The following is a 56330-nucleotide window of genomic DNA, read 5'->3' as shown; positions in this document are numbered from 1 at the left end:
CTTCGAAAAATGCCCGGAAGGTATTAATCGAAGCGCCATCCTGACGAAACTTGGCCGCCAGCGTCTGGAAGACGTTGTTTAGGTTCTTTGTCGTCAGGCCGCACAGCGCTCGGCGCACCAGATACGAGTAAAGCAGCCGCGTCACTGCCTTGCGCGAAAACTGAGACACATCGTCCGCCCCCAGTTGCATGGCAACCGGGTAGACCGTAGTTGTTTGCCATGTCGCCATCTTGCGACCGAACCATGCAAGGTCCGGATCGGCATCCTTCCGGCCTTCCAAAGTTTCATAGAGCGGCGAATAGTGTTCTAGCAGCTTGAGTTCGTCCTCTACTTTCTCGAATCGAGGCTTGCCGTTGGGCACCGCAAACATCCGGTATTCCGCATAGAGCTCCCTCATGGAGATTTTCGCACCGGTCTCGGCGGCCAGCGTATGCGCCAGGAAGTGATCAATCCGGGGGCGCGTTGGACGCGCGTTGGGCGCTGCCTCGCGCCACCATGTATCGTCGAGCGGATCCCACAATTTTCGATAAAGCTCCTCCACCTGGGCCCCCTGCTTCTCAGCCCGATGAAAGATGTTGTTCCGCACAAGATCCATTGCGAGTAGCGGCTCGCCCTTCGAGTTTAGCGTCTCGAAGATTACCTGAGCATCGTCGTTCTCACCGAGAGTTATAACGACCAGCTTGAGTCGCTCGAGGACGGCATTCAATAGCGCTTCAAGACGCTCCGCAGCCAGTTCGGCATCCTCGCTCTTTCCATCGCCGGCCACCTGGTCATCACTATCGTCCTCCGGCGGTGCATCGTCGCTCGGTCCGTTGACTAGGAATTCCTCGATCCACTTATTGAAGAGGAAATAAGCCCGAAATGCCGGAAACTGGGTGTTCTTTGGCACGCTTGCTCCCCAGAACAGGGAGCGATATTTCGCGACGACAGCACTAAACTCCATTTCCATCAGATCGTGGAAGAGCTCTCGATCAGACGGAGTGGGCGTAAGCTTGAATCTCGTGAGCGGATCGATGTCCTTGCTTTTCTTATTGTTGAACAGGTACCCGTTCACGTGCGCGATCAAATCAATTAGTTCGTGCCGCCTCGCAACCTCTCTCAGTGCCACAAGAAAGAGCTGAAAGGTTGTCAGGCGCTGTTGCCCGTCCACGACCTGCACGACTGGTGTCTTGCTGATCTGTGAGCCAATATCGACTGGAGCGATAATCAGTGCTCCCATGTAATGCGCGAACCTGCTTTCTCCGGATAGCACCTCTGCCGCTTTGGCCTGGACATCCTCCCAGAACGGCAGAAGCCGATGTTCGGCCCACTGATATTTTCTCTGATATAGAGGAACGATGAAACGACGGTCCTCCTTAAGCACCGCTTCAACCTTGTAATCGTCAGCGTCCATCACAGTTCCCCCCTTGTTCAAGCTAAGCCAACACTAAGCATATTCCATTGCTGTCAAAAACCCTTGGTTTTCCTTAACGTGCGAAATGCAACTGCGGAGATTTGGACTGTCCAAGAAGAATTGTTACTAAGCTGGTTGGGCCGCTACTCAACGACGCATTTCGAGCTGCTGAGTTGTCAGAGCCATATTCATCCATCATGGACACGGTTGCCCGTCGGAAAACATGAAGCACAAATCAGTCTCATCCTAAAAAAGTAAGGTGGGCTCTGAGACACCTAGGCAAGCTGGTTGGAAATTGTGCGGTTACTGCGCGGTCACCGTTATGTCATTTCGCGGAATTCTGAGACCGTTCATTGCTTGTTTTGGCCGTTCAAGCCAGTCCAATAGGGGAACGCCGCGCAAACGCGCACTCTGGTGTATTCGATGAAAAAAGGTGTACGTGTTCGCATTGCGCGAACAAGACAATTAAATGCTTGCCAAGGTTGGGGTCGGGCGTTCGAATCGCCTCACCCGCTCCAATTCTTCTTCTCCTAGAATTACGAAGAAATGCCGGGCAAACGCGCCATCGGCAGCGTGCCGCGTGGTGCGGATTTTTGGCCCGAGCGGCTATCCCCTTTCGAATTTCGTCCTATAGTTCCACCCGGCATTCAGGCGGGGGGACAGGACATGGCCGGCAGGCTCGAAGGAAAGATCGCAATCATCTCCGGCGGCGCAACCGGCATGGGCGGGGCTGCCTCGCGGCTCTTTGCCGCCGAGGGCGCCAAGGTCGCGGTCATCGACCGCAACGGCGAGGAGGCGGCAAGGACCGTCACGGCCATCCGCGATGCGGGCGGGGTGGCCGAAAGCTTCGTCGCCGACGTTTCCGACGAGGGGGCGGTCAACGCGGCGGTCAAGGCGGTCGAGGAGACGTACGGCCCCGTCACCGTGCTCTTCAACCATGCCGGCACGATCGTCATCAAGCCGTTCCTGGAAACCACGCTCGAGGAGTGGGACTGGCTGCATGCCGTCAACGTGCGGTCGATGTTCCTGATGACCAGGGCGGTGCTGCCCGGGATGATCGGCGCCGGCGGTGGCTCGATCGTCTGCACCTCGTCGATTTCGGCGGTGGCGGCGACGCCGATGGAAGTGCTCTACGACACGACCAAGGGTGCCGTGCACATGTTCTCCCGCGCCATCGCCGTCGAGTTCCGCGACCGCAACATCCGCTGCAATGCGGTCTGCCCCGGCTTCATCCGCACGCCACACGGCCTGCGCGAAGTGGCGGAGCTCACCGCCCATGGCATCGACGTCTCGGAGGCGGCGATCGCCGCCCAGCAGGGGCGGATCGGTGAGCCGGAGGACGTGGCGCGCGCCGCGCTCTACCTCGCCAGCGACGAGTCCGCCTTCGTCAACGGCGTGCATCTCTTCGTCGACAACGGCTTTACCGCGATCTGACGCGGGGTCTTTCTCAGCTTTTCGAAAACACGTAGTCGGTTTCCTGGCGCAGCACTTCGCCGGGGCGCAGCACGGCCTTGGGGAAATCGGCGTGGTTGATCGCGTCCGGCCAGATCTGGGTTTCCAGGCAGAAGCCGGCGAAGGGGCCGTAGGCACGGCCTTCGAGGCCGGGGACGGGCACGTCGAGATAGACGCCGGCATAGAACTGCACGCCGGGTTCGGTGGTGCGCACTTCCATCGTCACGCCGGAATTGATGCTGCGGGCTAGCGCCACCGAATGCTTGGGTCCACGGACGCGCGTCAGACAGAAATTGTGGTCGTAGGGGACTTGGCTGCCCTCGATCTGGCGTGCGATCGGGGTCATCTCGCGAAAATCGAAGGGCGTCGCCGCAACGGGGCGCAATTCGCCGGTCGGGATCAGGTCGCGATCGACCGGCAGATAGCGGTCGGCGGCGATCATCAGGTCGTGACCGAGGACGTCATCGCGGCCGTCGAGGTTGAAATAGGCGTGCTGGCAGACATTGACGGGGGTCGCACGGTCGGTGCGGCTTTCGTAGATCACCGACAGCACGCCCTCGTCCTTCAGCGTATAGATCGCGCGGATGGTGCAGTTGCCCGGATAGCCGGCACGGCCGTCGGGATCGACGACTTCCATCGTCACGTGGTCGTGGCCGAGATCGACGATCGTCCAGTTCATCCGCCCGGTGCCGGTCGAGCCGCCATGCAGGTGGGTAACGCCGCGCTCGTTCAGCTCCAGCTGGCAGTCCTTGCCGTCGATCGCAAAGCGGCCACGGGCGATGCGGTTGGCGCAGCGGCCGGGCGAGGCGCCGAAATAGGGGGAGTGCTGCTCGTAGTCCTCGAAGCGCTCGAAGCCGAGCACCAGCGGGGCGTCGTGGCCGGCAAGGCGCAGGTCCTGGATCGCTGCGCCGAAGGTGATGATGCGTGCCGTCAGCCCGCCGCCGGTCAGCGTCACCCGCTCGACCGTCTCGCCTGCCAAGGTCGTGCCGAAGATTTCCCTGCCCGTCATGCCTTGCCCCCGTTTGCGGTCTTTCGCCGTCTATCTCGCCAGTTCGCGCGCGGCGTCTTCCAGGCCGCCGAGCGTCAGCGGGTACATCCTGTTTCCCATCAGCTGGCGTATCATGCCGACCGACTGGGTGTAGCCCCAATAGTCTTGTCTCAGCGGGTTGATCCACAGGCTGCGGCGGAAGTGTGCCGTCAGCCGGTCGATCCACACCGCGCCGGGTTCCTTGTTCCAGTGTTCGACCGAACCACCCGGCTGGCTGATCTCATAGGGGCTCATCGACGCGTCGCCGACGAAGATCAGCCGGTAGTCCGGGCCGAAGGTGCGGATGATGTCGTCGGTGCCGATGACCTCGGCCATGCGGCGGCGATTGTCCTTCCACACCCGCTCATAGGGGCAGTTGTGGAAGTAGAAATAGTCCATGTGGCGGAATTCGGATCGGGCGGCGGAGAACAGTTCCTCGACGGTCCGCACATGATCGTCCATCGAACCGCCGATGTCGAAGAACATCAAGAGCTTGACGGCATTGCGCCGCTCCGGCTGCGTCTTCACGTCGAGATAGCCGTGTTCGGCGGTGGCGCGGATGGTGCCGGAGAGGTCGAATTCGTCCGCAGCACCCTCGCGGATGAAGCGACGCAGGCGGCGAAGCGCCACCTTGATGTTGCGGGTGCCGAGTTCAACCGTGTCGTCGAGATTGCGGAACTCGCGCTTGTCCCAGACCTTCACGGCGCGGCGGTGGCGGCTCTCGTGCTGGCCGATGCGCACGCCTTCCGGATTGTAGCCATAGGCGCCGAAGGGCGAGGTGCCGGCGGTGCCGATCCATTTCGAGCCGCCCTGGTGGCGCCCCTCCTGCTCGGCGAGACGCTGGCGCAGCGTCTCCATCAGCTTGTCGAAGCCGCCGAGCGCCTCGACCAGCTTCCTGTCGTCCTCGGACAGGTGCTTTTCCGCGAGCTTCTTCAGCCATTCCTCGGGGATCGGCACGGTTTCGACGCCCTCGCCGCCGGAGACGGCCTCCAGCCCGCCGAACATCTCGGCAAAGACCCGGTCGAAGCGGTCGATATGGCGCTCATCCTTGACCAGCGCCGTGCGGGCGAGGAAATAGAAGGCTTCGGTGTCGAAGTCGGCGAGCCCCTTTTCCATGCCTTCGAGAAGGGCGAGGAATTCCCTGAGCGTGACCGGGATCCGCGCTTCCTTGAGCTTGAGGAAAAAAGGGATGAACATCGGTGGTCAGAAATTCTGCTGGTAGACGATGAACGGCGTTTTCTCGGCGATGCGGTCGTAGAGGCGGCGGGCCGTCGCATTGAACTCCTGCGTCATCCAGTAGACCTCCCTGGCGCCTTCTGCTTTCGCCCGCTCGTCGACCGCCTCGATCAGGGCCCGGCCGATGCCGGTGCCGCGGATCTCGGGATCGGCATAGAGATCCTGAAGATAGCATATGTTGTCGATGTGCCAGCAGGAGCGATGGAAGAGATAGTGGGCAAGCCCGACCGGCCGGCTGTCGACCCATGCCAGCAGGCCCCGGAATTCGCCCGGCGCACCGCCGGTCAGCCGGACGAAGGTCAGGGCGTAGATCTCCTCCGGCAGCTCCGTCTCGTAGAAGGCGAGATAGGCCTTCCACAGGCGACGCCATTCGGTTTCGTCCTGCGTGCGCAAGGGGCGGATGTCCACGGTCGCGGCCATGTCAGCGCCCCGTGCCGATCTCTTGCAGGTCGTACGGCGTCGTCTGGTAGATCTCGTTGATCCAGTTGCCGAACAGGAGATGGGCGTGGCTGCGCCAGCGGTTGAGCGGCGTCAGCGTCGGATCGTTGTGCGGGAAATAGTCGTGCGGCATCTTGATCGGCACGCCGGAATTCACGTCGCGGAAATACTCCTCGCCGAGCGAGGTCGAATCATATTCGACATGGTTGAACATGTAGAGCCGGTTGCCGCGCTTCTCATGCACGAGGCAGACGCCCATCTCGTCGGATTCCATCAGGATCTCGAGGTCCGGGTGCTTCTCGATGTCATTACGGCGCACTTCCGTCCAGCGCGACACCGGCACCTGGAAATCGTCGGAAAAGCCGTTGAGATAGACGGAGGCCGGCGACAGGTTGCGGTGGCGATAGACGCCGAAGGCCTTCTGCTTCAGCGCGTGCTTCGGCACCTTGTGGAAGTGATAGATAGCGGCCATGGCGCCCCAGCAGACATTCATCGTCGAATGGACGTTGGTTTGCGTCCAGTCGAAGATCTGCTGCATCTCGTTCCAGTAGGTCACCTCTTCGTAAGCCAGGTTCTCGACCGGGGCGCCGGTGACGATGAAGCCGTCGAACTTGCGGTCCTTCACCTCTTCCCAGGTCTGGTAGAAGGACAGGAGATGTTCTTCCGAGGTGTTCTTGGCCTTGTGGCCGCCGACGCGCACGAGGGTGAGCTCGACCTGCAGCGGCGAGGCGCCGATCAGGCGGGCGAACTGGACCTCGGTCTTGATCTTGTTCGGCATGAGATTGAGCAGGCCGATCTGCAGCGGGCGGATGTCCTGGCGGACGGCCACCGTCTCGGTCATCACCCGCACGCCCTCGTTGACGAGGGTTTCAAAGGCGGGCAGCGTATCGGGTATCCTGATCGGCATCGTTTCTCATTCCCAGCATCGGCGGAAAAACCGCAAAATAAAACCGGCGGCGAGAAATCGCGACCGGTGCTCGGGAAAATAACGACTTTCCTCGGCCCCTTTAGCGATTTCTTTAACGTGGCTGCAAGCCGGCCGGCCAAATCACCACGGGACAGCCGGTTATTTACGCCTGTTGGAGCGGCGAATCAATGGGGGTCGGTCGGTTGCGTGTCATAGACAGGCTGGGCGAGGCGGATGCGACTTCTTTCGGCAGTGGGTGAGGGACCCCCCTCTGTCCTGCCGGACATCTCCCCCTCAAGGGGGGGAGATCGGCGTGGGGCGGGCGCTCGCCTGACCGCTACCCCCGAGCAAGTTGCAGGATCTTGTCATCTGATGGTGGCTTCGGCCGCATACCAGCGGCAACTGTTGTCGGGATCTGAGTCATGTTGTTGCGGCATCCGGGCGATATCCACATTCCGATCTCCCCCCTTGAGGGGGAGATGTCCGGCAGGACAGAGGGGGTAGCCCAGCAACAGACGATCACACGCGGGCGACCGGGACCTAGCGCTCGCGCCGCGCCATAAACGCCAGGCGTTCGAACAGGTGCACGTCCTGCTCGTTCTTCAAAAGGGCGCCATGCAGCTTGGGCAGGGCCTGTTTCGGGTCGGCGCGGAGATCGGCGGGGTCGACGTCTTCGGCGACCAGCAGGCGGATCCAGTCGAGGGCTTCGGACGTCGACGGCTTCTTGCGCAGGCCCGGCGTTTCGCGGATCTCGTAGAATTGGGTGAGTGCCGAGCGGATCAGCGTCTGCTTGATGCCGGGATAGTGGACCTCGACGATGCGGGTGAGCGTTTCGGCGTCGGGGAAGCGGATATAGTGGAAGAAGCAACGGCGCAGGAACGCGTCCGGCAGTTCCTTCTCGTTGTTCGAGGTGATGATGACGATCGGGCGAACGGCGGCCTTCACGGTCTCGCCGGTCTCGTAGACATGGAACTCCATGCGGTCGAGTTCCTGCAGCAGGTCGTTGGGGAACTCGATGTCGGCCTTGTCGATCTCGTCGATCAGGAGCACGGTCTTGCGGCCGGCGGCAAAGGCCTGCCAGAGCTTGCCCTGGCGGATGTAGTTGCGGACGTCGTTGACCCGCGCGTCGCCGAGCTGGCTGTCGCGCAGGCGCGAAACCGCGTCATATTCGTAGAGGCCCTGCTGCGCCTTGGTGGTCGACTTGATGCTCCATTCGATCATGTCGAGGCCGAGCGCCGCGGCCACCTGGCGGGCGAGCTCGGTCTTGCCGGTGCCGGGCTCGCCCTTGACGAGCAGCGGCCGCTCAAGCGCGATGGCCGCGTTGACGGCGACCATCAGGTCCTTGTCGGCGATATAGTCGGCGGTACCGGTGAACTGCATGCTCAAGTCTTCCTGGCTGATCTTTGGCGGTGAACCTAGTGGCGCAAGGGGTGCAGTGCAAGATGGCGGGGCGGCCGGGAGCCGTGGCGGCGCGGCAGATAAAGCTTGTAAAAATGCAGGAATCTGACAGGCTGAACGAAGCGACACATGCTGCCCGTTGGTGTTCCGACCCTTGTCTCCGCGGGCAAGAAAGTCACATTCGGGACCGCGGCGGGCGCATTCCCGGCAGGTCCTGCCAAGCTCTCGGCATCCCCCGCCGCATTCGCTTCGAAGACGAAGTTTCTACCGCCAGCCGACCGAAGATCACCTGTTCCCGATCGAGCGCCGCCATCAAGGGCGGCCCGCGATCCTTCACCGAAGGAAGACACCCATGGCCAAAGGTCAGGTACGTTCGAACCGCGAAGCCCGAAAACCCAAGAAGGACAAGACCAAGGCCGATGCGCCGAAGGCGACCGGCTTCGCCAGCCAGCTGAAGAATGCCGAAACCTCCAAGGACGGCACCGCCAAGCGCTAAAGCGCCATCGGGCTCAGCGATACCACGACACAGCGTCGTGCCCGGCCTGATCGGCGCCCCGGCGCACGGTCAGGCGGCGAGGGGCCCAAGCAATCGGCCTTTCCCTTCCCGGCCCATATGCGCTATGGGCACATCCATGACGGACACGACCTTCACCATCCTGCTCGGCGGGGCGCTCATCCCGACCGAACGGCTGAAAGCCGCGGTCGCGGGAAGCCGCGCCATTGCGGCCGACGGCGGCATGCGCCATGCGGCAGCACTCGGCCTTTCGCCGGAATTGTGGGTCGGCGACTTCGACAGTTCCGCCGATCTGCCGGTCGAGGATTTCCCCGGCGTGCCGCGCCTGCCCTATCCGGCGCAGAAGGCGGCGACCGACGGCGAGATCGCCGTCGAGGAGGCGCTGTCGCGCGGGGCAAGGCGCCTGGTGCTGGCCGGCGCGCTCGGCGGCGAGCGCTCGGACCATGCGCTGATGCATCTGCTGTCGGGCGTGGCGCTGGCCAAGGGCGGCATCCAGGTGATGATGACCTCCGGCAGCGAAGAGGCATTTCCGCTGCTTCGCGACGATTTTACCCTCGACCTGCCGAAGGGCTCGCTGTTTTCGGTTCTCGGCCTGTCGCCGCTTGCCGGGCTGATGATCGGCAATGCCCGCTATCCGCTCAATGATTTTGCGCTGCCCTTCGGGTCGTCGCGCACCATTTCCAACGTCGCGGAAGGTCCCGTGCGGTTCTCGCTGAAAAGCGGCGATGCCGTCGTCCTTGCCCGCCCTTACGATTTTACCGGAGCTTGACCTTGGCACCACCCATTCTCAAACTCGACGACATCGTGCTCTCCTTCGGCGGCGCACCGCTTCTCAACGGCGCCGGCCTGCAGGTGGAGCCCGGCGACCGCATCTGCCTGGTCGGCCGCAATGGCTCGGGCAAGTCGACACTGATGAAGATTGCCGCCGGCATGGTCGAGCCGCAGTCGGGCGAGGTGTTCCGCCATCCGGCAGCCACCATCCGCTATCTGGAACAGGCGCCCGATTTCGGCGCGCACAAGACGGTGCAGGCCTATGCCGAGGCGGGGCTCGGGCCGGGCGACGATCCGTATCGCGTCACCTATCTTCTGGAGCATCTGGGGCTTTCCGGCCAGGAAGACCCGGCAAGCCTTTCGGGCGGCGAGGCCAGGCGCGCGGCGCTGGCCCGCGTCATGGCGCCGGAACCCGATATCCTGATGCTCGACGAGCCGACCAACCATCTCGACCTGCCGACCATCGAATGGCTGGAAGGCGAGCTGGCCAAGAGCCGCAGCGCGCTGGTGGTGATTTCGCATGACCGCCGCTTTCTGGAAAAGGTTTCGACCGCCACCGTCTGGCTCGACCGCGGCCTGTCGCGCCGGCTCAATCGCGGCTTCGGTCATTTCGAGGAATGGCGCGACAAGGTGCTGGAAGAGGAAGAGATCGAGCAGCACAAGCTCGGCAAGGAGATCCAGCGCGAGGAGCACTGGCTGCGCTACGGCGTGACCGCAAGGCGCAAGCGCAACATGCGCCGCCTCGGCAACCTGCAGAGCCTGCGGGCCGAATATCGCGGCCACAAGGGACCGCAGGGCACGATCCAGGCGAGCGCCACGGAAGGCCGCGAGTCCGGCAAGCTGGTCATCGAGGCAGAGAAGATCACCAAGGCCTATGGCGATCGCACCATCGTAGCGCCCTTCTCGATCCGGGTTCATCGCGGCGACTGCATCGGCCTGATCGGCCCGAACGGGGCCGGCAAGACGACGCTGCTCAAGATGCTGACCGGCCAGCTGCAACCCGACAGCGGCACGGTCAAGCTCGGCACCAATCTCGAGATCGCCGTGCTCGACCAGAAGCGCGAGGACCTCAACCTTGAGGACACGCTGTCGCACTACCTCACCGACGGGCGCGGCGAGAACCTTCTGGTCAACGGCGAGCAGAAGCATGTGACCGGCTACATGAAGGAATTCCTGTTCCAGCCGGAGCAGGCGCGCACCCCGATCAAGAACCTGTCCGGCGGCGAACGCGCCCGGCTGATGCTGGCGCGGATGATGGCCAAGCCGTCGAACCTTTTGATCCTCGACGAACCGACCAACGACCTCGACATCGAGACGCTCGACCTGTTGCAGGAAATCGTCGCCGGCTATACCGGCACGGTCATCCTGGTCAGCCATGACCGCGACTTCCTCGACCGCACCGTGACCTCGACGATCGCGCCGGCCGATCCGGAACACCCGGACGGTCGCTGGATCGAATATGCCGGCGGCTATTCCGACATGCTGGCGCAGAAGAAGGGCGCCGAGGACGAGCGCAAGAAGGCTGAAAAGGCCGAGAAGGCGAAGACCTCCGAGGCGAAGTCCGGGGACACGGGCGGCAAGGCCCGCGGCAAGCTCTCCTACAAGCAGAAGTTCGCGCTGGAGAACCTGCCGAAGGAGATGGAGAAGACGCAGAAGGACATCGCCGCCCGCGAGGCGAAGATGGCCGATCCGAACCTCTTCGCCAAGGACCAGGCGACCTTCAACAAGCTCGCCGCCGAGACGGAAAAGCTGCGCGCCGACCTCATCCGCATGGAAGAGGAATGGCTGGAGCTGGAAATGCTGCGCGAGGAGCTGGAGGGGTAGGCGCTGCGAAACGGCGCGATCGTTTCGGCGCGATGGGCGTCAGCGAACAAAGAGTGTCAAAACCGCGCAAACAATAAGGAAGACGAGCAGGAAGTAGCCCAGCTTGTTTTCCTCGGTGGAAACTCTCCATCTGTGGGTCTTGGTGTCCCTGAGATCGTATTTGATGACCACGATCATCCCGAGAAGCATGATCGCGGAAAAGGCATAGGACCTCACGGTGGCTGTGAGCCACTCCCCTCCGTCGCTCATGACTGCGGTGCCGGCGGCTCCCTGTCGCAGCTGATTCGCTCCAGATGCAGCAGGTTCGGCGACAGCGTGTCGTAGAAGGCGCCGGAGCGGCCGATATAGATCAGGGTCGAGCCGGAGAGTTCGGCCAGCACGCCGGAAAGCGTGGTCACGGTATCCGGCTCGAGTCCTTCGAGAACGTCGTTCAGTACGATCCAGCGCGGCTTGCGCAGAATGAGGCCGGCGAAGGCGAGCGCCATCTGCTCGTCCTTGTCGAGCAGCCGGTCCCAGCGGGCGCGCTCGTCGAGCTTGCCGGCGATGCGGGAGAGGCCGACGCGCCTGAGCGCCGCGACCATCGCCTCGTCGGTGAAGCCGGCCGAGGCGAGCGGATAGGCAAGAACGCTCCGGAGCTTGCCCTCGGGCAGGTATTCGAGCTGGGGCACGAACAGGATGTCGTCTTCCTGCGGCAGCAGGATGCGGCCATCACCATAGGGCCAGAGGCCGGCAATGGCGCTGAACAGCAGCTTGCGGTTGACGCCCTGGTCGCCGTTGATCATCACCCGCTCGCCGACGGCGATGGTCGGGTTCGTTTCCTTGATGCGGAAGCCGTCGAGCGTGCAATCGCCGTCGACATGCGCGGCGATCGCCACCGATTCGAACGTCAGCCGTCCCGGCTCGCCCTTGACGACGACGATCCGGCCTTCGGCGGGGCCGTCGTCCATGTCGATCAACGCGGCGCGCAACGTAGACACACGCAGCAAGGCGGCCTTCCAGTCGGCGATGGCGCCGAAATTGTCGACATACCAGCGCAGCGCCGAATGGACCTGGTTGAAGGCCGCCGCCGCCATCATCAGGCCGCCGAAGGTCATTGTGCCGGCAAAATAGGCCGGTGCGGCAATCAGGATCGGCACCAGGATGGCGAGCCAGCCGAAACCGGCGGTGACCCAGGTGAGATTGGTCAGCGCCTTCGCCAGATGGCGGATGGAGCGCAGCACCGCGTCGAGCTTTTCGTGGATGTGGCGGCGCTCGGTTTCCTCGCCGCCGGCGAGCGCGATCGCCTCGAGGTTTTCGTTGGCGCGCATCAGCGAGAAGCGCAGCTCGGCCTCGTTCGCATAGCGGGTGGCGTTGAGGCGGGTCAGCTTCCAGCCGACGACCTGGCTGAACAGCGAGGCGATGCCGGCATAGGCGACGGCACCCCAGACCATGTAGCCGGGGATCGAGAAGCTGTAGTCCCGGAAGTGGAAGACGAAGCCGCTCGACAGTTGCCAGAGCACGCCGATGAAGCTGACCAGAAGGATGGTGGCCTGGACCAGGCCGATCGACAGCGACGTGGTCATCTCGGCCAGCTTGCGGGCGTCCTCGTGCAGGCGCTGGTCCGGATTGACGCCGAGCGGGCTCGTCATCATCAGGCGATAGGCACGGCGGTCGGCCAGCCATTCGTCGACGACGTTGCGGGCCAGGCCCTCGCGCATGTAGAGCGCCGTCATCTGGTTGAGCCAGGTCTGGGTAACGTTCAGCAGCAGCAGGACGCCGGCGATCTTGCCGAAATTGCCGAGTTCGACGATGAAGGCGTCGAGGTCGCGGCGCTCCAGCGAGTTGTAGAAGGGTGCGTTCCAGCGGTTGAGCAGGATCTGTCCATAGGCGGTGACCAGGATGATCGCCAGCAGGGCTGCGGCGAGCAGGAGGATACGGTTGCGCACCGGCGAGGACCAGAAGGATGCGCCGGCGATGGCGAGTTGCCGCCGGAAGCTGAGTTCGACCGTGGGAGCGTCCTCAGGTGCGGGGGTCGGGGTATCTGATGCCGTATTGAACATGCAGTCTCTGTCTCGCCGTATCGGCCGTACCAGATATCATGCCTGCCGCGCTTGTCCATGCGAGGCGGTTGAAATCCAGCGGTCCGGGCCATCAGTTTAGCGTGAATGTATTGGCAAAGGGTTTGCGCATGATGACAGGCCGACCGCCCTCTCCGGCTTGCCCTTGATGTCTGCCGCTTGCCAGCCGCGCGCCTCCACGCTATGTGTCTTCCTGCTCTAACGGGGTGCCTTTAGTCCGGAAACGGATCGATGGCTGAGAGGCTTTCAAGCCAACCCGCGGAACCTGATCCGGTTAACACCGGCGGAGGGATTAGACGCGTGTCATCAGAAGACGCCCTATCCCGAATTTTCAACATGCAAAGGAGGGGCACTTCATGCCGACCCATAGACATATCCATCTTCGCCGCGGCCTTGCCGCGCTCGCCATGCTGGCGTTCACCGCTTCGGTGGCCTCTGCCGCCGACAAGACGCTGACCGTCTATACCTATGAGAGCTTCATCTCCGAATGGGGTCCGGGACCGAAGGTCAAGGAAGCCTTCGAGAAGACCTGCGACTGCACCGTCGACTTCGTCGGCGTCGCCGACGGCGTGGCGCTGCTCACCCGGCTGAAGCTGGAGGGCACGGGCACCAAGGCGGATCTGGTGCTGGGCCTCGACACCAATCTGGTGGCGGAAGCCAAGCAGACCGGGCTGTTCGAACCGCACGGCATCGACGTCTCGGCGGTCAAGGTGCCCGGCGGTTTTTCCGACGATGTCTTCGTGCCCTATGACTACGGCCATTTCGCCGTGATCTACGACACCGAGACGATGAAGACGCCGCCGCAGAGCCTGAAGGACCTGGTCGAGGGCGATGCCAAGGACAAGATCGTCATCGAAGACCCTCGGACCTCGACGCCGGGGCTCGGCCTGCTGCTCTGGGTCAAGTCGGTCTATGGCGACGAGGCGGACGAGGCCTGGGCCAAGCTCAAGGGCCGCGTGCTGACCGTCACCCCCGGCTGGTCGGAGGCCTATGGTCTGTTCACCAAGGGCGAGGCGCCGATGGTGCTGTCCTACACCACCTCGCCGGCCTATCACATGGTGGCGGAAAACACCGAGCGCTACCAGGCGGCCGCGTTCTCCGAGGGTCACTATATCCAGATCGAGGTGGCGGGCCTCGTCAAGGGCGCGCCGCAGAAGGAGCTGGCGCGGCAGTTCCTGTCCTTCATGGTCACGCCCGGCTTCCAGGACACCATTCCCACCAACAACTGGATGATGCCGGCGGCAGCGACCTCCGAGCCGCTGCCGGAAGCCTTCGGCAAGCTGGTCTCGCCGGAAAAGACCTTTCTGATGACGCCGGAAGAGGTGGCGACGCATCGCAAGGCCTGGATCGACGAGTGGCTCGCCGCCATGACGCTCAACTGAGCATGGCGGTTCTGCGGAGATCACGAATGGACGAGAGGCTGCCGGCGATCGCCGGCGGCCTTTTCGTGCTGGCGCTGATCGCCGGTTTCGTCGCAACGGCAGTCGCCGCGCTGCTTTCGGTCGGCGGCGAGACGTCGGCGACAACGATCATCAGTGATCCGGTCGTGCGCCGGGTGTTGTGGTTCACGCTCCTGCAGGCGGTGCTTTCGACGCTGATCTCGGTTGCCGCCGCGATCCCGGTGGCGCGTGCGCTCGCCCGCCAGCCGCGGTTTTTCGGCCGCCAGTGGCTGATCCGGCTGATGGCCGTGCCGATGGGCCTGCCGGTGCTGATCGGCGCGCTCGGCATCGTCGGCATCTGGGGGCGACAGGGCGTCGTCAACGACATGCTGGCGGCGCTGGGTTCGAGCGAACGCTTCAGCATATACGGGCTTTCCGGCATCCTGATCGCCCATGTGTTCTTCAACCTGCCGCTCGCCGCCCGGCTGATGCTGGCGAGCCTCGAGCGCATTCCCGCCGAATACTGGCGCTCCGGCGCCAGCCTCGGCATGGGCGGGCTGTCTGTCTTCCGCTTCATCGAATGGCCGGTGCTCCGACGCGTCATACCCGGCATTGCCGGGCTGATCTTCATGCTGTGCGCCACCAGCTTCACCCTCGTCCTGGTGCTCGGCGGCGGGCCGGCGGCAACCACCATCGAGGTGGCCATCTACCAGGCACTGCGGCTGGATTTCGATCCGGCCGGGGCCGTGGCGCTGGCCTTCCTGCAGATCGTCGTGACGGCGGTCATTCTCGGGGTCATGGCGCTCTTCCCCGCCCCTGCCGATCCCGGCTCGACGCTCGGTGCGGCGGCGCAGCGCTTCGACGGGCGTACGGCGCTCGCCCGCTTCAATGACGGCGTGGTGATCCTCGCCTCGGCGCTTTTCGTCGGCCTGCCGCTCGGGCAGGTCCTGCTCGCCGGTCTCCGGTCTGATCTCGGCAGGCTTCTCACGGACAAGGCGGTGCTCGACGCGGCCGCGACCAGCCTGACTATCGGATTTTCGGCGGCGCTGGTTTCGGTTCTGGTCGGCGTGGCCGTCATCCGCGCCCGCGCGGCCCTTGCCGAGGGCAAGCGGCGACCACCGCTGGCGACCGTCGTCTCGGGCGCGCTTGCCGCGGTCTCGTCGCTGGTTCTGCTCGTGCCGACGGCCGTGCTCGCCACCGGCTGGTTCCTGGTGCTTCGAGCCCAGGGCGACGTGGCGCGCTATGCGGCGGGCGTGGTGGTCGGCATCAATGCGCTGATGGCGCTGCCCTTTGCCATGCGGGTGCTTTCGCCGGCCTTCGAGGCGCATCGGCTGCGGAGCGCCCGGCTTGCCGACAGCCTCGGGATCCGGCGGATGGCCCGGTTCCGCTTCATCGACTGGCCGGTGCTGCGCCGGCCGATTTTTACGGCCTTGTCCTTTGCCATGGCGCTGTCGCTCGGCGATCTCGGCGCGGTCGCCTTGTTCGGTTCGGAAAACATCACCACTCTGCCGTGGCTGATCTATAGCCGGATGGGCGCTTATCGCAACCAGGATGCGGACGGGCTGGCGCTTCTGCTCGGCCTCGTCTGCCTGCTGCTGGCGCTGGCGGGAACGCCGGAACCTCGGCGAAAGGAAACAAGCCATGCCGGGTAAGAATGCCAGCGCCGTCGTGCTCGAGGATGTCCGGCTGAGACTCGGATCGGCCGAATTCCATTTCGACTGCCGCATTGCCAGGGGCTTCATCACCGCAGTCGCCGGGCCGTCCGGCTCGGGCAAGTCGACGCTGCTCAACCTGATCGCCGGCTTCGAGCAGCCGGATGCCGGTCGCGTGCTGATCGGGGAGGAGGACGTGAGCGGGCTTTCGCCGGCCGATCGTCCCGTGTCGCTGGTGTTCCAGGACAATAATCTCTTTGCCCATCTCGATCTCTTCACCAATGTCGGGCTGGGCATCGACCCGGCGATGCGGCTGAAGCCGGGCGACCGGCTGGCGGTGAGCGAGGCGCTGGCACGCGTCGGGCTCGGCGGCTGCGAGAAACGCCTGCCGGCGACGCTGTCGGGCGGCGAGCGGCAGCGGGCGGCCTTTGCCCGGGCGCTGGTGCGCAGGAAGCCGGTCATGCTGCTCGACGAGCCGTTTGCGGCGCTCGATCCGGGGCTGAGGGCGGCGATGGCCGACCTGCTGCTCGACCTGCATCGCGAGACGGGCCACACGATCGTCATCGTCACCCATGATCCGCAGGAGGTGGCACGGCTCGCCGCCGACGTGCTGTTCCTCGAAGCCGGCCGGATCGCGCTTGGGGCGGCGCGGGAGACGTTTCTCACCCGAACCGATATCGCGGCCGTTGCCGATTTTCTCGGTAAGGCCGACGGCGGCTGAGGCGGCGGTAAAAAGCCTTCGCCTTATTTTGGACGTTCGCCGATGCCATTCGCTGAAGAGGAACTCAGGGTCCATGTTTCTGCCTTTTCGTTCCTACTTATCCAGCGTCGCCTCTTTTTCCTCATGCAATTTTATCCATATCTAACGAATGATGTTAAAAGAGCCACACCGAAGCGAGGTCTCGTTTTCCGGATCGATTTCCGGTTGCGTCGATGCTTCGAGCGATTCAAAAGGAGGTTCGAGGGCGCGTTGTTGTTGGGGCAGGATGAACGTTATGGGCGGTAAAGGCGTATCGCTTGTCGATCGCGTGCGGCGACACCGTCAGGCCGGTGTTGCACGAGGCGCCGTCGCGCTTCTCTGCGCCTCGCTGGCGCTCAGCTCCTGCCAGACCCTGTTCGAGCAGGCCTATGTGCCGACCGTCGGCCCTTCCGACAATCCGCAGATCGTCGACCAGGTGCAGAAGGACGATCCGCGGGCCCAGATGGGTGCGCGCGAGCATCCGCGCATCGTTGCGAGCTATGGCGGCGAATATCACGACGAGAAGACGGAAAAGCTGGTCGCCCGGATCACCGGCGCGCTGACCGCGGTCTCGGAGAACCCGAACCAGTCCTATCGCATCACCATTCTGAACTCCCCGGCGATCAACGCCTTCGCGCTGCCCGGCGGCTATCTCTACGTGACGCGCGGCCTGCTGGCGCTGGCCAACGACGCCTCCGAAGTGGCGGCCGTGCTCTCCCACGAGATGGCCCATGTGACGGCGAACCACGGCATCGAGCGGCAGCGCCGCGAAGAGGCGGAAGTGATCGCCAGCCGGGTCGTCGCCGAAGTGCTGTCGAGCGATCTCGCCGGCAAGCAGGCGCTGGCGCGCGGCAAGCTCCGGCTCGCCGCCTTCTCCCGCCAGCAGGAACTGCAGGCCGACGTGATCGGCGTGCGCACGCTCGGCGAAGCCGGCTATGATCCTTATGCGGCCGCCCGTTTCCTCGATTCGATGGCGAGCTACAGCCATTTCACCTCGGTCGATCCCGATGCCGACCAGAGCCTCGACTTCCTGTCGAGCCATCCGAACGCGCCGCAGCGCGTCGAGTTGGCCAGACGCCATGCGCGCGCCTTCGGGCCGGAGGGCACGCACGGCGAATCGGGCCGCGACTATTATCTCAAGGGCATTGACGGCCTGCTGTACGGCGACAGCCCGCAGGAGGGCTATGTCCGCGGCCAGACCTTCCTGCATGGCAGCCTCGGCATCCGCTTCGAGGTTCCCGACGGTTTCCAGATCGACAACAAGGTCGAGGCGGTGCTGGCGACCGGCCCCGGCGACGTGGCGATCCGTTTCGACGGCGTGGCCGATGCCGAGCGCCGCAGCCTGTCCAATTACATTTCCAGCGGCTGGGTGACGGGTCTCCTGCCGGAGACGATCCGCGAGATCACCGTCAACGGGCTGGAGGCAGCGACCGCGCGCGCCTCGGCCGAACGCTGGGATTTCGATATCACCGTCATCCGCATCGGCCCGCAGATCTTCCGCTTCCTGACGGCCGTTCCGAAGGGCAGCGCCGTGCTCACGCCGACCGCGGATAAGCTGAGGGCGAGCTTCCGGCGCATCACCCCGCAGGAAGCGGCGACGCTGAAGCCCCTGCGCGTGCGCGTGGTCACCGTCGGCCCGGGCGATACGATCGGCACGCTTTCGGCACGCATGATGGGCACGGATCGCAAGCTGGAACTCTTCCGGCTGATCAATGCGCTGGGACCGACGTCCACGGTTCAGGCCGGCAACAAGGTCAAGATCATCTCGGAATGAAAGAAGGGCCGGGATGGACCGGCCCGTTGGCAGTGCTCCGCGGAGATCAGAACGCCATTTCGCGCATCTGGCCCGTCTTCGGACCATAGTGGGTCAGCGCGGCTTTCAGCTTTTCCAGCGCCCGCGTCTCGATCTGGCGGACACGTTCCTTGGAAATGCCGAGTTCGGCTCCCAGTTCCTCGAGCGTCGCGCCGTCCTCGGTCAGGCGGCGTGCCTTGATGATGCGGTTTTCCCGCTCGTTGAGTTCGGTCAGTGCGTTGTTCAGCCAGCCGCGCCAGCGTTCGCCGTCGATAATGCCGCTCACCTGTTCGTCCGGCGGCAGCTCGCCGCTTTCCAGCATTTCCATCTGTTCGCTGCCTTCGCCGCCGTCGCGGCCCTTCATCGGCGCCTGCAGCGACGCGTCGTTGCCGGAGAGGCGGGCGTCCATGGACTGAACGTCGGCGAGGCTGACGCCGAGGGCCGAGGCGATTTCCTCATGGATGGCCTGGTCGCTGAGGCGGTTGTCGCCCTGGGCGAGCTTGGCGCGCAGGCGGCGCAGGTTGAAGAACAGCGCCTTCTGCGAGGAGCTGGTACCGCCGCGCACGATCGACCAGTTGCGCAGGATGTAATCCTGCATCGAGGCGCGGATCCACCAGCCGGCATAGGTCGAGAAGCGGACTTCGCGGGCGGGCTCAAAGCGGGCCGCGGCTTCCAGGAGGCCGATATACCCCTCCTGGATCAGGTCGTTGAGCGGCAGGCCGAAGCCGCGAAACTTGGAGGCCATGGCGATGACCAGGCGCATATGGGCATGGGCAATGCGGTTGCGGGCTTCCTGATCGTTATTGTCTCTCCAGCGGATCGCCAGGTTCAGCTCTTCCTCGCGTTCGAGATAGGGCTGGGCCATTGCAAATCGGATGATGTGTCTGTCGGCGGACATGGCTTTCATCGGTTTCTCCATGGGCGGTACGATCAGGACGGGGTCGTCGAATGCCGGCACTCATGCATGAACGGGCCAAGGCCACACGGGTTCCATCGCGCGTAGGTCGATTCTTGCCAAAGGCAAGCATCCCCGGCCGCAGACCGTTCGAAAACTATTACGCAGAACATGGGAATTCGGTTTGAACGCTGCGCGTCAAAGGGCCGAATGGTTCGGCTTTTCACGGAGTTGTGATGATTTGGCCGGGATCAGGCGGGACGATGGCCGGTGATGAGCGCCAGACGCGGCACCGGCCAGCCCTTGGCGTCGGGCATGAAGACCAGGCGGTAGCGGGCAAAGACATTGGCCAGCAGCAGCGTGAACCAGGCGCCGAAGGACAGGCCGGCGATCACGTCGCTCGGATAGTGCGCGCCGACCATGACGCGGCTGAACGCCATCCACAGCGCCAGCAGCATGAAGGCAAGCCGGTAGCGCGGGAGAAGCAGGATCAGCACCATGAAGATGGCGCCGACCGTGGTGGCGTGGCCGGAGGGGAAGCTCTCGAACTTGGCGCCGCTGAAGGCGGAGAAGCCGAACGAGCCCCAGTCCTCGAACTGGCCGGGGCGGGCGCGGCCGATGACCCGCTTGACGAGATTGGCGAGAATGCCGGAGAGCGCCACGGCGAGGAAGGCATAGGCGCCGATCTGGCCGAGATAGAGCGCGCGGAAGCGCTGCCTTGCGCCGCGCGACAGACGCCAGGAGGCAAATCCCGTCAGCGCCAGCATGGCGGCAGCCGTCAGGATCCAGCCGGAGCTGCCGAATTCGGTGATCATCTTGCCGAGCGAACGGGTGAAGATATCCCGGTGCCTCGAGGCGCCGACCGGTTCGTCGAAGATGAGGAAGGAGAGGAGAACCAGATTGGCCGCGACGACGGCGAAGATCTGCCAGTAGTGCGGCGCGGGCGGGTGCCGATTGAGGTCACGGCGCTTGTTCAGCCAGGTCCTGATCTTGTCGATGCCGCTCACGTCCAGCCTTCCGCTACATTCCAGCCTGCCGGGCGAAGGAGAAGGCCTGGAACGGCGTCCACGAACGGCATGCAGCCGCGGCAAGATGGTTGCCGCGGCTTTCAAATGCAAGAGCCTGTCAGGCCGACAGCGCCTTGAACTCGGCGAGGATGGCGTCGCCCATCTCGGTGGTGCCGACCTTGGTTGCGCCTTCGCTCATGATGTCGCCGGTGCGGATGCCCTTGTCGAGCACGGCGGCGATCGCCTTTTCGAGGTTGTCGGCTTCCTTCACCATGTTGAAGGAGTAGCGCAGGCACATGGCGAACGAGGCGATCATGGCGATCGGGTTGGCGATGCCCTTGCCGGCAATGTCCGGGGCCGAGCCGTGGACTGGCTCGTAGAGCGCCTTGCGCTTGCCGGTCTTGGCATCCGGTGCGCCGAGCGAGGCGGACGGCAGCATGCCGAGCGAGCCGGTCAGCATGGCGGCGACGTCGGAGAGCATGTCGCCGAACAGGTTGTCGGTGACGATGACGTCGAACTGTTTTGGCGCACGAACGAGCTGCATGCCGCCGGCGTCGGCCAGCATGTGCTCGAGCTGGACGTCCGGGTACTTGGCCTTGTGGGTTTCGGTGACGACCTGGTTCCACAGGACGCCCGACTTCATGACGTTGCGCTTTTCCATCGAGCAGACGCGATTCTTGCGGGTGCGCGCCAGTTCGAAGGCGACCGAGGCGATGCGCTCGATCTCGTAGGTGTCGTAAACCTGGGTGTCGATCGCCCGCTTCTGGCCGTTGCCGAGGTCGGTGATGGTCTTCGGCTCGCCGAAATAGACGCCGCCGGTCAGTTCGCGCACGATCAGGATGTCGAGACCCTCGACCAGTTCGGGCTTCAGCGACGAAGCATTGGCGAGCGCCGGGTAGCAGATCGCCGGGCGCAGGTTGGCGAAGAGTTCGAGGTCCTTGCGCAGGCGCAGCAGGCCGGCTTCGGGACGGACGTCATAGGGAACGTCGTCCCATTTCGGGCCGCCGACGGCGCCGAACAGCACGGCATCGGCATTCATCGCCTTGGCCATGTCGTCCTCGGAGATCGCCGCGCCGTGGGCGTCGTAGGCGCATCCGCCGACCAGACCTTCGTCGGTGGCGAAGCCTGAGCCCTGCTCGGCGTTCATGTAGGCGATGATCTTGCGGACCTCGCCCATGGCTTCGGGGCCGATGCCGTCGCCGGGCAGAAGGAAGAGATTGCGCTGTGTCATGGAAAGCCTCCCTGGCTTTGGAAAAGAGTTGCCGCCTTCTATCGGGCAAAAACCCGCATTTCAAGGACACTCAGCGGCAGAACGGTACGGTGGGAGGCAGCCGTAGCGGGTGATCGCGGCGCGAAGACGGGCAAGCCGTCGTCGCGCGCGGTCAAGCTTTGATCAAGCCCAGGGATGGGTCTGGGCGTTGGTCTTTTCGAAGGCGGCGATGCTTGCGGCCTTTTCCAGCGTCAGGCCGATGTCGTCGAGGCCGTTCAGCAGGCAATGGCGCTTGAAGGCGTCGATGTCGAACTTGATGCGGCCGCCGTCCGGACCGGTGATTTCCTGCGATTCAAGGTCGACCGACAGAACGGCATTGGAACCGCGGTTGGCGTCGTCCATCAGCTTGTCCAGGTCTTCCGGGCTGACGACGATCGGCAGAATGCCGTTCTTGAAGCAGTTGTTGTAGAAGATGTCGGCGAACGAGGTGGAGATCACGCAGCGGATGCCGAAGTCGAGAAGCGCCCAGGGCGCATGCTCGCGCGAGGAACCGCAGCCGAAATTGTCGCCGGCAACCAGGATCTGGGCATTGCGATAGGCCGGCTTGTTGAGGACGAAATCCGGGTTTTCCGAACCGTCTTCCTTGTAGCGCGCCTCGGCGAACAGACCCTGGCCGAGGCCGGTGCGCTTGATGGTCTTCAGATAGTCCTTCGGGATGATCATGTCGGTGTCGACATTGACGACCGGAAGCGGTGCTGCGACGCCGGTGAGCTTTACGAACTTTTCCATCAGACCCTGCCTTCGGAATGCAATTCAGGAATTCCGCTGGCCATAGAGGAAAATCGCGCGGATTTGAAGGCCTTTATTGGCCAAACGGGTACGCCCGGCCGCCGAAGCGTCAGTTTTCCGGGCGTGCCGGCCGATCCTGTCACAGATCGATGATGGTGCCGCGCCCGTCATTCCACACGCGCATCTCGCGACCTTCAGTCTTTGCCTTGGCATAGACCGGGGCCTTTTTCGGCCGCGCGGTCAGCATGCGGGCGACGAGGCTCAGCGTCAGCACGGCACCGGCGATCAGCGTCAGCGAGACGGTGAAGGCGGCGGCAATCGCCAGCACGACGATGCCGGCTGCGGCAATGGCGACGGAACGGAGATTCTGCATGGTGGAAATCCTTTCTGAAACTCCAAGGTGGTCCTTCTTCCCACGGAATGCAAGGGCTTTCCGCCAAATGTCGCCTTGCATGGCCGGGCAAAGCTTGGCAGAAGTTGGCGCATGAATTCGATCAATTCCCACCACCCGGCGCGCTTGCGCCGTTCCGTTCTCAGCGTGCCGGCGATCAATGTCCGGGCGCTGGAAAAGACGCACGGGCTGTCCTGCGACGCCGTCATCTTTGACCTCGAGGATTCGGTCGCACCGGAGAAGAAGGCCGAAGCGCGGGAGAATCTGCGCCGTTTCTTCGCCGAGACGCCGCTCCACGGCCGCGAGGCGATCATCCGGGTGAACGGCCTCGACACGGAATTCTTCCTCGACGACATGGCGGCGGTGATCGCCTGCCGACCCGATGCGGTGCTCTTGCCGAAGGTGGACGGGCCGGACGACGTGCAGCGCGTCGCCGACCTGCTGGCGGAATCGGATGCGACGGAAAGTCTCAGGATCTGGGCGATGATCGAGACGCCGCGCGGCGTGTTGAACTCCGCGGCGATCGCCGGTTCGGGCCGCACCGCCGGCGGCCTGCTCGACTGCTTCGTCGTCGGGCTAAACGACCTGCGCAAGGAAACCGGGGTGGCGCCGGAGCCGGGGCGGACCTATGTCGTGCCCTTCCTGATGCAGGTGATCCTTGCGGCGCGCGCCTATGGGCTCGACGCGATCGACAGCGTGTCGAACGAATTCAAGACGCTGGAGACCTATGAGGCGGAATGCGCGCAAGGCCGCGCCATGGGTTTTGACGGCAAGATGCTGATCCATCCGGCGCAGATCGACGGCGCCAACCGGCATTTCGGTTTTTCGCCGCAGGCGCTGGCCGAGGCGAAGACGATCGTCGCCGCCTTTGCCGATCCGGCGACGGCCGGCCTCAACGTCATCAACCTTAACGGCCGCATGGTCGAGCGGCTGCATCTGGAACAGGCCGAGCGGCTTCTCGCCAAGGCTCAGGCCATCGAAGCAAGAGAAGGCAGGACAGCATGAAAGTCTATCGTTTCCTCACCGGCCCGGACGACGCGGCCTTTTGTCATCGCGTTACCGATGCGCTCAACAAGGGCTGGGAACTGCACGGCGCGCCGAGCCTGTCCTTCAATGCCGCGACCAACCAGATGCATTGCGGGCAGGCCGTGGTGAAGACCGTGCACGGCAAGGACTATGATCCGAGCATGAAGCTCGGCGAACAATGACAGGCTCGGGGCACCCGCCATGTGCGGCGGGCGCCCCGATGCCTCGGATCATTTGACGGCGGAATTGCCGCCGTCGGCAAAGAGGGCGGAGCCGGCGACGAAACTGCCCATCGGGCCGGCCAGGAACAGGGCGGCCTGGGCGATTTCTTCCGGCCGGGCGATGCGCTTCAGGGCATGCAGGCCTGCCGCCCAGTCCTTCTGGGCCTGATCGCCGGCCATTCGCGTATCGGTGCCGCCAGGCAGCAGCGCATTGGCCCGGATGTTGCGGCTGCCGTAATCCGCGGTGATGCCCTTCACCAGTCCCATGAGGCCGGCCTTCGAGGCGGCATAGACGCCCATGCCTGGCAGGCCGACGCTCGTGCCGACGAAGGTGGAAACGAAGACCAGGGCGCCCGAGCCGCGCTCCAGCATGGCCGGGATCTGGAGCCGCGCGGCGAGGAAGGCCGAGGTGAGGTTGGCTGCCAGCGTGTCCTGCCATTCGGGCAGGGCGACGTCCGCCAGCGGCTTGATCGGGCCGACGGCCCCGGCATTGTTGATCGCGATGTCGAGGCCGCCGAAGCGGCTCACCGCCGCATTCACCAGCTTTTCATGGGTTTCGGCCAGGGCGACATCACCCGGCACGGCCTGGGCTTTGCCGCCGGCGTGGCGCACGCGGTCAACGATTTCGTCGAGGGCTTCACTGCCCCTGGCATTGAGCACCAGCGATGCGCCCTCTGCGGCAAACAGAAGGGCAGTGGCGCGGCCGATGCCGGACGATGCTCCGGTGATGATGGCGACCTTGTCGTTCAGGCTTGTCATGGAAACCTCCTTTGGTGTTGGAGGCAAAGGGATAGGGAGCGGGCGGGTCGGCGACCACCCGTTTCCGGACGTAGCACGGGGCGTGGGCGGCTGGCCTGTCGACCCCTGGATTTGCCGTCCCCGCACAGATGTTTTTCCGTCGGGCGACATTGTCCTTCAAGGGTGATTGCGGTCATGGTCGGGGCTTGGGGCGCCTGCCGAATGATGTGGTGGCGCCCGCCCCCCCCCACGCATTGCAGGAGAATGCCCGTGCTAACCATTCGACGTCTCGATATTTCCGATGCCCGCCTGCTGATCGCCGGCGCCAGCGACAAGGCCCGCGAGATCGGCGTGCCGATGTGCATCGCCATCACCGACGAGAGCGGCCAGCTCATCGCCTTCGAGCGCATGGACGGCGGCAAGGTGACCAGCACGACGATCGCCATCGACAAGGCGTTTACCGCCGCGGCGGCGAAGAAGGCGACCCATGAATATGGTGCGGCCAGCCAGCCGGGCAGCCCCGCCTTCGGTATTCATTCGGCGATCGGCGGGCGGCTGATGGTGGTCGGCGGCGGCCTGCCGGTGATCATCGACGGCGAAGTGGTCGGCGGGATCGGCATCAGTTCGGGAACGCCGGCGCAGGATCTCAGCTGCGCGGAAGCGGGCATTGCCCATTTCCTCGCGACGCGGGGTTAATCCTTCAACGAGTCGGACATGCCGTCGGATTCCGCGGCGGCATCTTCGGCGCTTTCCTCGATGCGCTCCATGTCGTCGTCGGACAGGCCGAAATGGTGGCCGATCTCATGGATCAGCACATGGGTGATGATGTCGCCCAGCGTTTCCTCGTTCTCGGCCCAGTAGTCGAGAATGGGACGGCGATAGAGCGTGATGCGGTTCGGCATCTCGCCGGTTTCCATGGTGAAACGCTCGGAAATGCCGCGCCCCTCGAACAGGCCGAGCAGATCGAAGGGCGTTTCCAGCGCCATGTCCTCGAAGACCTCGTCGGTGGGAAAATCGGCGATCTCGATGATCAGATTGCCCGTCAGCGCACGGAATTCCTCCGGCAAATGGCCATAGGCCTCGATCGCCAGCGATTCGAACGCGCTGATCGTCGGTGCATGGCGTTCGCGCCAATCTTCGGTCTGGTCAATACGTGCCATCGGTACTCCTTACTGGCTTTCCATATAGGACCTTTGCCCCCGCATTTCGAGTGGGAATCCTGTCAAGGAATAAATTCACAACGAATCCGGTTGACTCTTTTAGCAAGCTCTGGAATCCATAAGAACATATAGGGAACATTCCAGCAGGAGAGACGTCATGAGCGCGACCGCTCAGGCGCAGGAGAGGCTTTTTGCCTTGCGCGAAGCCATAGCGAAGATCGAAGGGCGCCCCCCTGCGGACGGGCTTGCGCCCGTGGCCGGCGGTGCCGGCGACGAAGCGGATCCGGGGTCCTGCGGCCCCGTCATTCACGAAGATCAAGGTCTCGAAAGCCTTCTGCCGGAAGGGTTTCCCACCGGCTCGATGATCGAGGCGCGCGGCCTGCAGCTCCGGGATGCTGGGGCGGTCAGCGGTTTCGGGCTGGGGCTTTGCCTGGTCGGCCGGTCGTCTCGTCCGGCAAAGCGCATCCTGTGGATCGGCGAGCGGCTGGTCGCGCGGGAGGCGGGCCTGCCCCATGCGGCGGGGCTTGCCGACTACGGATTTCAGCCGGGTGAACTCCTCTATGCCATGCCTAGGCGGCTGGAGGATGCGCTCTGGCTGGCCGATGCGGCGCTCACCTCGGGGGGCTTTTCGGCGGTGATGCTGGAGGTCAACGGCAATCCGCGCGGTTTCGGCCTGACCGAAAGCCGGCGTCTCAGCCTGAAGGCCAGAAGCACCGGCGGTTTTCTCCTTCTGGTGCGCCAGGGCGGGGAGGAAGAGGCGAGCAGCGCTTCCCTTCGTCTTCGCATCGAACCCGCGCCGGCGGCGGCGCGCTTCCTGCCCGACGGATCGATGCTTGGCGGCAGCATCGGCAATCCCGTCTTTCGCCTCGTTCCGGAAAAGATCCGGCTCGGGGGCCCTCGCGAACTGATCCTGGAGTGGAACAAAGATGACCGCCAATTTTACCCCGCAGCTCCCCTTCACGCCGGCACAAGCCCTGCACACCGACCGACGCATCCTGTCGCTCTGGTTCCCCCGCCTTTCGACCGATCGGCTGGCGCGCCGGCGCTGGGGACAGTCGTGGCGTTCGACCGGGCGTCCTGAGCATCCGCCGGTCGTCTGCGCCGGCCGGATCGCCAATGCCATGCGGCTGAGCGCGCTCGACGAGGTCGCCGAGGCGATCGGGCTGCGTGCCGGCCAGGCGCTCGCCGAGGCGCGCGCCATCTGTCCGGCGCTCGACGTCGCCGAAGACGACATGCCGGCGGACCGGCGCTTTCTCGAGGCGATCGCCGACTGGTGCGACCGCTATACGCCGTTGGTGGCGCTGGACGGCCTGGACGGGCTGATGCTCGACATCACGGGCTGCGCCCATCTGTTCGGCGGGGAGGCGCGCCTCGTCGCCGAACTGCTCGACCGGCTTTTCCAGCTGGGGCTCGATGCGCGCGGGGCGATTTCCGCGACGCCCGGCCTGTCCTGGGCGGCCGCGCGCTTTTCCCGCCATGCGGTGGTGGCCGACAGCGACATGGTGCGGGTTCTCTCGCCCCTTCCCATGGCGGCGCTCCGGATCGACGCGGGCATGGCGGCGGCGCTGGCGCGGGTCGGACTGAAGCAGGTGGGCGATCTCCTGACGGCGCCCCGCGGGCCGCTGACCCGGCGCTTCGGCCCCGGTCTGCTGCTGCGGCTCGACCAGGCGCTCGGGCGCGAGGGGGAATCGATCGTGCCCCGGCGGCCGGTCGCCCTGCTTTCGGTCGAACGGCGGCTGGCGGAACCGATCCGCGACGAGGAGGTGATCCTCGACCTGACCGGTCGGCTGGCGGCGGGCCTGAAATCGGGCCTCGACGCGCGCGGCGAAGGCGGCCGGCTGTTCGAACTCCTGTTGTTCCGGGTGGATGGCCGGGTGTTCCGGATCGAGATCGGCGCGGCCTCGCCGCTCAAGGACGCCGGGCGGATCCAGGCGCTGTTTTCCGAACGGCTTGGCGTGCTGCATGACGATCTCGATGCCGGCTTCGGTTTCGAGATCGTCCGGCTCAACGTCTTGCGTACCGAGGCCCTGGCCGAAACGCAGGGCAGTTTCGGGACCCGCCCGAAGGAGCAGGATGCGGCCCTCGACTTCATCGACCGGGTCACGGCCCGCTTCGGGGAGGGCTGCCTCACGCTCCCCGTCACCCATGCGAGCCATTGGCCGGAACGCGCCTCCGGCCTTTTGCCGCTCACCGAGGCGACGGTGCCGACCGCCGCGCGTCTGCCCGGCCCGCCGGTCCGCAGCGAAAGGCCGATCCGCCTCTTTTCCCATCCCGAACCGGTGGAGGTGACCGCCGAGGTGCCGGACGGTCCGCCCGCCAGTTTCCGCTGGCGCCGGGCCCAGCACCGGGTGGCGCGGGCCGAGGGGCCGGAACGGCTGGCGCCGGAATGGTGGATCGACGGCGAAGAAGCCTTGCCGCGCGACTATTTCCGCATCGAGGACAGCGCCGGCCACCGTTTCTGGCTCTTCCGCCAGGGTCTCTACGAGCGCGGATCGGCCCGGCCGAGCTGGTTCATGCAGGGCATATTCGCATGAGCGCCCCGGCCTTCTTCGAGATCGGCTGCCGCAGCAATTTCTCCTTCCTGGAGGGTGCCTCGCATCCGGAGGAGATGGTGGCGACCGCCGCCCGGATCGGCCTTTCCGGCATAGGACTTGCCGACCGCAACACGGTGGCGGGGGTGGTGCGCCTGCATGCCGCGGCGAAGATCAAGGGCTATGCCTTCCGGCCGGGCGCGCGGCTCGCCTTTGCCGACGGAACGCCGGAGCTTGTCGCCTATCCGATGAACCGGCGCGGCTGGGGCCATCTCTGCCGCCTGCTGAGCGCGGGAAACCTGCGTTCGTTAAAGGGCGTGTGCACGCTTTACGAAGACGATCTCGTCGAATGGGCGGAGGACCTGATGGTCGCGGCGATGGTGCCGAGCTTTGCGACGAACGCCGAGGCTAAGGATTACGGCGCCCGGCTGGCGCGACTGGCGGAGCCCTTCAAAGGCCGGCTCTATCTGGCGCTCGTGCCGCGTTATGACGGCCTCGATCGCCTTTCCTTCAGCCGCATCGAGCAGATGGGGCAGAGGCTTTCGCTGCCGCTGATCGCCAGCAATGATCCCTTCTATCACGCGCCCGAGCGCAAGCCGGTGGCCGATGTGGTGACCGCCATCCGCGAGCATGTGACGGTGGCCGATGCCGGTTTCCGGCTGCACGCCCATGCCGAGCGGCATCTGAAGGAGCCCGAGGAAATGGCCCGCCTTTTCCGGGCCTATCCGCAAGCGGTGGCGGCGACAGCCGAATTCTTCGGCCGGCTCGATTTCTCCCTCGACGAACTTAGCCATCAATATCCCGACGAGGCGATCGGCGGCGAGACGCCCGACCGGGCCTTGCGCCGGCTGACCTATGAGGGGGCGGCCGGGCGGTTCCCCGGCGGCATTCCGCAAAAGATCGCCGACCTCCTCGAATACGAGCTGAACCTGATCGGCGAGAAGCGCTACGAACCCTATTTCCTCACCGTCCACCGCATCATCGGTTATGCCCGCTCGCAAGGCATTCTTTGCCAGGGGCGCGGCTCGGCCGCCAATTCCGCCGTCTGCTACTGCCTCGGCATCACCGAGGTGAACCCGGAAAAGACGACCCTGCTGTTCGAGCGCTTCATCTCGACCGAACGCGACGAGCCGCCGGACATCGACGTCGATTTCGAGCACGAGAAGCGCGAGACGGTGATCCAGTTCATCTACCGAACCTATGGACGCGAGCATGCGGCGCTGACGGCGGCGGTCATCAATTACCGGGCGCGTTCGGCGGGGCGCGAGACGGCCAAGGTGTTCGGCCTGTCGGAGGATGTGCAGACGGCGCTTTCCGGATCGATCTGGGGCTGGTCGACGGCGGATCTGTCGGCGCGCGAGGCCAGGGCAGCCGGCCTCGATCTCAGCGATCCGACGACCCGGCGCGTGCTCGACTATGCCTCGACGCTGATGGGCTTTCCACGCCATCTTTCCCAGCATGTCGGCGGCTTCGTCATCACCCGCGATCGGCTCGACGAGGTCGTTCCTATCATGAACACGGCGGACGGGCGCTACATGGTCGAGTGGAACAAGGACGATCTCGATACGCTGAAGATCCTCAAGATCGATGTCCTGGCGCTCGGCATGCTCACCTGCCTTGCCAAGGCGATCAAGCTGCTTGAAAGCCATTACGACACGCCCATGACGCTTGCCGCCTTCTTCGAGGATCCGCGCGAAGAAGTCTATGACATGATCTGCCGGGCCGATACGCTCGGCGTCTTCCAGATCGAAAGCCGGGCGCAGATGAGCATGCTGCCGCGGCTGAAACCCCGGGTCTTCTACGACCTGGTGATCGAGGTGGCGATCGTCCGGCCCGGGCCGATCCAGGGCAATATGGTGCATCCCTACCTGAAGAACCGGAAGGACAGGGAGGCCGGCCGCGAGATCACCTATCCGAAGCCCGAGCTGGAAGCGGTGCTGAAACGCACGCTGGGGGTTCCGCTGTTCCAGGAACAGGCGATGCAGATCGCCATTACCGCCGCCGGCTTCAAGCCGGCCGAGGCCGATCAGCTGCGCCGGGCCATGGCGACCTTCCGCCGGACGGGGCAGGTGGCCAATTTCCGGCAACGCTTCATCGACGGCATGCTGCAGCGGGACTATACGCTGGAATTCGCCGAGCGTTGTTTCAGCCAGATCGAGGGGTTCGGCGAATACGGCTTTCCGGAAAGCCATGCCGCCTCCTTCGCCCTGCTGGTCTATGCCTCCGCCTGGGTGAAGACCTTCTATCCCGACGTCTTCTGCGCAGCCCTGCTCAATTCCCAGCCGATGGGGTTCTACGCGCCGGCGCAGCTGGTGCGCGACGCGCGCGAGCACGGGGTCGAGGTGAGGCCGGTCGACGTCAACGCCTCTTCATGGAACAGCATTCTGGAGGCGGGCGGCTTCGACGTCCGGCGGGTCGCGCCGCGGCATGCCTCGATGCGCCGCGTCATCCGCAGCACCGAGGCGGTGCGGCTCGGCTTCCGGCAGGTCAAGGGCCTGTCGGAGGCGGACATGGACCTGCTCGTGGCGCGCCGCGGCGGCGGCTATGCCTCGGTCCGCGACCTGTGGAAACGCACGGGCCTGCCGCGGGCGGCGATCGAACGGCTGGCGGATGCCGATGCCTTCGCCTCGCTGGGCCTCAGCCGCCGCGAGGCGCTCTGGGCCGCCCAGGCGCTCGATCAGCAGGCGGCCGTCGAGCACCTGCCGCTCTTTTCCGGGGCTGCGGATGTCGAGCTGCAGGTCGAGGCGGAGGTTTCGCTGCCGCTGATGCCGGCGGGCGAGCAGGTCATCCATGATTACCGCGTGCTTTCGCTGTCGCTGAAGGCCCATCCGCTCTCCTTCCTGCGCGAGGAGCTTGCCCGGAGCGGCGTGCTCGTTTCCTCGGCGCTCGAGCAGACGGCCAACGGACGGCACGTCGAGGTGGCGGGCCTCGTCTTGGTGCGCCAGCGGCCGGGCTCGGCCAAGGGGGTGATCTTCATGACGATCGAGGACGAGACCGGGGTCGCCAATATCATCGTCTGGCCGAAGACCTTCGAGCAGTACCGGACCATCGTCATGGGCGCCCGGCTGGTGAAGGTGCGTGGACGGCTGCAGAGGGCTGAGGGCGTGATCCATGTGGTCGCCGAGCACCTGGTCGATGCGACGGAGAAGCTCGGCCTGCTTCGGGAGGAACTCAAGGATTTCGGCGGGCTTGCCCATGCCGACGAGATACGCCGCCCGGTCAACGAGCACCGGTATGACGGCAAGTCGACCGGGTCGCTGGCGCGGCTGATCCGTGACGTGCCGGACCTCGTCGGCGATGTCCGTCAGGCCATGCCGAAGGGGCGGAATTTTCACTGAAACGGGCAGCGGTTCCGCCCCGGTGGCGGGTCCGCGCATCAATGGTCGGCCTGCGTCGGAAATTTTCTTGACAAAGGCCATCCTGTTTAGCAGAAAGGAGGGGCTGAAAGTCATGTTTGGAAGAGCGTAGAGGCCATGCTGGTCTGCAGCTGCAATTACATCACCGACAAGGACATCAAGGACGTCATCAACGACCTCCTTGACGAGGACTGTTGGCAGTTGATCGTCCCGGCCAAGGTCTACCATGCCATGGGCAAGCGTGGCCGTTGCTGCGGCTGCTTTCCCAATGTCGTCGAGATCATCATCCGCACCACCGAGGAATACCACGCTGCCCGCCAGACCGACGGTGCCGACGTCGTCGACTTCATGGAACGCCTGAAGCGTTTCCACGAGGAGCAGAAGACGGCCAGCCTCGAGCGTCGCCAGCGTGCCGCCCAGGTGGCCTGAGCGCATCGGCGCGTCGGCCGCGGTTCCTGCCTTCAAAAAAGGGATGGTCGAGAGGCGTGGTGCGCATGGCGCCTTCGGGCATGCATCCCTTGCCTCGCGATCCGCAGGCGTGGTGCCATTGCCAGCCGATCAGCGGCAGTTTTCGCGGAAAGGCATGGTCGCGGGCGCGTGGTCTCGTCGCTTGCGACGACAAAAGGTCCGTGCGGCCGCCGTTCGACGTCATTCCTGCTGTCCGGGGAACCTGCCAGCCGAAGGAGCGCCGGCACGACCTCTCCCCAGCAAATCTTCGTACCCTGTTGCGGACTGCTTCAAGCGATGCCTTCAGGAGACCACGGCGGCATTCGGACCGTGACGCGGTCAAGGCCGGTTTCCTTCGATGGGAGAGTGCACTAGATTGAGATGAAAGCAGAATTTCCGCGGCGCGTTCGCGTCTGTCTCTACGACAGGAGCGAACGGACTTAGTTCTTACCGACAAAACCACAGAAGAAGGGACCCGTCATGAAGGGTGATCAAAAAGTAATCGAACGGCTGAACGAGGCACTGTTCCTGGAGCTGGGCGCCGTCAACCAGTACTGGCTGCACTACCGCCTCCTCGACGACTGGGGCTACACCAAGCTCGCCAAGAAGGAGCGCGCCGAATCGATCGAAGAGATGCAGCATGCCGACAAGCTGATCTCGCGCATCATCTTCCTCGAAGGGCACCCGAACCTGCAGACGGTCGCGCCGCTGCGCATCGGCCAGAACGTCAAGGAAGTGCTCGAAGCCGATCTCGCCGGCGAATACGACGCCCGCACCGCCTACAAGGCCTCGCGCGACATCTGTTACCAGGCCGGCGACTATGTCAGCATGAAGCTGTTCGAAGAGCTGCTGATGGACGAGGAAGGCCATATCGACTTCCTCGAAACCCAGCTCGACCTGCTCTCGAAGATCGGTGAACAGAAATACGGCCAGCTGAACGCCGATTCCGCCGACGCCGCCGAATAAGGATACCGGGGGCCCGTCCGCAGAGGGCGGGCCGCCAATTGGCGGCAAGCCTTTTCGGCGGTCGTCGGCAACGCGACCCGCGGGGCCTATATGGTCCCGGTCCCGGATTGGCTCCCTCTTCCCGGCGCCGACTGAAGATCGAGGACGGGTGGGGCGCGACAATGTTCGAGTGTGCCGCCGGCTGCTTCGAGGTCTCGCTTTGCTCGGGCACCTCAGCATGAGGGGCGCCACGTGGCCTTCGACCCGTCCTGTGCGTGGGGCATGGATCCTCGGGTCAAGCCCGAGGATGACGACCTTTCATTTGGGGTAGGGATGCTCCAACGCCCGTTTCAGCAGAAAGAACGCGTCTCGGACCTTCTGTCCGCATTCGGTGGCCGGTGGCCGGCCGGTTCCGTCTTGCGTTCAGCAAACTGCAACGGCTCTTGAAGCATTCCACCACTTACCGCGGCTCCTGGAGCATTCCACAACCCACTGCTGTCGTCATCCTCGGCCTTGTGCCGAGGATCCACGGCACAGCCTGCAACGCTTGCGACCAACGCTTTCCACGAAAATTCCTCAACGAGGGGCGACTGGCACTGCCAAGCCGGCACACGGTGAGCCCTCACCCTGAGGTCGGAGCGGAAGCGACCCTCGAAGGGCGAGGGCGGGTGGAGGATGGTGCCGGTCGAGTGCGCGTCGGCTGCTTCGAGGCTCTCGCTCTGCTCGGGCGCCTCAGCATGAGGGTCGCGCTTCGGCTTGCCGCGAGACGTGGCCTGCGGCGTGGATCCTCGGGTCAGCCCGAGGATGACGACCTTTCATTTGGGGTAGGGATGCTCCAACGCCCGTCTCAGCTGAAGGAACGTCTCTTGGACCTTCTGTCGCATTCGACGGTCCGTGGTCGGCAGCCGGCCGGTTCCGTCATGCATTTCAGCAAGCGGCAACGGCTCTTGGAGTATTCCGTCGCTCTCCGCGGTCGTCATCCTCGGGCCTGACCCGAGGATCCACGGCGCAACCTGCAATGCTTGCCGACCCACGCGTTCGACGCAACGAAAGATGACGTGCAAAACTGCCACGCGGTACACGGTGAGCCCCACCCTGAGTGGGAGCGGAAGTGCCCCTTGAAGGGCGTGGGCGGGTAGAAACATAGCCGGCAAAGCTTCAATGTGTCGCGCCGTTGACGGATGCGGCCGTATCAGCGCGATTCCCGGCATGGGGGCTCGGCAGGTCGTCGTTACTGCCCGCTGTCTTGGCAGGCTTTCGGCGACGCAGCCGTCACTTCCACTCGTAGACCTTGTCGCCGCGAAGCGGGCGGCTGTCCACCAGGGTGGCGGGGTCGGCGATCTTCGCGACGTACTCGTCCGCGTCATGATCGTCGTTGAAGCCGACAAAGATCATGAACATGGCCTTGGCGTTCGGCTGGCCCTTCTTGCGATAGGCAAAACGGATTGCGCAGGACGGGTATTGCGAGCCGATCGTCAAGACCTGGGCCGCCTCTTCGCCTTTCAGGTTCTCCAGCTTGCCATTGAAGGCGAGGAACTGGCTGAGCGCCATGAAATGGTCGATGGCGGCGAAGGCCGCCGCCTGGGCGATCTGGCGCGGGCTGTCGCCTGGACCGGAGCGACCATAGTAGAGGCTGTCGGTCTGGCCTTTCTGCCTCTTCGTCTCATAGACGACGAGCTTGCCGGAGGCAGCAAGTTCGATATGCACGTCATAGGTCTGGAACCACTCGGGATGCTGGTCGAGTTCGGCAAAGAGGGTGCGCAGCGGACGCACGTAATCTGCATAGAATTCCACCGACATGGCCCTGGTCCCCTTTGTTCGACCTCCCATAGCATTGCCGGGCGGGACGAGGCTATAGGCGCGCGAGCTGTCGCGGAAGGGGCGCACGATGCCTGTCGGGAACGGGACGTTCGTGCCCGTCCATGGACGCCTGGGCGCCGAGAGGATCGGCATCCAGCCACTGATGAGGAGGGGGTGATGGCAGGAAAGCAGATCGAACTATCGAGGGTCGACCCGTCGCGGTCAGCCCAGGACCGGTCGAGGCCTGCGGCTATTGAGGTAGCACAGATCTCCCCTGGACCGGGTAATGCCGAGGACTGTCACTTTTCGGCGGCCGCAGACTTTGCGCCCGCCCCTTGCTGCGCTACGTCGCCGCCTTCCTCACCATGCTGGCCGTCACTGGTCAGATCATGCGGTGGTCCGCTGTGCTGGTCGATCGCGACGGGGAAAAGGCCTATTCGGTCACACCCGCTGCCAGCCAGGTTGTCGTCGCGCAGCAGCCCGATGCGGCCCTTGCGGCCGTGCCGGGCGGCAGCCTTGTGCAGCATATCGCGGCGCGCGGTGATACCGTCAGCACCCCAAGTGACGCCGGCGTCTCTCAGCCGGCGAGGTGGTGGAACTCGGCGACCACCTGTTCGTAGACGCTGCGCTTGAACGGCACGATCAGGTCGGGGAGTTCGGCCATCGGCTTCCATTCCCAGGCGTCGAATTCGGCTGTGTGGCCGCCCGGCGGCGGGTCGATGGCGATCTCGCTCTCGTCGCCGTCGAAGCGGAAGGCGAACCAGCGTTGCGTCTGGCCACGATACTTGCCCTTGAGCCCGATGCCGATCAGCTCGGCCGGCAGGTCGTAATTGATCCAGCGGCTTGCCTCGGCGAGCAGCGACACGCTCCTCATGCCGGTTTCTTCGTAGAGCTCCCGCAGCGCTGCCGGCAAGGGATCCTCGCCGTCGTCTATGCCGCCCTGCGGCATCTGCCAGAGCATGGGCGATCCGTCATATTCCGAATTGCCTTCCGGGATGCGTCGCCCGGCCCAGACCAGGCCCGCCGGATTGAGCACCATGATGCCGACGCACGGGCGATAGGGCAGGTCTTCGGCACGGATTTTCGTGAAAACGGTCTTTTCCATCATGTCCCCCTTACTGCTCGGCGTCGGCCGCAAGGGCGGAGACGCCAACGATCTCAATTCCTCGGCCGGCTGCCTCCTCGCTCCATTGGCGGATCGCGGCAATCGTCTCGTCGAAGGCCGAGGCGATGCCGATCGCCTGGCCGTTGCGGCGGGCGATGCGTTCCAGCTCGTCGAGCTTGGCCAGCACGGCCGCCTTTTCCGGCTGGCCGTCGAGCAGCAGGTTGCCCTGCGCATAGGGCATGCCGATCGCCTTGGCAAAGCTGTCGGTCAGCGAGCGGGCGGTCGAGCCGTCGTCGAGGAAGAGCAGGCCGCGCGCGCCGATGTCGCGCATCACCGGCTCGAAGGCCGTGGCGTCCGACATGTATTTCGCGCCCATGTAGTTCATGACGCCGGTGTAGTTGGTGATGCGGCCCATGGCCTCGTGCAGCTTCTTCAGTGCCTCGTCCGGCTGATCGCTGGTCAGAAGCGTGCCGCGGCCGGGATTGTTGGCCGGATAATCGAAGGGTTCGAAGGGCACCTGCAGAACGATCTCGTGGCCCTTGCGGCGGGCTTCCTGCATCCAGCGCGAGAGGCTGTTGCCGGTCGCGGCGAAGGCCAGCGTGATTTCTTCGGGCAGGTCGCGGATGGCACGCTGGCTACCGGTCTGGCTGAGCCCGATGCCGCCGACGACGATGGCGACGCGGGTTGCGCGGGAGCCCGACCAGGGGCGCGCATATTGCTCGAACGGCCTGAGGCCATCGGGGCCGATGATCGGAAGGCGACCTTCCGGCGTGTCCTCGAGCAGGTCATCGTTGGGGAGGGCGGCGACGCGGCTGTCCTGGCCGATTGTCTGGCTGTCGATCAGTACGGGTCCGTTTCCGTCGCGCGGCTTCGGCGTGAACTTGGTGACGACCGAGCCGTCGTCGGTCACCGTGCGCTGCACCGTCGCCCCGCCAAGCGGGCGGCTGGTGGCGAGGTTCTGGCCGGAGCCGGCGGGCGCCGTGCCGCCGGGTGCTTGCGCCGTCTGGGTGTCCGGGCCGTCGGGCTTGGGCACCGCGTCGGAGAATTGACGCAGCGGAAGCGGCGCGATCGCGGAATAGGTGGAGAGGCCGAGAATGGAGACGAGCGACAGACTGCCGAGCATGGCGGCAAGGGAAGGCCGGCGACGCGGCGATCTTCCCGGCCTGCGGCCCTGGCCGAGCGGTGCATGGAGATCGGCGCTCAAGGTCTATGCGCTCCCGTCGGGTGGCGAATGCAAGCGGGCGCCGGATTGCTCCGGCGCCCCATTCCTTACTTTGCCACGACGGCCTTGGCCGGGTCGGCCGGGAAGGACGGATCGGTCTTGGCGCCGCGCAGCAGATCGAGCGCGTAGTTCAGCTGGACGTCGTCCTTGGCTTCCGGCGGGACATAGGCGACAGAGCCGGAGCCCTCTTCGCTCTCGTTCTGGCCCTTGATGTGGCCCTTGAGAGCCGATTCGCCCTCAGCGCGCACCTTGCCCTGCAGCTCTTCCGGCAGCGGCTGTTCGACCTTGATGTCCGGCTCGATGCCGGTGCCCTGGATCGAGCGGCCCGACGGCGTGTAATAGAGCGCCGTGGTCAGCCGCAGCGCGCCCTTCTCGCCCATCGGGATGATGGTCTGGACGGAGCCCTTGCCGAACGAGCGGGTGCCGAGCACGGTCGCCCGCTTCAGGTCCTGCAGCGCGCCGGCGACGATTTCCGAAGCCGAAGCCGAGCCGCCGTTGACCAGAACCACCAGCGGCTTGCCGTCGGTCAGGTCGCCTGCGCTGGCGTTGAAGCGACGCGTGTCTTCCGGATCGCGCGAACGGGTGGAGACCACTTCGCCGCGCTCGAGGAAGGCGTCGGAGACGTAGATCGCCTGGTCGAGCAGGCCGCCCGGATTGAGGCGCAGGTCGAGGACGAAGCCCTTGAGCTTGTCGGCCGGCACTTCCTTCTGGATCTTGATGATGGCGGCTTCGAGATCGTCATAGGTCTTCTCGGTGAACGAGATGACGCGCAGATAGCCGACGTCGCCCTCGACGCGCGACTTGACGGCGCGGATCGGAATGATCTCGCGAACGATGGACAGCTCGATCGGCTTGTCGGCACCCTTGCGCAGGATGGTGAGCTTGATCGGCGTGTTGACCGCGCCGCGCATCTTCTCGACCGCTTCCTCAAGCTTGAGGCCGCGCACCGATTCGCCGTCGATTTCGGAGATGAAGTCGCCGGCCAGAATGCCGGCCTTGGAGCCGGGCGTGTCATCGATCGGGGTGATGACCTTGACCAGTTCCTCTTCCATCGTCACTTCGATGCCGATGCCGCCGAATTCGCCGCGCGTCTGCGTCTGCATGTCCGCCGCATCCTTGGCGTTCATGTAGGTCGAGTGCGGGTCAAGCGAGGTGAGCATGCCGTTAATGGCGTTTTCGACCAGCTTTTCCTCGTCCGGCGGCGTCACGTACTGCGCGCGCACCCGCTCGAAGACGTCGCCGAAAATCGACAATTCCTTGTAGGTGGAGGTGCCGGCGGCCTGTGCAGGAATGCCGGCCGAATAGAGAACGCTCATCGCGGTCGCACCCATAAGCGCGCCGACGAGAACAAGAGAAGCCCTACGAATCATTCTGTGCCTTTCCAGAGCCACTTCCGGTCCACCACTCGCGGGAATCAACCGGTTTTCCATCTTTCCGAAATTCTATGTAAAGGGTCGGGCGATCCGTTTCCAGCGCCAATGCCGTAGCGCTCGCCACTCTTTTCTCCCCCATCACCGCCAAGGGCTCGCCGGAAAGAACGAACTTGCCCTGACCGGTGTTGATGCGGTCCATGCCGGACAGTACCACATGATAGCCGTCGCCGGTATTCAGGATGATCATCTGTCCGTAACTGCGGAATTCACCGGCGTAGACGACCCAGCCGTCGGCAGGTGCGGTCACCAGGGATCCTGGCGCCGAGGCGATGACCATACCCTTGGCCTCGTGCCCCGTTCCGTCCGGATCGCCGTACTGGCGCAGGATTTCGCCGGCCGCCGGCAGTTCCAGTTTCTGCTTCAGATCGGAGAAAGCATATGCCGGGGCAATGCGGTTTTTATCAGGCAATGACGATGCCGCCAGCTCCCTGGCCTTCTGCCTCTGCTCGTCGCTGAGCTTGCGCAGCCGCTCCTCCTCGGCGCGGGCCCTGTCGGCCGCTTCGCGCACCGAACGGATCTCCGTCTCGAGGCTGGCGATCAGGCCCTCCATACTCGAGGCGCGGGCCGCGAGTTCCTCGGCGCGGCGCTTTTCGGTCGCGAGTTCCAGCGAGTTCTGGCGCGACAGCCGGTCGTTTTCGACCAGCAGCAGGTCCATGCGCCGTTCCTCCTCCTGCCGGCTGGCGATCGTGGCGACCAGAGTCTCGGTCTCCTTTTCGCCTTCCATGCGCAGGCGCACCAGCTCGGCGAGATCGGCGGCGAGCTTTTCGGTTTCCTTGCGGATGCCCGGCACGACGGCGCCGAGCAGGATCGCGGTCCTGACCGAGGCGAGTGCGTCCTCCGGGCTGACAAGCAGGGCCGGCGGCGGGTTTCGGCCCATGCGCTGCAGGGCGGCCAGCACCTCGGCGAGAATGGCGCGGCGATCCTTGAAGGAATGGCGGATCTTGTCTTCGCTGACGCCGAGCTCGGCGAGCTTCTTCTCGCCGGCGGCGATCTTGCGCTCCAGCTCCTTGCGGCGGGCGGCGGATTCGATCAGCGCCTGCTTCAGGCTCTCGGAGGTCTTGGAAAGGGCGGCGATGCTCTCTTCGAGTTCGACGGCCTTCTCGTCGGAGACCCGCATCGAGCGGGCAAGCTCCTGCAGTTCCCGGCCGACCTCGTCGCGTTTCTGGCGCAGTGCCAGGGCTGCGTCATCGGCGGCCGGATCGGGTGCGGTGGGATCGGCCTTCACCGGGACCGGCGGGGCGGTCACGGCCGGCGTCGGGGCCTGGGCTATGGCGCGCGTCTGTGGGTCCAGAAGCGGTCCGCCCAGTAGCATCGCGGACGCCAGCAGCGTCGCGCGGATCGCGGGGCGACGCTCGGCTGGTTTGGCTCTGATGGATGGACGGTCGTCGTGTCGCAAGGCGCTATCCCGGTTCGCGGCGGAAAATACGCTGATTTGCCCCGCCACGCAAAGCGGGCGATCCGGAGGCCCGAACGCGGCGGTCAGGCGCGGTGATAGGGATGGCCGGACAGGATGGTCACGGCGCGATAAAGCTGCTCGGCGAGGAGGATGCGCACCAACTGATGCGGCCAGGTCATGCGGCCGAGATTGAGGACGAGCTTGGTCTTTTCGCGCAGGTCCGGATCGACGCCGTCGGCGCCGCCGATGACGATGGCAAGGTCCCGCTGACCGCGGTCGCGGTGATCGCCGATCAGCTCGGCGAATTCCTGGCTGTCGAGCGCCTTGCCGCGCTCGTCGAGGATGATGACGAGGGCGCCTTCCGGCATGGCTTTCACCAGCTCCGCGGCCTCCTCGCGCTTGCGGGTCGCGGCGTTGGAGGAGCGGCTTTCGGCAATTTCGACCGAGCGGAGGAATTCGAGCCCGCAGGCGGGCCCGGCCTTGGCAAAGCGGTCGAGATAGCGGGACGCGAGTTCCTTCTCCGGCCCGGCCTTCAGCCGGCCTACGGCATAGATGCCCACGCGCATGTCTCGATCCTTCCATTCCGGCCGCGCAACCCACACGGCGGCAAAAGCGCGACGCTTGCCGCTTGTCAGGGCTTCGCTACTGCCGCCAGGCGGCAGCGGGCCGTCGGTGTCAGTGCAGGGTGCCTTCCTCGATCTCCGGAGCGGCCCACATCTTTTCGATGTTGTAGAACTCGCGGATTTCGGGGCGGAACACATGCACGATGATGTCACCGGTATCGATCAGCACCCAATCGCCGGCTTCCAGTCCCTCGACGCGAGGAGAACCGAAGCCCTCGTCCTTGAGGTCGGAAATCAGGTGCTCGCTGATCGCCGCCACATGCCGGTTCGAGCGCCCGGAGACGACGACCATGTAGTCGCCCAGCGCGGATTTCCCGACAATGTTGATGGTGACGATATCTTCTGCCTTGGAGTCCTCGAGGCTAGCGAGGACCAGCTCAAGCTCACGGGCTGCGGCATCGGCGCCACGTTCCGGGCTTTTCGGGAGGACGGCATGCGTCTTTCCCTTGGTGTGTACTGTTGTCAGAGTTTTTCCTTTCTTTGGGTAACAGCACGAAGGCGATTCCCACGATCGGAAATCGCTTCACGAAAGTGGCACCGTTCCGTTAATCTTTCAAGGGACCGGCCAAAATACCCGCAACGCCGGGAAACATCACCGATCTTGCGCCTCGCGCAAGGCGGTCGAGGAGAGGGTCGAGCGGGGGCCGTGGATGAAGGTCCAGGCCGGCGCCTTCTTCTTCCACAGTACGCCGGCGTCGTCTTCGTCGATGCGCGCATAGTCGAAGGTGCGGGCCATCTTCGAGGAGAGATAGGCAAGCGTCGAGCCGGGCCGGTCGATCACGGCGATCGGGAAGGTCATGGCGATGCGATGCCATTGCTGCCAGCGGTGGAAGCTTGCGAGATTATCCGCGCCCATGATCCAGATGAATCGGGCGCGGGGATTGCGCGCCTTCACATAGTCGAGCGTGCGCGCCGTATAGCTGGTGCCCAGCGTCCTCTCGAAGGCTGTGACCTTGATGCGCGGATCGTCGGCGAGCGCCTCGCACTTCGCCAGCCGCTCCGACAGCGGCGCCAGGTTGCCGCGGCTTTTCAGCGGGTTGCCGGGGGTGACGATCCACCACAGCTGGTCGAGGCCGAGGCGGCGAAGGGCAATCTCGGCGACCAGCGCATGGCCCTGATGCGGCGGATTGAACGAGCCGCCGAACAGGCCGATGACCATGCCCGGTTCGACGTGCGGCATGAAACGATGGCGATGGGCGATCGCTTCCTCAGCCACCTTAGGGTCGCACCTGTCCGGTGCCGTGCACCCGGTATTTGAACGAGGTCAGCTGTTCGACGCCGACGGGGCCGCGCGCATGCATCTTGCCGGTGGCGATGCCGATCTCGGCGCCCATGCCGAACTCGCCGCCGTCGGCGAACTGGGTCGAGGCATTGTGCAGCAGGATGGCCGAATCGATCTCGTTGAAGAAGCGCTCGACGACCGCCGGATCCTCGGCGATCACCGCCTCGGTATGATGGGACGAATAGCGGGCTATGTGATCGATCGCGCCCGACACACCGTCGACGATGGCGACCGCGATGATGGCGTCAAGATATTCGGTGCGCCAATCCTCTTCCGTCGCCGGCTTGAAGCCCGGATGGATCTTCAGCACGGTCGGCGAGGCATGGATCTCGCAGCCGGCTTCCGTCAGGGCCTCCAGGATCGGCATGAGATGGGTGCCGATCGCCGCGCTGTCGACGAGCAGGGTCTCGGCCGCGCCGCAGATGCCGGTGCGGCGCATTTTCGAATTGACGACGATGCGCGTCGCCATGTCGACCTCGGCGGAGGCGTCGACATAGACGTGGCAGAGGCCTTCGAGATGGGCAAAGACCGGAACGCGCGCTTCCGTTTGCACGCGGGCGACGAGGCTCTTGCCGCCGCGCGGCACGATCACGTCGATCGAACCGTCGAGGCCGGTCAGCATGGCGCCAACCGCGGCGCGGTCCGGCACGGGCACCAGCTGGATGGCATCGGCCGGCAGGCCGGCCTTTTCCAGGCCCTTGACCAGGCAGGCATGGATCGCCCGCGAGGAATTGAGCGAATCCGAGCCGCCGCGCAGGATCACGGCATTGCCGGATTTGAGGCAGAGCGCGCCTGCATCGGCGGTCACGTTGGGGCGGCTTTCGTAGATCACGCCGATGACGCCGAGCGGCGTGCGCACGCGTTCGATCTTGAGGCCGTTCGGCCGGTCCCAGGCGGCGATCACCTCGCCGACCGGATCCTTCAGGCCAGCCACCGCGCGAATGCCCTCGGCGATCGCGGCGATGCGGGCCGGATCGAGCGTCAGTCGGTCGACGAAGGACGCGGCAAGGCCGCTGTCCTCGGCATTCTTCAGGTCGATCGCATTGGCCGCCAGGATCGCCTGTTCATCGGCGAGAATGGCGTCGGCCATGGCGGCGAGCGCGCTGTTCTTCGCTTGCGTCGAGGCGATTGCCAGGGGCCGGGCGGCGGCGCGGGCGCGCCTGCCGATGTCCAGCATCAGCGCATCGACGTCGCTCAGATCGGCTTTTGCCTTGTCAAGCATGGGCTTCGTCCTTCTTGTCTGCCTGCGCGGCGTCATGCTTGTGCGCCGGATCGGTCATCACCAGGTCGTCCCGATGGATCATCGCGGCGCGACCGGCATAGCCGAGAATGTCCTCGATTTCGGAGGATTTGCGTCCGGTGATACGGCGCGCCTCCTCGGCGTCGTAGCCGGCGAGGCCGCGGGCGATCTCGCGCCCCTGCGTGCCGATCACCGAGACGGTGTCGCCCCGGCTGAACTGGCCGACGACCTGGCGGACCCCGGCGGGCAGCAGGCTCTTGCCGGCCTTCAGTGCCGTCTGGGCGCCGGCATCGACATGCAGTTCGCCGGCGGCCTGAAGCTGGCCGGCGATCCAGGTCTTGCGGGCGGTGACGGGGGTCTTGGCGGGGGCGAACCAGGAATGGCGGGCCCCGGTTTCGATGGCCTTCAGCGGATGGTCGGTCTTGCCCGAGGCGATGATCATGGCGCAGCCGGCGCCGGTGGCGATCTTGCCCGCGTCGATCTTGGTGCGCATGCCGCCGCGCGACAGTTCGGAGGCGGCGCCCCCGGCCATGGCCTCGATCTCCGGGGTGATCTCGGCGATCGTGTCGAGGAAGCGGGCATTGGGGTCGAGATGCGGCGGGGCGGTATAGAGCCCGTCGATGTCGGAGAGCAGGACCAGCAGGTCGGCACCCGCCATGGTGGCGACGCGGGCGGCGAGGCGGTCATTGTCGCCGTAGCGGATTTCGGTGGTGGCGACCGTGTCGTTCTCGTTGATGATCGGCACGGCGCCGATCTTCAGAAGCTGCTGCAGCGTGGCGCGGGCGTTCAGATAACGGCGGCGTTCCTCGGTGTCGCCGAGCGTCAGCAGGATCTGGCCGGCGACGATCGACGATCGCGACAGGCTTTCCGACCAGTGGCGGGCAAGGGCGATCTGGCCCACGGCCGCGGCCGCCTGGCTTTCCTCGAGCTTGAGGCCTCCGGAGGGCAGGTCGAGCACGGTGCGGCCAAGGGCGATGGCGCCCGACGAGACGACCAGCACGTCGACGCCGCGGGCCTTAAGCTCGGCGATGTCGTCGCAGATCGCGTCGAGCCAGGCCTTCTTCAGGCCGCTGCCGCGATCGACCAGCAGGGCCGAGCCGATCTTGATGACGATGCGCCTGTAGCGCGTCAGTGATTTGGCTCCGGCCGACATTTATTCATCGCCTTCCGTTTCCTGGTCGCGCTTGCGGTTGCGGTCGCGTTTTTCCGGGAGCGGGATATTGCCGCTCTCGGCGACGATGATGTCGCGCAACTGGCGGAGCGCCTCCGTCATGCCCTTGCCGGTAATGGCGGAGAGCAGAAGCGGGGTCCTGCCGCAGGCCTTCTTCAGTTCCTGCGCCTTTTTCTTCAGGCCCTCCTCGTCGAGCACGTCGATCTGCGACAAGGCGACGATCTCGGGCTTGTCCTCCAGCCCGCCGCCATAGGCTTCGAGCTCGTGCTTGACCGTCTTGTAGGCCTGGCCGACATGCTCCTCCTGGGCGGAGACGAGATGCAGCAGCACGCGGGTGCGCTCGACATGACCGAGGAAGCGGTCGCCGATGCCGACCCCTTCATGCGCGCCCTCGATCAGGCCCGGAATGTCGGCGAGGATGAATTCGCGCTCGTCGACGGTGGCGACGCCGAGGTTCGGATGCAGCGTGGTGAAGGGATAGTTGGCGATCTTCGGCCGGGCGCGGGTGACGGCGGCCAGGAAGGTCGACTTGCCAGCATTGGGAAGTCCGACCAGGCCGGCATCGGCGATCAGCTTGAGCCGCAGCCAGACCGTCTTTTCCTCGCCCTCGAGGCCGGGATTGGCCCAGTTCGGCGCCTGGTTGGTCGCCGACTTGAAATGCGCATTGCCGAAACCGCCATTGCCACCCTTGGCAATGCGGAAGCGCTGGCCCTCGACCGTCATGTCGATGATCAGGGTCTCGTTATCTTCCTCGAAGATCTGCGTGCCGACGGGCACCTTCAGCGTCACGTCCTCGCCGTTGGCGCCGGTGCGGTTGCGGCCCATGCCGTGCGTGCCGGTCTTGGCCTTGAAGTGCTGCTGGAAGCGAAAGTCGATGAGCGTGTTGAGGCCATTGACGGCCTCGACCCAGACATCGCCGCCGCGGCCGCCGTCGCCGCCATCCGGACCGCCGAACTCGATGAATTTTTCGCGGCGGAAGGAGACGCTGCCGGCGCCACCGTCACCGGAGCGGATATAGACCTTTGCCTCGTCGAGAAATTTCATGCTTCTGCCAATTGATTGCGGGTCGGGATGAGCGAATTTGTGTGGGCCATCGATATAGCCGGTTGAGCCGGAGGTCAAAGAGTATCGTCATATTCTTCGGCTCGCGCGGAGGCCGGACGCCGCGGGCGCATTGCCGGCCGGGTCGTACTGAGTGTCTTGGCCGAGGCCCGGGGCGACGATGCGCCGCCCCGGGCCGGGGTCCGTCAGGGCCGTCGGAAGTCCGCCTCCGTCAGCCGCGTTTCGATATGCGGGGCCACCGCATTGCGGGCGCGCGAATAGAGATCGCCGCAGCGCAGGATCGAAAAGCCGAGCTTTTCCTGGATGCGCAGCGACGCCGCATTGTCGGCGAAGGCGCCGGAATGCAGCTCCGCCTGCGGCATGCGGCGGAAGAAGCGCTCGATCGCCGCGCCCGCCGCTTCGCTCATCAGCCCCTTGCCCCAGTAGTAGCGGTTCAGCCAGTAGCCGAGATGCCAAAGGCCGTGGCGCAGTTCGATCGAAACGACGCCGAGATGAACGTCGTCGCCGGCGGTGATGGCGAGCGACCAGTCGGGTGTGATGCCGCAGGTCACGCGGCTCAGCCAGTCGGTGGCGTCCTGCCGGTCGTAGGGAACCGGAACGCGCGCCAGCATGCGCACGACCTGGTAGTCGCCAAGCGATTCGACGATCGCCTCCGCGTCGCTCATGCGATGCGGACGCAAGGTGAGCCGCGCAGTCTCGATGACCGGGCAGGGGCCGGGCACAGAAGGCATGGCTCTCTTCAGGGGGGCGTTCATCACCGCATCTCCCCCCAGCTCTTCAGCGACATCCAGGTCTTGCGGTCGAGCCTGTACCATTCGACCGGCATCATGCCGCCCATGGCCAAGCTGCCGACCATGCCCGAGCCCTGGAACTGGAACCCGCACTTCTGGATCACCCGGCGCGAGGCGATGTTGGTGACCCGGCAGCGCGCATCGATATGGGCGATGTCGCGGGTGCGAAACGCCATGTCGATCAGCGCATGCGCCGCCTCCGTCGCGTAGCCCCTGTTCCAGTGCGGCTCGCCGAGCCAGTAGCCGATTTCCAGCGTGTCGTGGTCCGTGACATGCGGCTCCAGCGCGCAGCAGCCGAGGAATTCGCCGTTTTCCGCCTTGGTGATCGCATAGACGCATTTGCCAATCTCGCCAGCATTCGTGCGTCGCACGAAATCGGCCGCATCGCGTGCCGTGTACGGGTGCGGCATGCGCGATACCATGGTGGCAACGGCGGCGTTGTTGGCGAGATGGGCAAGGGCGTCGATGTCTTCTTCGTGGGGCGCGCGCATGACGAGCCTTTGCGACAGCAAGACGGGGCAATCGCTCCGTAACCGATCCGGCCTCAACCGGTCCTGGGGTGACCGCGACTGGTCGACCCTCGATAGTTCGATCTGCATGGTTCAGTCTCCTTCTGGTTGAAAAGGCATAAGAAAAAGGGGAGATGGCGCCCCATCTCCCCTGTTTTCTAGACTGAACCTGGTACGGCCAGCCGGGTCGATGAGACGCCGGCTGCTTTAGAGCTTAACCGGCTTTATTCCGCTGCTTCCGCCGCTTTCGGCATCACCGACACGTAAACCTTGCCATTGGCCTTGGTACGGTAAGCGACATTGCCTTCAATGAGCGAAAATACGGTATGATCCTTGCCCATGCCGACATTGGCGTCCGGATGCCACTGGGTACCGCGCTGACGTACGATGATGTTGCCTGGAATGACGGCTTCGCCACCAAACTTCTTCACGCCAAGGCGCTTGGAATTCGAATCGCGACCGTTACGCGACGAACCGCCAGCTTTTTTGTGTGCCATTGGAGTTCTCCTTTAAAAACCTGTTGTCTCGTTGACCGTTACGCAGCGACGATGTCGGTGATGCGAACGACGGTATGGTGCTGGCGGTGGCCGCGCGAACGCTTGGAATTCTGGCGACGACGCTTCTTGAACGCGATCACCTTCTTGCCACGGTTCTGCTCGACGACTTCTGCCTTGACCGATGCGCCGGCCACGAAGGGCAGGCCGATCTTGGCATCGGCACCAACGCCGACCATGAGAACTTCAGTGAATTCGATAGTTGCGCCCGCTTCGGCTTCCAGCTTTTCGATGGTCAGCACGTCGTTGGCGCTCACGCGGTACTGCTTACCGCCGGTCTTGATGACTGCGAACATTGGTTATCCTTTCATGTTCGTTCCGGCTCTGCCTGGCAACCAGGCGGCCGTCTTCTTGTCAGTCGATGTTGAAGCAGGCCCAGAAATCGCGAGCGATCGCGGCGCCTGCCGGTGGAGTTCCGCCGGGGCGGAGAAATCAGGACACAGTTGGCCCATGTCTAATTCACGGCTCGCATACGTGACGGGCAAAAAACTGTCAAGATGAAAGCTTGAGATAGTTGGATTTTCGCCCTTGCAAGCCCGACATTTGCCCGCTAAGAGACAGCCCGCGCATAACTTGCGCCGACCAGCAAAGCGGAGAGGTGGCTGAGTGGTCGAAAGCACCGCACTCGAAATGCGGCATACGGGCAACCGTATCGTGGGTTCGAATCCCACCCTCTCCGCCATGGCTGGACTTTGGGCCGTAAGGTTTTTCCGAATTCGCCTGCTTCGATTTAATGCTCGATGCGTTTGCCAAAATCGGTCAGCGCCACATTCTCGGCACTTCCTCGCTCTTGGACTTCAATTTACTGTATGAATTAAGAGTAGGCATAACGTGTATGCGTGAGGGCCTATGCCGACCGAAATCGACGAAGTGCTGAGGCGGTCGGAGCAGGGGGGTGACGGAGCCCTATATTTGTCGTGGCTCGGACGGTAAGCTCTATTTTGTTAAAGGCAAAGGAGCTGGCTACGAGTCCCTGGTGAAAGAGCGGGTGGCGGGCCAACTCGCGCGACAACCGGGTTTGCCCATTCCCCGATTTTGCATCGTTACGGTGCCGCGAGATCTGTATGAAGCAGGTCGTGACGGGCCTTTGCGAGACCTCGGATCCGGATTGCTGTTCGGCTCAGAGAACGTTGAGAACGCTAATGAGATGTCGTTTGTTCACATCCAGCACGCTCCGGCCGACCTGAAGCGTGATATCGCTGCTTTCGATTGGTGGATCAAAAACGGCGACCGCACACTCACAGACGCTGGAGGCAATCCCAATCTCCTTTGGTTGGAGACAACTCACCGGCTCGTCGTCATAGATCACAATCTAGGTGTTTAGTCCCTGCTCTGCGATGCCGATGCACCGGATCTGGCGCCGATCACCGGTCAGCCGAAACGTTGGCTCGGTTTGCAGAAGAAGCACAATTCGCTCCCCGCGGGAGAATTGATGCTGGCGAAGATGATTGCGCCGTCATAGGGCGCGCGGATTTCCTCGCCGGTGACCCGCGTTCCGATGCGATCGCCCTCCTGGACCGGTTCGCCCGCCGAAAACTGCCTCACCAGCCGGTCCTCGTCGCTGTTGGCCATCACGGCCACATCGATTTCCCATGCCTGGGCCGGGGCGGCGTCGGGTGGGAGGGGCGCATCCGTCAGCCCGAGATGCGCAAGCCCGTTGAGGATGGTCCTGTAGGCGCGGCGCGGCGCTTCCGGATCGTCGTGACTGCCGCACTCGACGGTCACGGCATATCCGCCGGCGAAGCGCATGTATTCCGCAGTGCCCACGCCATGGGACACCGCTTCATACGGATAGCCCTTGCCGAGCCGGACCAGGGAGGCGCGTTCATGGGCGCTCATCCAGCCATGCAGGATCATCGGCAGGCCGAGTGCCTTGACGAGTTCTTCCTCCTGCATTGCCTTGTCGAACGGTTCGAGCCAGTCGTGATTGTCCCTCGGGCCGATGAGCGCGAAGGGAAGGCCAGGTGCGCTGAACGAATGAAGGTCTATGAGCACGTCGTGTTCCCGCAAAATCGGGCACAGGACGTTGGCGATGCGATCTTCGTTATCCACCGGCACGGGCTTTTCGCTCAGGTTACGATTGAGATTGCGGTCGCCCTCCCGGCGGTTCCAGCGGTAGGCGAGCGCATTGACCACCGGAACGAAAGTCACGCTGCCGCGGGCGAGCTTCAGCCGGCCGGAGCGGAATTCGGCGATGATGCGGGAAATCGCCAGCGGTCCGCAGGACTCGTTGCCGTGCACGGAGCCGGTGACGATCAGCCGCGGCCCCGGCTGGAGCGCCCGGAACGTCACGCATTCCATCACTTCGGTGGGGCTCGCGGCGGCGGCTTTCTCCGCAGCATCGGCGGGCGCGATGTCGATCATCATGCCGGGCTGAAGCCGGCTGGCGAATTCCAGCAACTGGTCATGGGCAATGGCGACGCAGCCCTGCGTGCCGCTGAAATCCGGCCGGGCGGCATGCATGAAGATGGCGCTGCCGCCTGCCGCCCGCGGGGTGGAGTCGTTCCAGCCGACGGGGATGAAGAGATCGAACAGCCGCTCGCCGGTGCGAACCTTCGCTTCCGGCGACATGTCGAGCACGAACTGGTTGTAGAACGGGCTTTCGGGATCCTCGACCCAGTTGTAGTTCGCCGGCTTCTCGAGGAAGGGAAAGGCAAACGAGCGCGGCTCGTCGCCCAGCGCTTCAGGGTCGTAGAAGCCGTATCGCAGCGGGAAGGTGCCGATCGGGGTTGCGCCGTCTCCCTCGCGCTTCAGCGCCGGATCGCGCAGGCCCGAGCGGCCGACGGCGCAGGGCACCGTCCAGTTGCCGATGGTGAGCGTACCCCGGTGGGGCTGGTCCGGATCCTGTCCGGCACGCACCGTGATGACCGGCTGGACGAGAAGGGAAGCGGAAGTGTCGTTCATGTCAGAGACCTTGCAAGAGATGGCAACGCGCTTGATGCGTCGGTGACAAAGCGGAGAATTCGGGGACAGGGCCCGCCCGGCAGGCTGCAATCGCCTGGCTGCAGCGCGGGTTGAACGCGCAGCCCGGCGGCGGATCGAGAGCCGAGGGGATTTCCCCGTGAAGCCGGATGCTCCCGGAAACCGGGTTCATCGGATCGGGTATCGAGGCGATCAGCGAGCGGGTGTAGGGATGGGCCGGCGCGGTGAAGATCTCGTTCCAGCCTCCCTGCTCGACGATCCGGCCGAGATACATGACGGCGATGCGATCGCACATGTGTTCCACGACGCCGAGATCGTGGGAGATCATCAGGAGGGCCACGCCAAGTTCGTTCTTCAACTCCAGAAGCAGGTTGATGATCTGCGCCCGGATGGAGACGTCGAGCGCGGATACCGGCTCGTCGCAGACGACGAGCTTCGGTTCGACGATCAGGGCGCGCGCAATACAGATGCGCTGCCGCTGGCCGCCGGAAAACTCGTGCGGATACCGTTTGGCCGCATCGGGCCTGAGGCCCACCTTGCGCAGCATGTCCGCAACGCGGTCTTCCCGCTCGGCGGCATTGCCGATGCCGTGGAGCTTCAGCGGCCCGCCAAGGCTCTGGCCGACAGTGTGCCGGGGGTTCAGCGAGGCGAACGGGTCCTGAAACACCATCTGCACGATGCGGGCGCGGTCCAGCCGCTGGGACTGGTGGCTCGCGCTGCTTATGTCCTGTCCGTCGAGCACGATCCGCCCGCCGCTCGCCGGCACGAGGCCGAGAATGGCTTGCGCGAGCGTCGATTTTCCGCAACCCGATTCCCCCACGAGGCCGAGACACTCGCCGGCCTTCAGGTCGAGGGTCACGCCATCGACGGCCTTGAGCAGGCCGTGCCGGAAACCGAAGCCCTGACGAACGGGATAGTGGACCCTGAGATCTTCGATGCGCAGGATATCGGGACGGTCGGCCTCAAGATTTTTCATGGTGACATCAGCCATTGAGATAGCACCTTTTGCGGCCGCCCGAGGAAAGCGGCGTCGTTTCCGGCGCGGCTGTCAGGCATTGCGGCATGACCTCGGCGCAACGCGGAGCGAAGCGGCAGCCCTTGCCGTATTCGACGATCGGGGGAACCACGCCGGGTATTTCGGCAAGCTTCGCCTGACCGGCGACGAGGCGCCGGCCAAGCCGTGGCAGCGATGCCACCAACCCTCGGGTATAGGGATGCTGCGGATCGGAGAAGATCTTCTCCGCCGGCTGTTCCTCCACCAGATGGCCGGCATACATCACCGCCACCCGATGGCAGACGCGGGCGACAAGGCCGAGATCGTGGGAGATCATCAGCACGGCCGTACCCCGGGCACGGCAGAGATCGAGGATCAGCTCGATGATTTCGGCCTGTATGGTAACGTCGAGCGCCGTCGTCGCCTCGTCGGCAATGAGAAGGTCAGGATCGCAGGCGAGCGCAATCGCGATCATCACGCGCTGGCGCATGCCGCCCGAAAGCTGATGCGGAAAATCGTTCACCCGCCGGCTGGCCGCCGGCACCTGAACCTGTTCCAGACATTCGATGGCGCGCTTGCGCGCCGCCCGCCGGCTCATGCCCCGGTGCAGGACGAACATCTCGCCGATCTGGTCGCCGATGGTCATCAGCGGATTGAGCGCCGTCATCGGCTCCTGGAAGATCATGGCGATGCGATTGCCGCGAAGCATCCGCATGTCGCGGTTGGGCAGGCGGGCGATGTCTTCGCCGTCGAAGCGGATCTGGCCGCCGGTCACGCGCAACGGGCCGCCCAGCAATCCCGCGACGGAAAGGGCCGTGAGGCTCTTGCCGCAACCGGACTCGCCGACGAGCCCGACGACTTCACCGCGGGCGATCGACAGGTTGAGGCCGTCGACCGCCGGGTAATCCTCGCCGTTTGCCGAGAGCGAGATCCGCAGGTCCTCGATATTGAGAATGAGATCCTCGCTCATGCCCGCCGTGCCTTCCCCTGCGGATCGATGAGGTCGCGCAGACCATCGCCGAGCAGATTGAACCCGAGAACCGTGAGGAAAAGCGCTACGCCGGGGAAGATGGCGATCCAGGGAGAGACCATCAGCTGCTCCCGCGCGTGGGAGAGCATGGAACCCCAGCTCGGCGCGGGCGGCACGACGCCCAGCCCGAGGAAGGAGAGCGAAGCCTCGGCCATGATCGCCGAGCCGATGCCCATGGTCGCGATCACCACCAGCGGACCTGCGATGTTCGGCAGAAGCTCGCGGAACATGATGTGAAAGCGTCCGTAGCCCATGGTCTGCGCCGCCTGCACATAGCTGCGCGACTTCTGCGACAGGACCTGTGCGCGGCTGATGCGACAGCTATAGGCCCAGTCGGTCATGCCGAGCGCGATCAGCAGGCTCGTGACCCCCGGCCCGAGTACGGCCATCAGCGCCAGCGCGAAGACCACCGTCGGGATGGACAGCATCAGGTTGGTGAGGCCTTGGACGAATTCATCCCACCAGCCGCCGAAATAGCCGGCCGAGAGACCCAGCGCCACGCCGATGCAGGTGTTCATGAGCTGCACGACCAGCCCGATGGTGAGCGAGATGCGGGCGCCGTAGACCACGCGGCTGAAGATGTCGCGGCCCTGTTCGTCCGTTCCCATCAGGAATGCTCCGCCCGGTGGCTCCTCGGCGTAGATGAGATTGGCGTCGAGAACGGGATCATGGGTTGCGATCAGCGGCGCGAAGAGCGCGACGAAGACCATGATGACCAGGATCAGCCCGCCGACGAAGAGATTGGGGCGCAGGAGTTGGAGGAGTTTCATCGGTAGCGGATCCTCGGATCGATCAGCATGTAGGCGATGTCGACCAGCGTGTTGATGAGCAGGAAGAACAGCACGATGACGAGAATGCAGCCCTGCACCGCGGGAATGTCGCGCAGCGAGACGGACTGGATGAGCAGCGATCCGACGCCCGGCCATGCGAACAGGCTTTCGATCACCACCGAGCCGCCGAGCATGGAGCCGAACTGCAGGCCGATCGTCGTCAGCACCAGAACGAAGGCATTGCGCGCCAGATGCCGGGTGACGATGCGGGTTTCGCTCATGCCCTTGGAGCGCGCCGTGCGGATGAAATCGGCGCCGCGCACTTCGAGCACGGCCGCCCGCGTGGTTCTGGCGAGAAGCGCCATCGGGCCGATGCCAAGGGTGAGCGCCGGCAGCACGAGATGCCGCAGTCCGCCCTGCCCGTAGCCGAATGTCGGCAGCCAACCCAGTTGCAGCGAGAAGAAGTACATCGCCAGGAGGCCGAACCAGAAGCCGGGTACGGAAAGCCCCGAAACCGCCCCCATCATCGCCAGCATGTCGATCCAGCTTCCCGGCCTTGCAGCCGCGATGAAGCCGAGCGGCAGGCCGATGGCGACGGCAAACAGGATGGCGGCACAGGCCAGCCGGAAGGACGCGACGATGCGGCTTTCCAGCATGTCGATCACCGGCCGGCGGGTGGAGAAGGAGGTTCCGAGATCCCCGCGCGCGAGGTCGGCGGCATAACGTCCGAAGCGCTCCGGCAAGGGATCGTTCAGATGAAGCTGCTCCTCGATCCGGGCCATGACCTTGGGATCGATATCGCGTTTTTCACCGACCAGCGACGTGACGAAGCTGCCGGGTATGACGCTGAACAGCAGGAAGACGAGCGTCACCACGACGGCGACGGTCAGAAGCGCCTGCATCAGCCGCCGCGCAATCACCATCAGCATGAAGTGTTCCTCTGTTCCGGGACTCGGACGCCGCATGGATGACACGCGACGCCCGAACCGGAAAGGTTGGCCGGAAAGGTTGGATTTGACTGGAATGGGAGACTTAGTTGCGTCCCGGGGCGTTCTCATCAAGCCAGATCTGGTCGACTTCGAGGATGGCGGCTTCGGTCACATTGGAATCGACGCCGTGCACCCAGGGCTGCGTGGCGACGACGGCCTTGTTGTAATTGTGGAACCACACCGGCGCCTGCTCGAAGATGTAGCCGTCGGCTTCCTTGGCCAGTTCAATGCGGCGCTTGGGATCGGGGTCGGACGAGGCGGCATCGATCATGGCGTCGAACTTCGGATCGGCATAGCCGCTGCGGTTGCAGGCCGAGCGTGAGACGCGGCTGTCGAAGCAGCGCAGCGCGCCGACCGGATCGGGACCCGTGCCGTTGGAGCGGAACCATGCCATGGCTTCGCCGGCATTGATCGCATCGAGCAGAACGCCCGATTCCACCACCTTCGGCTTGGCGGTGATGCCGACCGCCGCGAGGAAGGGCGTCATCGCCTGCAACACGCCGAGCGTGCTTTCGCCATCGGTGACCATGGCCTCGAATTCGAAGCCGTCGCCGTAACCGGCTTCCTTCAGGAGCTGCTTGGCCTTTTCCGGATCATAGGCATAGGGCGTGCGGTCCTTGTCGAAGGCGACCGAGGTCATCGGCAGCCAGCCCGTGGCCTTGAACGCCTTGTCCTTCAGCAGCTTGCGGATGATGATGTCGCGGTCGACGGCATAGTTGATCGCCTGGCGCACGCGAACATCGTCGAAGGGTGCCTTCTGGACGTTCATGCCCATGTGGCGGGTGAAGAGCTCGGCAACCTCGATCAGGCCCTTCGACAGTTCCGGATCGGCCTTGTAGGCGGCATAGGCGCCGCCCGAAAGCACGGTGGCATCCAGTTCGCCGGCGCGGAAGGCGACGTCGAGGGTGCTGTATTCATCCGTGATGGTGAACTCCACGCGGTCCGCATAAGGCTGGCCGGGCTTGTAGTACTTGTCGAATTTCTCGCCGACGACGCGCGAACCCTCGACATGCTCGACGAAGCGGAACGGGCCGAGGCCGACGGGATGCGACAGGAATTCCGGCTTGTCGGCCTCTTCCTTCGGCAGGATGGCGGTCACGGCTTCGAACAGCAGGGTGCCCGGCTCGAGGTAGTTCTTGAAGGTGATCTCAAGGGTAAAGTCGTCGATCTTCTTCAAGCCGGAGATCGAGGTGGCCTTGCCGGCGGCGTAGTCTTCCGCGCCGACGATTTCCGAGATCATCGGCGAACCCGGATAGCCTTTCTGCGGATCCATGATGCGGGTGTACGACCAGATCAGGTCATCCGCCGTCATCTTGCGACCATTGTGGAAATAGGCGTTGTCGCGGAGCTTGTAGGTGAAGGTCTTGCCGTCGGACGAGGTTTCGACCGCGGTTGCCAGATCGAGCGCCGGCCGGTTCTCGGCCGAATCCCAGGTGTAGAGCGCGCGGTGGAAGGCCTTGGAGACGGCCATGTCCTGCGATTCATAGGTGATGTGCGGATCGAGCGACTTCAGCGCCGAGCTGTAGGGGGCCGGCAGATGCAGCGTGCCGCCGGGGATCGGGTTCTGCGCCATCACCGGCGAGAACTGGGCAAGAATGCTGATTGCCGTTGCGGCAAGCAGCAGGCGGGCCGAACGCAGGCAGCCAGCGGATGTCTTCACTAATGTCATGGCAGTATCCCTCTATTGGTTCTTTTGTATCTTCATGCATGCGAGCATTTCTTATGATGCTCTTTCCGCCCCGCGGTGTGCCGCGAGGCAAATCTGTCGTCAGGCCTGGTTGTGACCGTCCTCAAGAACGGCCTCGTGGATGAGCCGCCCGATATCCGGAAACAGGGTCGTGTCGGCTGCCGACCAGCGGCTGTCCGTCATCACGCAGGCGACGAAGCTGCGTCCCGATGCCGTCTCTGCGTAGACCAGATCGTGGCGGGTCCAGCTCGTGTGGCCGGCCTTCGACCACAACCGCGTGCTTTCCGGCATGCCTTCGCCGAGAAAGCCTCTCACCTGATCGCCCTCGGGCGGAATGCCGGTTTCCGCAAAGGTCTGTCGCTCGCGGGTGCGGTCCATCAGCTCCATCATCCAGCCCGGTGACGATGAGGCGCCGCGGGCAATGTCGTGCATCAGCGCCAGGCATGCCCGCGCCG

General features: G+C 64.5%; 54 protein-coding genes, 1 tRNA gene, 1 pseudogene and 2 riboswitches (2 of these 58 running past the window's edge). Of the genes and pseudogenes, 19 read left to right on the top strand and 37 right to left on the bottom strand.

Annotation, left to right across the window (positions count from 1 at the left end; genetic code table 11):
- Positions 1-1393, bottom strand: the 5' portion of a protein-coding gene (locus L867_RS0113230) for a DUF262 domain-containing protein (RefSeq protein WP_028737339.1). Its footprint begins 509 nt before the window's first position; only the first 1393 of its 1902 coding nucleotides appear in the window; its start codon is at positions 1391-1393; the stop codon falls past the left edge of the window.
- 666 nt (positions 1394-2059) lie between these two features.
- Here L867_RS0113230 and L867_RS0113225 point away from each other — a divergent pair.
- Entirely contained in the window at positions 2060-2827 is a 768-nt protein-coding gene (locus L867_RS0113225) for an SDR family NAD(P)-dependent oxidoreductase (RefSeq protein WP_028737338.1), read from the top strand.
- 13 nt (positions 2828-2840) lie between these two features.
- Here the strand turns inward: L867_RS0113225 and L867_RS0113220 are convergent, their stop codons facing one another.
- From L867_RS0113220 to L867_RS0113200, 5 genes are all read right to left on the bottom strand, one after another.
- On the bottom strand, positions 2841-3854 hold the full coding sequence (locus tag L867_RS0113220) for an aldose epimerase family protein (protein WP_028737337.1): 1014 nt from the start codon (positions 3852-3854) through the stop codon (positions 2841-2843).
- A 30-nt stretch (positions 3855-3884) separates the two neighbouring features.
- The gene (locus tag L867_RS0113215; RefSeq protein WP_028737336.1) at positions 3885-5069 is read right to left on the bottom strand and encodes a vWA domain-containing protein; all 1185 of its coding nucleotides are present in this window, start codon (positions 5067-5069) and stop codon (positions 3885-3887) included.
- A gap of 6 nt (positions 5070-5075) precedes the next feature.
- Positions 5076-5528, bottom strand: a complete 453-nt coding sequence (locus tag L867_RS0113210) for a GNAT family N-acetyltransferase (RefSeq protein ID WP_028737335.1) — start codon at positions 5526-5528, stop codon at positions 5076-5078.
- Position 5529: 1 nt separating this feature from the next.
- Positions 5530-6453: a homoserine O-acetyltransferase MetA gene (gene metA, locus L867_RS0113205; protein ID WP_028737334.1), complete on the bottom strand. Its 924-nt coding sequence runs from the start codon at positions 6451-6453 to the stop codon at positions 5530-5532.
- 79 nt (positions 6454-6532) lie between these two features.
- Positions 6533-6611: riboswitch (SAM riboswitch) on the bottom strand.
- 382 nt (positions 6612-6993) lie between these two features.
- The gene (locus L867_RS0113200; protein WP_028737333.1) at positions 6994-7833 is read right to left on the bottom strand and encodes an AAA family ATPase; all 840 of its coding nucleotides are present in this window, start codon (positions 7831-7833) and stop codon (positions 6994-6996) included.
- A gap of 370 nt (positions 7834-8203) precedes the next feature.
- Between L867_RS0113200 and L867_RS27705 the strand changes: the two genes are divergently transcribed.
- The 3 genes from L867_RS27705 to L867_RS0113185 all read left to right on the top strand — a co-directional run bounded on the left by L867_RS27705 (position 8204) and on the right by L867_RS0113185 (position 10960).
- Complete coding sequence (locus tag L867_RS27705) at positions 8204-8347, top strand: hypothetical protein (protein WP_169734075.1); 144 nt, start codon at positions 8204-8206, stop codon at positions 8345-8347.
- A gap of 136 nt (positions 8348-8483) precedes the next feature.
- Positions 8484-9134: a thiamine diphosphokinase gene (locus tag L867_RS0113190; RefSeq protein ID WP_028737332.1), complete on the top strand. Its 651-nt coding sequence runs from the start codon at positions 8484-8486 to the stop codon at positions 9132-9134.
- A 2-nt stretch (positions 9135-9136) separates the two neighbouring features.
- Positions 9137-10960 (top strand): ABC-F family ATP-binding cassette domain-containing protein, encoded by a 1824-nt coding sequence (locus L867_RS0113185; protein WP_028737331.1) that lies wholly within the window; start codon positions 9137-9139, stop codon positions 10958-10960.
- Positions 10961-10999: 39 nt separating this feature from the next.
- On the opposite strand, the gene L867_RS0113180 is transcribed toward L867_RS0113185, so the two are convergent.
- Positions 11000-11209, bottom strand: a complete 210-nt coding sequence (locus tag L867_RS0113180; protein WP_028737330.1) for a hypothetical protein — start codon at positions 11207-11209, stop codon at positions 11000-11002.
- Entirely contained in the window at positions 11206-12999 is a 1794-nt protein-coding gene (locus tag L867_RS0113175) for an ABC transporter ATP-binding protein/permease (protein ID WP_028737329.1), read from the bottom strand. Before L867_RS0113175 ends, L867_RS0113180 begins: the two co-directional genes overlap by 4 nt.
- A gap of 210 nt (positions 13000-13209) precedes the next feature.
- A riboswitch (TPP riboswitch) is annotated at positions 13210-13326 on the top strand.
- A gap of 98 nt (positions 13327-13424) precedes the next feature.
- Between L867_RS0113175 and thiB the strand changes: the two genes are divergently transcribed.
- The 4 genes from thiB (at position 13425) to L867_RS0113150 (ending at position 18561) form a co-directional block, all read left to right on the top strand.
- Positions 13425-14399: a thiamine ABC transporter substrate binding subunit gene (thiB, locus tag L867_RS0113170; protein ID WP_051438973.1), complete on the top strand. Its 975-nt coding sequence runs from the start codon at positions 13425-13427 to the stop codon at positions 14397-14399.
- A gap of 26 nt (positions 14400-14425) precedes the next feature.
- The gene (gene thiP, locus L867_RS0113165; RefSeq protein WP_037173298.1) at positions 14426-16048 is read left to right on the top strand and encodes a thiamine/thiamine pyrophosphate ABC transporter permease; all 1623 of its coding nucleotides are present in this window, start codon (positions 14426-14428) and stop codon (positions 16046-16048) included.
- Positions 16038-16769 carry a thiamine ABC transporter ATP-binding protein gene (locus tag L867_RS0113160; RefSeq protein ID WP_028737326.1) on the top strand — a complete coding sequence of 244 codons (732 nt, stop codon included), beginning with the start codon at positions 16038-16040 and terminating at the stop codon, positions 16767-16769. Before thiP ends, L867_RS0113160 begins: the two co-directional genes overlap by 11 nt.
- Positions 16770-17043: 274 nt before the next feature.
- Positions 17044-18561 carry a M48 family metalloprotease gene (locus tag L867_RS0113150; RefSeq protein WP_037173296.1) on the top strand — a complete coding sequence of 506 codons (1518 nt, stop codon included), beginning with the start codon at positions 17044-17046 and terminating at the stop codon, positions 18559-18561.
- A gap of 46 nt (positions 18562-18607) precedes the next feature.
- On the opposite strand, the gene L867_RS0113145 is transcribed toward L867_RS0113150, so the two are convergent.
- The 5 genes from L867_RS0113145 to L867_RS0113125 all read right to left on the bottom strand — a co-directional run bounded on the left by L867_RS0113145 (position 18608) and on the right by L867_RS0113125 (position 22853).
- A complete protein-coding gene (locus tag L867_RS0113145) occupies positions 18608-19486 on the bottom strand; it encodes an RNA polymerase factor sigma-32 (protein ID WP_028737323.1) in 879 nt (292 codons plus the stop codon).
- A 239-nt stretch (positions 19487-19725) separates the two neighbouring features.
- Positions 19726-20481 (bottom strand): phosphatase PAP2 family protein, encoded by a 756-nt coding sequence (locus L867_RS0113140; protein ID WP_232363924.1) that lies wholly within the window; start codon positions 20479-20481, stop codon positions 19726-19728.
- 118 nt (positions 20482-20599) lie between these two features.
- Positions 20600-21712 (bottom strand): 3-isopropylmalate dehydrogenase, encoded by a 1113-nt coding sequence (leuB, locus tag L867_RS0113135; protein ID WP_028737321.1) that lies wholly within the window; start codon positions 21710-21712, stop codon positions 20600-20602.
- 162 nt (positions 21713-21874) lie between these two features.
- Positions 21875-22480, bottom strand: a complete 606-nt coding sequence (gene leuD / locus L867_RS0113130) for a 3-isopropylmalate dehydratase small subunit (RefSeq protein WP_028737320.1) — start codon at positions 22478-22480, stop codon at positions 21875-21877.
- A gap of 139 nt (positions 22481-22619) precedes the next feature.
- The gene (locus tag L867_RS0113125) at positions 22620-22853 is read right to left on the bottom strand and encodes a hypothetical protein (RefSeq protein ID WP_028737319.1); all 234 of its coding nucleotides are present in this window, start codon (positions 22851-22853) and stop codon (positions 22620-22622) included.
- Positions 22854-22964: 111 nt separating this feature from the next.
- Here L867_RS0113125 and L867_RS0113120 point away from each other — a divergent pair, with 111 nt between their 5' ends.
- Positions 22965-23876 carry an HpcH/HpaI aldolase/citrate lyase family protein gene (locus L867_RS0113120; protein WP_028737318.1) on the top strand — a complete coding sequence of 304 codons (912 nt, stop codon included), beginning with the start codon at positions 22965-22967 and terminating at the stop codon, positions 23874-23876.
- On the top strand, positions 23873-24079 hold the full coding sequence (locus tag L867_RS0113115; protein ID WP_028737317.1) for a DUF1737 domain-containing protein: 207 nt from the start codon (positions 23873-23875) through the stop codon (positions 24077-24079). The genes L867_RS0113120 and L867_RS0113115 overlap by 4 nt, the downstream gene beginning before the upstream one ends.
- A 48-nt stretch (positions 24080-24127) precedes the next feature.
- Here L867_RS0113115 and L867_RS0113110 read toward each other — a convergent pair whose 3' ends face one another.
- Positions 24128-24877: an SDR family oxidoreductase gene (locus L867_RS0113110; RefSeq protein WP_028737316.1), complete on the bottom strand. Its 750-nt coding sequence runs from the start codon at positions 24875-24877 to the stop codon at positions 24128-24130.
- Between the two features lie 243 nt (positions 24878-25120).
- Here L867_RS0113110 and L867_RS0113105 point away from each other — a divergent pair, with 243 nt between their 5' ends.
- Positions 25121-25552 carry a GlcG/HbpS family heme-binding protein gene (locus tag L867_RS0113105; protein ID WP_408605978.1) on the top strand — a complete coding sequence of 144 codons (432 nt, stop codon included), beginning with the start codon at positions 25121-25123 and terminating at the stop codon, positions 25550-25552.
- Here L867_RS0113105 and L867_RS0113100 read toward each other — a convergent pair.
- Entirely contained in the window at positions 25549-26016 is a 468-nt protein-coding gene (locus L867_RS0113100) for a metallopeptidase family protein (RefSeq protein ID WP_028737314.1), read from the bottom strand. The genes L867_RS0113105 and L867_RS0113100 overlap by 4 nt on opposite strands.
- Positions 26017-26173: 157 nt before the next feature.
- On the opposite strand from L867_RS0113100, the gene L867_RS27970 reads away from it, so the two are divergent.
- The 5 genes and pseudogenes from L867_RS27970 (at position 26174) to bfr (ending at position 33316) form a co-directional block, all read left to right on the top strand.
- The gene (locus tag L867_RS27970; RefSeq protein WP_028737313.1) at positions 26174-27097 is read left to right on the top strand and encodes an ImuA family protein; all 924 of its coding nucleotides are present in this window, start codon (positions 26174-26176) and stop codon (positions 27095-27097) included.
- 40 nt (positions 27098-27137) lie between these two features.
- Entirely contained in the window at positions 27138-28550 is a 1413-nt protein-coding gene (locus tag L867_RS0113090; RefSeq protein WP_028737312.1) for a Y-family DNA polymerase, read from the top strand.
- Complete coding sequence (locus L867_RS0113085; protein ID WP_028737311.1) at positions 28547-31885, top strand: error-prone DNA polymerase; 3339 nt, start codon at positions 28547-28549, stop codon at positions 31883-31885. The genes L867_RS0113090 and L867_RS0113085 overlap by 4 nt, the downstream gene beginning before the upstream one ends.
- Positions 31886-31952: 67 nt before the next feature.
- Positions 31953-32332: pseudogene (locus L867_RS27390) on the top strand ((2Fe-2S)-binding protein).
- A 498-nt stretch (positions 32333-32830) separates the two neighbouring features.
- Positions 32831-33316, top strand: a complete 486-nt coding sequence (gene bfr, locus L867_RS0113075; protein WP_028737309.1) for a bacterioferritin — start codon at positions 32831-32833, stop codon at positions 33314-33316.
- A gap of 1251 nt (positions 33317-34567) precedes the next feature.
- Here the strand turns inward: bfr and L867_RS0113065 are convergent.
- Entirely contained in the window at positions 34568-35095 is a 528-nt protein-coding gene (locus L867_RS0113065; RefSeq protein WP_028737307.1) for a hypothetical protein, read from the bottom strand.
- A 335-nt stretch (positions 35096-35430) separates the two neighbouring features.
- On the opposite strand from L867_RS0113065, the gene L867_RS27385 reads away from it, so the two are divergent.
- Positions 35431-35715, top strand: coding sequence for a hypothetical protein (locus L867_RS27385; RefSeq protein WP_156951563.1), 285 nt, complete (start codon positions 35431-35433; stop codon positions 35713-35715).
- On the opposite strand, the gene L867_RS0113055 is transcribed toward L867_RS27385, so the two are convergent.
- The 14 genes from L867_RS0113055 to rplU all read right to left on the bottom strand — a co-directional run bounded on the left by L867_RS0113055 (position 35673) and on the right by rplU (position 47779).
- Entirely contained in the window at positions 35673-36200 is a 528-nt protein-coding gene (locus L867_RS0113055) for an RNA pyrophosphohydrolase (protein WP_028737305.1), read from the bottom strand. The two genes, L867_RS27385 and L867_RS0113055, sit on opposite strands and share 43 nt — an antisense overlap.
- 10 nt (positions 36201-36210) lie before the next feature.
- Positions 36211-37404, bottom strand: a complete 1194-nt coding sequence (locus tag L867_RS0113050) for a divergent polysaccharide deacetylase family protein (protein ID WP_028737304.1) — start codon at positions 37402-37404, stop codon at positions 36211-36213.
- A gap of 65 nt (positions 37405-37469) precedes the next feature.
- Entirely contained in the window at positions 37470-38792 is a 1323-nt protein-coding gene (locus L867_RS0113045; RefSeq protein WP_028737303.1) for a S41 family peptidase, read from the bottom strand.
- Entirely contained in the window at positions 38782-40167 is a 1386-nt protein-coding gene (locus L867_RS0113040; RefSeq protein ID WP_051438965.1) for a murein hydrolase activator EnvC family protein, read from the bottom strand. The genes L867_RS0113045 and L867_RS0113040 overlap by 11 nt, the downstream gene beginning before the upstream one ends.
- Positions 40168-40334: 167 nt before the next feature.
- The gene (rlmH, locus tag L867_RS0113035; RefSeq protein ID WP_028737301.1) at positions 40335-40817 is read right to left on the bottom strand and encodes a 23S rRNA (pseudouridine(1915)-N(3))-methyltransferase RlmH; all 483 of its coding nucleotides are present in this window, start codon (positions 40815-40817) and stop codon (positions 40335-40337) included.
- Between the two features lie 109 nt (positions 40818-40926).
- Positions 40927-41340: a ribosome silencing factor gene (gene rsfS / locus L867_RS0113030; protein ID WP_028737300.1), complete on the bottom strand. Its 414-nt coding sequence runs from the start codon at positions 41338-41340 to the stop codon at positions 40927-40929.
- A 126-nt stretch (positions 41341-41466) separates the two neighbouring features.
- Positions 41467-42054, bottom strand: coding sequence for a nicotinate-nucleotide adenylyltransferase (locus tag L867_RS0113025; RefSeq protein WP_084638548.1), 588 nt, complete (start codon positions 42052-42054; stop codon positions 41467-41469).
- Between the two features lie 37 nt (positions 42055-42091).
- Complete coding sequence (locus tag L867_RS0113020; protein ID WP_028737298.1) at positions 42092-43378, bottom strand: glutamate-5-semialdehyde dehydrogenase; 1287 nt, start codon at positions 43376-43378, stop codon at positions 42092-42094.
- Positions 43371-44549, bottom strand: coding sequence for a glutamate 5-kinase (gene proB / locus L867_RS0113015; protein ID WP_028737297.1), 1179 nt, complete (start codon positions 44547-44549; stop codon positions 43371-43373). Before proB ends, L867_RS0113020 begins: the two co-directional genes overlap by 8 nt.
- Positions 44550-45611 (bottom strand): GTPase ObgE, encoded by a 1062-nt coding sequence (obgE, locus tag L867_RS0113010; RefSeq protein ID WP_028737296.1) that lies wholly within the window; start codon positions 45609-45611, stop codon positions 44550-44552. It lies immediately after the preceding gene.
- 203 nt (positions 45612-45814) lie between these two features.
- Positions 45815-46384, bottom strand: coding sequence for a GNAT family N-acetyltransferase (locus tag L867_RS0113005; protein WP_028737295.1), 570 nt, complete (start codon positions 46382-46384; stop codon positions 45815-45817).
- The gene (locus L867_RS0113000) at positions 46384-47019 is read right to left on the bottom strand and encodes a GNAT family N-acetyltransferase (RefSeq protein WP_028737294.1); all 636 of its coding nucleotides are present in this window, start codon (positions 47017-47019) and stop codon (positions 46384-46386) included. Before L867_RS0113000 ends, L867_RS0113005 begins: the two co-directional genes overlap by 1 nt.
- A gap of 134 nt (positions 47020-47153) precedes the next feature.
- Positions 47154-47426 carry a 50S ribosomal protein L27 gene (gene rpmA / locus L867_RS0112995; RefSeq protein WP_028737293.1) on the bottom strand — a complete coding sequence of 91 codons (273 nt, stop codon included), beginning with the start codon at positions 47424-47426 and terminating at the stop codon, positions 47154-47156.
- A 38-nt stretch (positions 47427-47464) separates the two neighbouring features.
- Positions 47465-47779, bottom strand: coding sequence for a 50S ribosomal protein L21 (rplU, locus tag L867_RS0112990; RefSeq protein ID WP_028737292.1), 315 nt, complete (start codon positions 47777-47779; stop codon positions 47465-47467).
- A gap of 296 nt (positions 47780-48075) precedes the next feature.
- Here rplU and L867_RS0112985 point away from each other — a divergent pair.
- Together L867_RS0112985 and L867_RS27380 are read left to right on the top strand one after the other, a co-directional pair.
- Positions 48076-48165 (top strand) — tRNA-Ser (locus L867_RS0112985).
- Positions 48166-48378: 213 nt separating this feature from the next.
- A complete protein-coding gene (locus L867_RS27380) occupies positions 48379-48807 on the top strand; it encodes a HipA family kinase (RefSeq protein WP_146086554.1) in 429 nt (142 codons plus the stop codon).
- 47 nt (positions 48808-48854) lie between these two features.
- Here L867_RS27380 and L867_RS26460 read toward each other — a convergent pair whose 3' ends face one another.
- The 7 genes from L867_RS26460 to L867_RS25215 form a co-directional block, all read right to left on the bottom strand.
- Positions 48855-50387: a L,D-transpeptidase family protein gene (locus L867_RS26460; protein ID WP_051438964.1), complete on the bottom strand. Its 1533-nt coding sequence runs from the start codon at positions 50385-50387 to the stop codon at positions 48855-48857.
- Position 50388: 1 nt separating this feature from the next.
- Positions 50389-51381: an ABC transporter ATP-binding protein gene (locus L867_RS25220; protein WP_104367980.1), complete on the bottom strand. Its 993-nt coding sequence runs from the start codon at positions 51379-51381 to the stop codon at positions 50389-50391.
- Between the two features lie 7 nt (positions 51382-51388).
- On the bottom strand, positions 51389-52369 hold the full coding sequence (locus L867_RS0112970; RefSeq protein WP_028737290.1) for an ABC transporter ATP-binding protein: 981 nt from the start codon (positions 52367-52369) through the stop codon (positions 51389-51391).
- A complete protein-coding gene (locus tag L867_RS0112965) occupies positions 52366-53199 on the bottom strand; it encodes an ABC transporter permease (RefSeq protein ID WP_037173293.1) in 834 nt (277 codons plus the stop codon). The genes L867_RS0112970 and L867_RS0112965 overlap by 4 nt, the downstream gene beginning before the upstream one ends.
- On the bottom strand, positions 53196-54128 hold the full coding sequence (locus tag L867_RS0112960; RefSeq protein WP_028737288.1) for an ABC transporter permease: 933 nt from the start codon (positions 54126-54128) through the stop codon (positions 53196-53198). Before L867_RS0112960 ends, L867_RS0112965 begins: the two co-directional genes overlap by 4 nt.
- Positions 54129-54231: 103 nt before the next feature.
- Positions 54232-55857, bottom strand: coding sequence for an ABC transporter substrate-binding protein (locus tag L867_RS0112955; RefSeq protein WP_084638547.1), 1626 nt, complete (start codon positions 55855-55857; stop codon positions 54232-54234).
- Between the two features lie 99 nt (positions 55858-55956).
- Positions 55957-56330: the final stretch of a serine hydrolase gene (locus L867_RS25215; protein WP_051438962.1), read on the bottom strand. It continues 544 nt past the right edge of the window; 374 of the gene's 918 nt are visible here — the last part of the coding sequence; the start codon falls outside the window, past its right edge — the gene reads right to left on this strand; the stop codon is at positions 55957-55959.

The organism is Paenirhizobium selenitireducens ATCC BAA-1503, assembly GCF_000518785.1.
GTDB lineage: Bacteria > Pseudomonadota > Alphaproteobacteria > Rhizobiales > Rhizobiaceae > Allorhizobium > Allorhizobium selenitireducens.
This window is presented reverse-complemented; position numbering and strand designations above follow the sequence as displayed.

Coding starts and splice junctions, on each gene's coding strand:
- L867_RS0113215 (WP_028737336.1), bottom strand. CDS start 5,069: ATGTTCATCCCTTTTTTCCTCAAGCTCAAGGAAGCGCGGATCCCGGTC.
- rlmH (WP_028737301.1), bottom strand. CDS start 40,817: ATGCGCGTGGGCATCTATGCCGTAGGCCGGCTGAAGGCCGGGCCGGAG.
- L867_RS0113115 (WP_028737317.1), top strand. CDS start 23,873: ATGAAAGTCTATCGTTTCCTCACCGGCCCGGACGACGCGGCCTTTTGT.
- L867_RS0113065 (WP_028737307.1), bottom strand. CDS start 35,095: ATGTCGGTGGAATTCTATGCAGATTACGTGCGTCCGCTGCGCACCCTC.
- L867_RS0113055 (WP_028737305.1), bottom strand. CDS start 36,200: ATGGAAAAGACCGTTTTCACGAAAATCCGTGCCGAAGACCTGCCCTAT.
- L867_RS0112965 (WP_037173293.1), bottom strand. CDS start 53,199: ATGAAACTCCTCCAACTCCTGCGCCCCAATCTCTTCGTCGGCGGGCTG.
- L867_RS0113120 (WP_028737318.1), top strand. CDS start 22,965: ATGAATTCGATCAATTCCCACCACCCGGCGCGCTTGCGCCGTTCCGTT.
- L867_RS0113000 (WP_028737294.1), bottom strand. CDS start 47,019: ATGCAGATCGAACTATCGAGGGTCGACCAGTCGCGGTCACCCCAGGAC.
- rpmA (WP_028737293.1), bottom strand. CDS start 47,426: ATGGCACACAAAAAAGCTGGCGGTTCGTCGCGTAACGGTCGCGATTCG.
- L867_RS0113100 (WP_028737314.1), bottom strand. CDS start 26,016: ATGGCACGTATTGACCAGACCGAAGATTGGCGCGAACGCCATGCACCG.
- L867_RS0113225 (WP_028737338.1), top strand. CDS start 2,060: ATGGCCGGCAGGCTCGAAGGAAAGATCGCAATCATCTCCGGCGGCGCA.
- L867_RS0113045 (WP_028737303.1), bottom strand. CDS start 38,792: ATGATTCGTAGGGCTTCTCTTGTTCTCGTCGGCGCGCTTATGGGTGCG.
- L867_RS26460 (WP_051438964.1), bottom strand. CDS start 50,387: ATGAACGACACTTCCGCTTCCCTTCTCGTCCAGCCGGTCATCACGGTG.
- L867_RS0113160 (WP_028737326.1), top strand. CDS start 16,038: ATGCCGGGTAAGAATGCCAGCGCCGTCGTGCTCGAGGATGTCCGGCTG.
- L867_RS0113200 (WP_028737333.1), bottom strand. CDS start 7,833: ATGCAGTTCACCGGTACCGCCGACTATATCGCCGACAAGGACCTGATG.
- L867_RS0113145 (WP_028737323.1), bottom strand. CDS start 19,486: ATGAAAGCCATGTCCGCCGACAGACACATCATCCGATTTGCAATGGCC.
- L867_RS0113005 (WP_028737295.1), bottom strand. CDS start 46,384: ATGAACGCCCCCCTGAAGAGAGCCATGCCTTCTGTGCCCGGCCCCTGC.
- proB (WP_028737297.1), bottom strand. CDS start 44,549: ATGTCGGCCGGAGCCAAATCACTGACGCGCTACAGGCGCATCGTCATC.
- L867_RS0112955 (WP_084638547.1), bottom strand. CDS start 55,857: ATGACATTAGTGAAGACATCCGCTGGCTGCCTGCGTTCGGCCCGCCTG.
- L867_RS0113220 (WP_028737337.1), bottom strand. CDS start 3,854: ATGACGGGCAGGGAAATCTTCGGCACGACCTTGGCAGGCGAGACGGTC.
- metA (WP_028737334.1), bottom strand. CDS start 6,453: ATGCCGATCAGGATACCCGATACGCTGCCCGCCTTTGAAACCCTCGTC.
- L867_RS0113175 (WP_028737329.1), bottom strand. CDS start 12,999: ATGTTCAATACGGCATCAGATACCCCGACCCCCGCACCTGAGGACGCT.
- L867_RS0113210 (WP_028737335.1), bottom strand. CDS start 5,528: ATGGCCGCGACCGTGGACATCCGCCCCTTGCGCACGCAGGACGAAACC.
- L867_RS27705 (WP_169734075.1), top strand. CDS start 8,204: ATGGCCAAAGGTCAGGTACGTTCGAACCGCGAAGCCCGAAAACCCAAG.
- L867_RS25220 (WP_104367980.1), bottom strand. CDS start 51,381: ATGAAAAATCTTGAGGCCGACCGTCCCGATATCCTGCGCATCGAAGAT.
- thiB (WP_051438973.1), top strand. CDS start 13,425: ATGCTGGCGTTCACCGCTTCGGTGGCCTCTGCCGCCGACAAGACGCTG.
- L867_RS0113085 (WP_028737311.1), top strand. CDS start 28,547: ATGAGCGCCCCGGCCTTCTTCGAGATCGGCTGCCGCAGCAATTTCTCC.
- L867_RS27970 (WP_028737313.1), top strand. CDS start 26,174: ATGAGCGCGACCGCTCAGGCGCAGGAGAGGCTTTTTGCCTTGCGCGAA.
- L867_RS0113190 (WP_028737332.1), top strand. CDS start 8,484: ATGACGGACACGACCTTCACCATCCTGCTCGGCGGGGCGCTCATCCCG.
- thiP (WP_037173298.1), top strand. CDS start 14,426: ATGGACGAGAGGCTGCCGGCGATCGCCGGCGGCCTTTTCGTGCTGGCG.
- leuB (WP_028737321.1), bottom strand. CDS start 21,712: ATGACACAGCGCAATCTCTTCCTTCTGCCCGGCGACGGCATCGGCCCC.
- L867_RS0112970 (WP_028737290.1), bottom strand. CDS start 52,369: ATGAGCGAGGATCTCATTCTCAATATCGAGGACCTGCGGATCTCGCTC.
- L867_RS0113180 (WP_028737330.1), bottom strand. CDS start 11,209: ATGAGCGACGGAGGGGAGTGGCTCACAGCCACCGTGAGGTCCTATGCC.
- L867_RS0112960 (WP_028737288.1), bottom strand. CDS start 54,128: ATGCTGATGGTGATTGCGCGGCGGCTGATGCAGGCGCTTCTGACCGTC.
- rplU (WP_028737292.1), bottom strand. CDS start 47,779: ATGTTCGCAGTCATCAAGACCGGCGGTAAGCAGTACCGCGTGAGCGCC.
- L867_RS0113110 (WP_028737316.1), bottom strand. CDS start 24,877: ATGACAAGCCTGAACGACAAGGTCGCCATCATCACCGGAGCATCGTCC.
- leuD (WP_028737320.1), bottom strand. CDS start 22,480: ATGGAAAAGTTCGTAAAGCTCACCGGCGTCGCAGCACCGCTTCCGGTC.
- L867_RS0113090 (WP_028737312.1), top strand. CDS start 27,138: ATGCGGCTGAGCGCGCTCGACGAGGTCGCCGAGGCGATCGGGCTGCGT.
- L867_RS0113040 (WP_051438965.1), bottom strand. CDS start 40,167: ATGCTACTGGGCGGACCGCTTCTGGACCCACAGACGCGCGCCATAGCC.
- obgE (WP_028737296.1), bottom strand. CDS start 45,611: ATGAAATTTCTCGACGAGGCAAAGGTCTATATCCGCTCCGGTGACGGT.
- bfr (WP_028737309.1), top strand. CDS start 32,831: ATGAAGGGTGATCAAAAAGTAATCGAACGGCTGAACGAGGCACTGTTC.
- L867_RS0113020 (WP_028737298.1), bottom strand. CDS start 43,378: ATGCTTGACAAGGCAAAAGCCGATCTGAGCGACGTCGATGCGCTGATG.
- L867_RS0113150 (WP_037173296.1), top strand. CDS start 17,044: ATGGGCGGTAAAGGCGTATCGCTTGTCGATCGCGTGCGGCGACACCGT.
- L867_RS0113105 (WP_408605978.1), top strand. CDS start 25,121: ATGCCCGTGCTAACCATTCGACGTCTCGATATTTCCGATGCCCGCCTG.
- L867_RS0113025 (WP_084638548.1), bottom strand. CDS start 42,054: ATGCCGCACGTCGAACCGGGCATGGTCATCGGCCTGTTCGGCGGCTCG.
- L867_RS0113125 (WP_028737319.1), bottom strand. CDS start 22,853: ATGCAGAATCTCCGTTCCGTCGCCATTGCCGCAGCCGGCATCGTCGTG.